This window comes from Fervidobacterium pennivorans (assembly GCF_001644665.1).
GTDB classification, from domain to species: Bacteria; Thermotogota; Thermotogae; order Thermotogales; family Fervidobacteriaceae; genus Fervidobacterium; species Fervidobacterium ngatamarikiense.
The window spans coordinates 1,394,558-1,452,228 of record NZ_CP011393.1 but is presented as its reverse complement, the minus strand read 5'-3'; the positions used below and the strand labels follow the sequence as shown (position 1 = coordinate 1,452,228).

Sequence of the window (57,671 nt, the reverse complement as noted above, 5' to 3'; positions counted from 1 at the left end):
AGGTGGTCGAATCACGCATGGGGTTGAGCAGATAACAATCTCTGGAAACTTTTTAGAAATGCTTGTTAATATTGAAGATATTGGAAATGATATACGCGCGTTTATGGGAATAATAACACCTTCAGTTTTAATAAGTAACCTTGATATAGCAGGAAATGCGTAAGTCCCTAACTAGAAAATTGCAAAAGCCCCCGGAATAATTAATCGGGGGCTTTTGTTTACAATTTTCCTTAGGGTTAGCCTATCAAGAACTTGAAACGTGTTACGTAGTGGTATATATCCCCTGGTCTTAACACTGTTTTTGGAAAGTTCTCATGATTTGGTGAATTCGGAAAATGCTGAGTCTCAAGACAGAAACCCGTATGCTCATCGTAGATTTGACAATATTTTCCTTGGAACCCCTGTAAGTAATTTCCCGTGTAAAACTGCAACCCAGGCTGAGTTGTGTAGACCTCCATTCTTATTCCGGTCATTTCACTATATACGCTTCCTGCAAATCTTTCAATGTTTTCGTGGTTTTCCGAAAGCACATAGTTAATGTCAAATCCTTTCAGGTTTGGATATTCATTCCTTAGCCGAGCGATAGCTTCTTTTATACTTATTTGCTTTCGCAAATCGTAGGATGTGCCTTCAACTGGTGCAATTTCTCCTGTTGGAATTAAATTCTCATTAACTGGGGTATATTTTTCTGCTCTTATTAGAACGCAATGATTGTAGATTTTACCACCACCATTTAGGTTGAAGTATGTATGCTGCGTTAAATTTACGATCGTAGGTTTGTCAGCCGTTGCAAAATACTCTATTTTCCATTCGTTCTCGTTAGTTAAAGTGTAAATAACTGTTACGTCCAGATTTCCAGGATAACCTTCTTCTCCATCGTGACCGCGGAGTTTCAAGATAACCTTCGGACCTTCCGGAGTTACTTCAGCAAAGGTTTTCCAAACCCTCTTGTCAAAACCCTTCACACCTCCATGCAACGCGTTGGGTCTTTTCCCACCACCGTCGTTTAATGCCAGTTGATAGGTAACCCCATCAATTTGGAATCTTCCATTATCAATTCGGTTTGCAAACCGACCAATAATAGCCCCGAGGTATCCCGGATTGCGTTCGTATTCCTCAACACTGTTGAACCCAAGTACAACGTCAACAAACCTTCCGTTTTTATCCGGTACCCATAACTCACGAACAATGCCACCCAACGAAAGGACTTTCATCATTAAACCGTGTTTATTAATTAGTGTGTATTCGTGAACAGGTATACCCTCTTGCGTATGTCCGAACAGGCTTTGTTCAACTGAGCCGTAAACACTTGTGTTGTTCAAATAAACCACCCCACCACTTAAAATGATAATGTTAACTAAAAGTATTGAAACTTTCCAAAAACCGCATTATCCTTTAAAGAGGGGACACCCCCCAACCATCTCTTGACAAAGCAGGTTCCCCGATATGAACAACTCAACGCTCTCTTGTCCAAAATGCGGTTCCACCAGCTTATACAAAAACGGTCATGACAAATACGGTAACCAACAATTCCTTTGCAAACTCTGCCATCATTTTTTCAAACTTTCCCATTCTCACAAACGCAAAAACTTCTCTTTCCATTATCCCAAATGCACTTCTTGTGGTAGGTCTAAGGCTTTTGTGTAGTGAAGAATCTTTGGAAAACGCACAATGGTAATATCAATCTCATTCTTTCACACTTACACTCTTTCATCACTACAAGTTAACACTATCCTTAAAATAGTCCCAAACTAAATCTTTAAGAACTCTTCTATAGCCTCTTCTATCACTTTCAGAGAAGACTGCCAAAATTCTTTTCTGGTTATATCTATCCCTACGCTGGCTGCAACTTCTTCTGCCGTGCCCTTACCTGTGGAAGCAAGGAGCTTTTTGTAAGTTTCAAAGAAACCTGGTTCATCGCGTTTGGCATAAACACCCAATGCAAAGAGCATACCAAACGTGTATGGAAAATTGTAGAAGTGGAATGTTGGAGAATAATAGTGCGGTTTTACAAGCCACATGAACGGATGAAGAATCTCTTCGTTTAGTCCATCACCGTAGGATTGTTTTTGAGCAGTTATCATAATCTCTTTAAGCTCTTTTACACTAAGAGGACCTGATATGCGTTTTTCAAAGACTGTCTTTTCGAACAAGAACCGGCTGTATATGTCTATTATTATCTGGACTGCATCGGATAGTTCTTTATCCAAAAGTGCAAGCTTTTCTTCACTACTTTTCGCATCTTTCTTTATCATGTTCAGAAGCAACGTCTCATTGAAAATCGATGCCGTCTCAGCCAAAGTAGCGGGGGTAGTACTGTTCAAAGGTGTTTCATCTTTCAGACAATAGTTATGGAAAGCATGCCCAAGCTCGTGGGCAAGTGTAAGAACATTATCCAAAGTTCCGTCAAAACTCATGAGTATCCTTGATTCTTTAAGTGCTTTTATTGATGCACAAAACGCTCCTCCACGTTTTCCTGGTCTTGTCTCTGCATCAATCCAGCTTTTTTCAAAAGCATCATCTATGAAGTCTCCAAGCTCTTTTGAAAATGTTGAGAGATTATCCACTATGAATCTTCTAGCTTCTTCATAACTCCATTTTCGTTCGTATCCACCAAGTGGTGCGAATAAGTCATACCAAGGTAAACCTTTATCGTATCCAAGCATTTTTGCCTTCTTTTTTAGGTATTCTCTCAGTTTTGGCATACTTTCTCTAACAGCATCCATCATAGCGCTGAATGTCTGCTCAGTTATTCTATTCTCAAAAAGCATAGGTTCCAGAGGTGATGAATATCCCCTGAGTTTCACCTCAGTCAAAAACTCACCCTTTATACTGTTTAGACACTGTGCCACAACATCAGCAACACTTTCGCATGCCCTGAGTTCTGATTCATACGCCTTCTTTCTAACATCTGGAGATTTATCGTACGCCAAATTTCTAACTTTCATTAAAGGCAATTTTTTCTTTTCGCCGTTCATTTCCATTTCGCAGGTTAGATTTGATGTTGTTTTTTCATATAAGTTATTCCATGCGTTTCCACCTGTTAGTCTCATCATATTGATGATTCTCTCTTCATTTTCAGAAAGCATGTATTTTGACAACATTTTTTGTTCTTTAATCACAAACATGTGCGATTTAATAACCTCTGAAGAGGTATTTTCGAGGTTTTCAATTTCTACCTGCTTCAAAAACTTCCTAAACTTTGTCCTTGCGATTGAAAGGTCTACAAATTTACTTCTTATAATGTCAAGATACTTTGCTGCTGTTTCGTTGTTCGCATCCGCACTTAGTGTCAAGCTGGCGAAACTGTACAACTTCCCTCCAAGCAAGGAAAGTTCGTTAAGTTTGTTGATAACGTACTCTAACTTTTCCTCAACTCTTTCTGTTGATTGAAGTTCCTCATCCATCCACGTTAGAAATTCTGAAAGCTCCTTTTCAAACTTTACTAAATCAGACTTGAAATCTTCTGATTCAAATGAAGAATAGATATTTGTCAAAACCCATCTCATCTTTTTTAACCCCCTTTAGTCTATTCTCAATTTTCCTACACATCTTCCATGTGTAGTCATTATACCACAAAGGTGGTATAATTTTGTTATCTGAAGTTGTTTTTCCAAAATGCAAGGGGTGATGGAAAATGGGAGCAGTTAACACGAGGAAGATTATAGATATGAAGGGCAAAGAACCTATTGTTATGGTAACAGCTTACGACTACCCAACTGCAAAGATAGCATCAGAAGCTGGTGTTGATATCATCTTAGTTGGTGATTCCCTGGGAAACGTTGTGCTTGGTTACGATTCCACAATACCTGTGAGTATGGAAGAAATGCTAATGCACATCAAGGCTGTTCGAAGAGGTGCTCCTGAAGCATTTATCGTTGGGGATATGCCATTTTTATCCTATGAGGTTAGCATCGAAAAAGCTGTTGAAAATGCAGGACTCATGCTTAAAGCCGGTGCAAACGCAATAAAACTCGAGGGTGGAGAAGAATACGCAGACACAATAAGACAAATTATCCGTGCTGGAATACCAGTCATGGGACATCTTGGTTTTACTCCCCAGTCGGTTAATCTACTCGGTGGTCACAGAGTACAAGGTAAGACAAACGAAAGCAAAGAAAAGCTCTTGAGAGATGCAAAAGCTTTGGAAGAAGCTGGATGTTTTGCAATCGTTCTTGAGCTCGTTGTTGAGAGCGTGGCAAAAAAGATAACGGAAAGCATAAATATACCAACCATAGGAATTGGAGCTGGAAGATTTTGCGACGGACAAGTTCTTGTATTCCATGACATCGTAGGTCTATCTCAAATGAATTTGAAATTCGTAAAAAGATACGCAAACACTTACGAGATAATGTTAGATGCTATTAAAAAATATAGGGAAGAGGTTAAATCTAAACTATTCCCTGAAGAAAAACACATATTTGAATAACAAAGATATCAAAAGATATCAAATTCTTGTTTCATCCAACTCGCTTTTGATGAATTCGTTCCACAATGTCACAAAAAATATGGCAACAGGCACAGCGAAGAATGTTCCAACTAATCCGTAGACCAACCCTACTAAGAAGATGAATATCAACATCAAAACCGGGTTGATATCAGCTTTGTGTTTCATGATAAAGATGAAGAACAAAAACGCACCTAAATGAACTATAGCAACGATTGAATTCACTATCAAAAAGTTCTTGAAACCCAATCCCAGTGTAACTATCAGAATAGGTATCCACTCAATAACAACCCCGACTATTGGTATAAAATTAGTTATGAATCCCCAAAAGGAAAGTAGGATTGTATACTCTGGAAGGAAAATCGTGAAAAGGAAATAGAAACTCACGCCTACGATAAGTGCTCCAAGAAGAATCACATCAACATAACTTTGCAAAGAATTTCCCAATTTTGTAAGGAAATCCTCTATCAGAGGTCTAACTCGCTTGGGGAAAAGTCCTGGTAGTGATTTTGTTGTCCATTTAGTGTATATCGTTACGTAGACTGTGAAGAGTATGCTATAAAAAATAATAACGCCAATACCGGGAAGTTTCTTAGCAAAATCCAAAAGGAAATTGTTGAACAGCTCTGAAATCCTTGGGCTTGCCCAGTCAGCTAAGTTACCTATAACTTTGGACAGTTCTGGATTGTCAACCAAGTAATTTTCCCAATATTTTGAATCTAGAATCTTCTTCATGAACTCATAGAAAGAGCCTATTTGGTTAACAACTAAGGGTATGATGTTGACAAATGCGTAGACTAACACTCCAAAATATATAATCAGTGATAAAGTCACAGAGATAGGATGCGGGATTTTTATCTTCAGCAAATTTTTGTAGATGAAATTTACCACTAATATGGATATCAGCGAAAAAACGAAGACGTATAACAATGTTTTTGAAATTGCAAATGCTATGAAAAATATCGCAGCATACAAAAGCACTATGAGAAGTGCTTGTTGTCTAATGCTCAACTTCACTTACCACCCCTCCTATGTGCTTTTCAAAGTATTTCCTTATTTCCTCTATATCGTTCGTAATTCCAAGGACAACCATCAGTTTAATTCTTGCCTTCTGAGCAAGTGGGTGTTCACTGAGTATAGCACCTCGTCTTCTCAAATCAGCGCCACCACCTGTGTATCCGTATATTGGATACACCCTTCCTTTGAAACATCGCGATGTAATTACCACAGGAATTCCCTTTTTTACAATCTCTTCAACCACATCAGCAAGTTCTGGTGGAACGTTACCGCGTCCAAAACCCTCCAATACAATCCCTTTGTAACCCATTTCATATACAGTACGCAAAATTGTGCCATCATCACCTGTAAAAGTCTTAACAACAGCTACCCTTTCCTCTACTCTATCGGTCGGTATCTTCTCTCTTGTCAGTGATTTTCTAAAGTATATCACATTGTTCTCATCCACCAAGCCAAGTGGACCGTAACCTGGAGAATCAAACGTTGCCACATTACTCGTATATGTCTTTGTCACTTCCCTCGCCGCATGTATTTCGTCATTCAAACACACAACAACCCCCATTCCGTAGCTATCATCACAAGAAGCAACAAGTACAGATGAAAGTACATTTCGTGGACCGTCCGTGCTAAGCTCACTGATGTTCCTCATTGACGCTGTCAAGACAACGGGCTTTTCCGTCTTCAACACGAGGTCAAGAAAGTAAGCTGTCTCTTCCAATGTGTCAGTTCCGTGCGTCACGACAGCTCCGTCGTATCCTTTTTCTTCTAAAAATTCATCTATCTTTCTTGCAAGTTCAAACATCAACTTTGGAGTCATGTAAGGACTTGGAATATTAGAGAATTCGTAAAGCTCCACATCGGCGATATCGTAAAGTTCGGGTATGTCTGTAACAAGTGCATTCCCCTTGTCATACGGAACAACAGTCCTACCTTTTTTCACCATTGCTATTGTTCCACCTGTGCTTATAATAATTATCTTCTTTTTTCTTTTGGTCATCCAATTACCAGAAATCATAAATCCCTCTCCCCTTTCAAAGTTTACCGATGGCAATCAATACCAGTACCTTTTCTTCCTGATTCTCATTCCAACAAGAACGCCGTAGATAAAACCTCCAGCGTGTGCCCAGTAGGCAACACCTGTTCCTGTGACATCAGCTAACATACCGTTCAATACTTGCAGTAAGAACCAGACAAATAAGTAAATCACCGCGGGAATTTCCACGATAAATGGAAGGATGAAAAAGACAAGAGAAACTATGCGTGAATAGTAGAACAAAATGAAATAAGCACCCATAACTGCGGATATTGCACCAGAAGCACCCACCAATGGATAAGGGGAGAACGGGTTAAATATTACATGGAAAAACAAAGCAAAAATTCCACCCGTTATGTAAAACAGAAAGAATTTAAAATGCCCCATGGCATCTTCGACGTTGTCGCCAAATATCTTCAAAAACCACATATTACCGATTATATGCGACCACCCACCATGGACAAACATATGTGTGAAAATCTGTAAGACAGGGAATGCATAGAACATACGCTCTGGAACAAATCCGAACGTGTAGAAAAATTCCTGGAGAAGTTCTGGATCCCAAAATAATGTTAATTCATAGAGAAAAACAAGGACGTTGGTTATCACAATCATATAATTCACAACAGGTTTTCTCAAACTTGGTATTGTATCGTAAAGTGGAAACATTTGTCTCTCACCTCTCTAATAAAAAGAAATTAAATTAGCTCTTAAAAATCGCATACTGAAGAATCCCAACCAACTCATACACTATATTGCAAAAAGTATAAAAGGCTCTGTATGTGGGTATGTAATCAAGAAAGGCATTTCGAAAATCAAGAGGCACGTCGCTTTGGATATGGTAAACTTCCTTGAAAAATTTCCTGAACGACAGCAAACTTCTCTTCATATGTGTTACACTCGTCACAAGAGTAATAGGTCTGTCTCCAATTATACTATAAGTATACTGTGCGTTTTGGAAGGTGTTCCTTGCTTTATCTTCAACAATAACATCTTCCTCAGGTACACCAAATGAGATTAACACATCTTTCATAACAAAAGCTTCCGGAATACCTTTTGAAACCACTCCACTTGTAACGACAATCTTTCTTGGTTTTGACTTGTAAAGTAAATACCCCTTATACAATCTCCTAAGTGTGTGTTTTCCTACCTCAACGCTTCCAGAGTATTCATCAATTCCTCCACCAAGAACAACGATGTAATCCCCTTTGTCTTTTGTATCTGGAATGTATAGAACCTTAGAAAACAAATTCACGAACCAGGTTGAGGAAACCATGTAAAAGAACACAGAGAGTGAAAGGAATAGAACAGGTAACCAAGCACTTCTCAGAGGTTTTAATGGCTTTTTCTTCTTAAGAAAAAAATAAAATGCTAAAATCGCAAAAAATGTAACGAAAAATCCTGGAAATATAATAAAAGCAGATATTATCTTCGTGAGTTCAAGCATATTTGAACGTTAAACGCCTCCCACTCAGCACGCTTTTTCAACGCCCTTCTAAACTTTTTATGTACTTTTGTAGAGCCACTTCATCTATAATTTTCCTTTCTTTTCTGTCAGCTTCCAGCAACTGCGCTCTGACATATCTTTCCTTGAGCTTTTCGAAACTTCTGCGCTCGGTTCGTTTTTCAAGATAAGCTCTTAAGGTTTCTTCCTCTATCTTACGAATGTTACTCAGTTTCAGCTTAAGCTTTTTCAAATGTTCATCGTACATTTGAACAAGGTAGATTAAAAAAGCAACCTGCGCACCGGTTTGAACACCACTACGCAGTTGCTCTTCTGTGATTTTTTTCGAGTTGCTGACCTGTTCTATCTCTTCTTCTAACTTTCTTATTTCTGCCCTGATTCTGCTAAGCTCATTTTTTAAAGCCTCTTCTTCCTTTTGCCTTAGTGACAGTAACTTTTCAAGGCGGAATGACAAATTCTCTGCTCTCCTTTTACTCCCACTTATTTTTCCTTTGAAGACAAGAATGTTGAGAGCAATTCAACAAAAATCTGCAAAACTTTTTTACTGGCCTCCGAAAAACGACTACCTTCAAAATTATCAAGCGATATAATTATTACCTTTTTATCACCAACCTTAACACTACCAATCAAGGGAATAAAGTTCGGAGAGGTAACCCCTGTTTTTTCCCAGAGGTCCTTGTATTTACTTTCCCTGTTTAACTTATATGCATCCAACAACTCCACAACTTTGTTTTCGCCAATGTGCGGTCCATAACTGTCTTCGGAAGCCTTTATAACAAGATTCTTAACTTCATCATCGTAGTTGTAAACTGCGACACACTTGTATTCGTCATTTTCTAAAAGCCACACAGAAGCCTTTTGCGTTTCTGGGATAACTTTTACAAGTTCATCGAGCATGAGTGTTAGATATTCTTCAAGTGTTTGGGTTTTGTTCCAAAGCTCGATAATCTTGGTAATTGAATTGAGTTTTTCTGTAACATCTTTGTAGACCTTTTGATTTTCCAAAACTTTTAACGCAGCAAGCACGTAAGAACCTAAGAATCCTGCCATCGCTTTTGCCATGCTTGTATAGTGCTCAGGCACATGAACAACAAATTTGAAACGGTCGATAGGAACAACTTGATAAGTCTTCTTATCGTGGACGAATGTTTTAACTTCGTTAATCTCTTTTGCCTTCTCTATAATCTTTTCATCTTTTGTCCCTATTAAATATTCGTTGTTCATTAGAAGAACAACTGCAACGTGAGGATACTGTGCATGGAATTTTCTGGAAAAAGACGTTACAAACGTAACTATATCTCCATCAGCTTCACCCAAAGCTTCCATAATTTTTTCTTCAACAAAAGACAGTAGTTTATACAAGCTCTGTTCAAGAACCTTTTGTGTGATATCGAACATCACACCGGCAACACCGTAGTTCCCATCACCAAGTCTGATAGGCATTCTCTGGATGTTGTAATGTCTTCCGTTGTAAACTATCTCATGTGAGTGGTTTCTTCTAGTTCTTTTGACCTTCCTATCGATTTCCTCAATTTCTTCAATACCAAAAATTTCGCTCTCGAGCTTTCCTATAATCTTTTCTTCCGGCAACCCCAGAACGTTTTCAAGTTCTTTATTTATCCACAGGTAACGTCCTTTATTGTCTTTAATAAACGCAGGTGCTGGAAGTCTTTCAAAAAACTGTTGCAAAAAGTATAGATACCTCATGCTGTTACCTCCTCCATCTTCACTTGAATGATTTTTGAAATGCCATCAACCATAGTTACCCCGTGCACAATATCCCCAGCTTCCATAATCAGCTTGTTGTGCGTTATTACTATGAACTGCGACTGTTGTTGTTCCAAAAGTCTTCTGAACTTTTCTGAGTTGTAATCATCAAGTGGGGCATCAACCTCATCAAGAACGTAAAAAACCCCTTTGTTAGATTCAAGCATCGCCATTATAAGTGCAATTCCAACAAGCGCTTTCTCCCCACCAGAGAGCAATTGGAGTTTCTGGACCTTTTTACCAGCTTTTGAAACCACGATTTCTATGCCTGATTCAAATATATTCCCGTCGTCAATTAATCTCATACTACCCGTTCCACCATAGAACAGGTTTTCTATGTATCCTTTGAAGGCTGCGTTAATTCTGTTGTATGTGTTTAAAAATTGCTCTCTTGCTTGGATATCGGTCTGTTCAATGAGTTCTTCCAACTTCCTTTTTGCTTCTTCCAGGTCCAATTTCTGTTTCACAAGCTCGTTATATTCATTTTCAACAGCCTTGTATTCATCAATAGCACTCAAATCAACGGCACCGAGCATCTTTATTTTATTCTCCAAATCCTTCATTAGCTGAGCGAGTTCATCCAATCTCTCAGATTCTATCTCTACGGGATTTCTGTATTCCTCGGGAACATTTGAAATCCTGAATCTAATTTCTTGTATTCTTAAATCCGTTTCATGGATTCTTTCCCTTGTTGATTCTATCTCACTTTTTATTCGGCTTATCTCCTCTTCCAATGTCTGGAGTTGTTGTAGTTTTTCCTCTTTTCCGCTCTTTCTTTCTCTAATATTTGTGAAGATATCCTGTGCCGTTGCTTTTAAACTTTCCAGTTCCCTTTCGTTTTCTATTAGGAAGTTCTTCGTGTCATTTATTTCCTGCTCAAGTTGCGATATATTGTACTTAGCATCGGCCACCTCTTTAGCAATTTCTTCCAACCTGTTGTTTATTCTATCATTCTCGGCTGTGTATTGTAGTTTTCTTTCAGCAAGGTTTTTCAACTCCGCACGTAATGTTGCGATATTTTCATTTAGAATCTCCAATTTTTTCCTATGCTCTTCTAGTTCTTTTGAAAATTCGCTGACATCTGCTTGTAAAACCTTTCGTTTTTCTTCCAGCACTTTGCTTTCTTCTTCCAAATATTCTATTCGAGCAATATTACCTTCGTACTTTCCGTTGTATTCTGCCTCGAGTTTGATTAAGTCAGAAAGTTCGTTTGTAACATCCCTTAGTGCTTTCTGGAGTTCTTCGAGCACACGTTTGGATGAGAGAGACTTACTTGACACACTTGCAAGCTCTTCTCTTATTATTGCCATATTTTCTTGAAGTTGCTTTATCTCTTTACTGATTTCTTCAATCTCCTTTTCGACTTTGCTCTTCTCATTAACTAACTTTTCAAGTTCTTCTTGTAGTGTCTTTAGTCTAACCTTTCTTGCTATCAACGAGTTCGAATAATCTTCCTTCGCTTTTCCACCACTGATAGCCCCTCGACCTGAGATGAGTTCACCATCGAGTGTAACAATCCTTGACCTGATTTCATACTTTCTTTTTATCTCTATTGCACAGTCGATATCTTTGACAATTATGTCGTTACCAAATAAATAAAGTGGTAAATTCCTGTATTCTGCTGATACATTTACAAGATTCGCGGCATATCCAATGAATCCCGGCTCGTGTTCAATACCGCTGATAGGCGAAAATGAAGCGTCTATCAAATCCAAGGGTATGAAAGTGGCACGACCATACTCACCCGCTTTTAAGAAGTCGATTATTTGTTTTGCATCTTCTGCGGTTTTTACAACAACATGTTGCACTGCTCCGCCCAAAAGTGTTTCGTAAGCTGTAGAGAGCGATTTATCAAAGTCAATAAGATTGGCAACAACGTCTATGAGTCCTTTAAATATGTCTTTGTTTTCGAATATCTTCCTTATTGAATAACCAAATCCTTGATACTCTGAGATTTGCTTATTCAAAACATCGATTTCTGCTAGTATTTCTTTCTGCCTTCGCACAATCGTATCCAGCTGATGAGTTTTCAATTCTTTACTTTGATTGTACTCTTCCAGTGAACTTTTGACAACCTCTAATTCCTTCACAAGTTCGTTCTCTTTCTCTACGATTTCAAGCAAATGTTTCTCAAGGTCGTTTATTTCTTCCTCCAGCTCTTGCTTCCTTGTTTCCTTGGACGTTCTTTGACTCTGAATCATTTCAAGTCGGTGCTTGATATCTTGGTTTGTTTCCGTCAAACGAACTATCTCATTGTGGATTTTTGCAAGGCTTTTTTCTATCTCCTCGTATTCTTGTTTCTTTTTCAGTATCTCCTTCTCTTGCTCAGAATACTGCGTGTATATTTCGCTCTTTTCTTTTTCAAGTTTTGAGAGCTCGGATTCTTTCTCATTAATCTCTTCCGTTATTTTTGAGACGATGAGTTTTATTTCCTCGTATCTATTTTTCAGTGAATTTGCCTCATCCGTCAACATGTCAAGACGTGTTGTTATTTCAATATACTTACTTTCAAGCTCATTGAGTTTCTTTGTAAATTTCTCTCTAATCTCCCTGAGCTGGTCTTCTCGTATCTTGAACTCTTCCAAAGTCTTTGTGTAACTTTCCATTTCCACGTCTATCTGGTTGAATTCCTCACGGAGAGTAGACCAATTCATTTCAAGTTGCGCAAGCTGCTTTAGTTTCTCTTTCAAAGAGATGTTCAACTCATTGAAATAACTTTCCATGTCGGCAAGTCTTTGGGTTTCTAAACGATAGACTCCTCCATAATATTCTTTCTTCACATTTTCTAATTCCTGAGAATACTCAAGATATCTTTCTGCTCTTTTTGCTTTCAAGTAGAGTGATTTTCTATTTTTGTCAACCTCAAAAAGCACATCTGTTATCCTACTGAGGTTGATTTGCGTTGCATCGAGTTTTGCTAATGCTTCTTTCTTCTTTTCTCGATAGATACCAATTCCAGCAATCTCTTCTATTATTGCACGCAAACTTTCGGGTGTGGCGGATACTATCTTATCGATTTGACCTTGACCAATAATAGAATACGGGTTTTTTCCAAACCCGTGTGTCATCAGTAGCTCTCTCAAATCTTTAAGCCTTACTTCATCTCCGTTGAGCAGATACCTACTTGTCCCGTCACGTGATAATTCCCTAGCAATAGAAACTTTATTCCCGTTATCTTCAAAAACAAGTTCCACGTAAGCATATTGTGCGGGTGGTCTTTTCTCATTTCCCCAAAATACCACATCTTCGCGCTCTTGCGCACGGATTTCTTTCATAGATTGTTCACCGAGCACCCAACGTATCGCATCGACCACGTTTGATTTTCCAGAGCCGTTGGGACCTACAACAACTGTTACTCTATCTGATACCTCCAATCGAACTGGGTCAGCGAACGACTTGAAACCTTTTATGAAAATCTCCTTTAATACCACCGACCACCCTCCCCATTCTTAGGGACTGCCATATCTTTTAATGTGGACATTCTTGGTATCACTGAACACTTAAAACTTTTATTATCTCTTGCGATACATTATATATATCCCCTGCTCCTACAAACATATAGACTGCTCCATCTTCGAATTTCAGGTTTTTCAATTCATCTAATTGTTCTACAAAAATTGCCTTGGGGATACTCTCTACAATTTTTCTTGCACTCGCCCCGTTCTTGCTTTCAAATGCACCGTAAACTTCCGTGACATATATTTCATCAGCTAACTGTAAAACCTTACTGAACCGCTCAGCTTCCCTCTTCAGTCTTGTATAACGGTGTGGTTGGAATATGACAACGACCTTTCTGTCTGGATAAACCTCTTTGGCTGTTTTTAAGAGTACTTCAACTTCTTCCGCTGTGTGCGCATAATCATCCACGATCGTAAGCTTTCTGCTCGGGTTGTCGTAACTTACGTTGAACCTTCTGCCAGGCAGTGTAAAATCATGGAAAGAGTTCAGCACATCATCTATATTGTACCCCACACTTGAGAGTAAAGTGACAACAGCAAGTGCATTTAAAGCGTTGTGATATCCAGGCACGGGTAAAAACAGTTTTTTCTCCCCCCATGGGGTAATTATTGTAACAATTTGCCTGAAGCCTTCTTGTTTACGTTCAACCATTTTGAAATCACCAGAATATAACCCAAATGTTGCATGTCCTTTGTACTTACCTTCGTCCGCAAATGTGACCACAAACTTCGAATTTTTGATAAGCGTTTCGAAACAGCTGTAATAATGTTCCAAGTCACGATAATTCTCTAAGTGGTCCTCACGTATGTTGGTTATTATTAAATAATCAGGACAAAACTGCTCAAATCCTGGTTGGCTTTCGTCAAGTTCGTAAACCACAACTTTTGTTTCTTCCGATCCTTTTCTGTAGTTTCCGTGCTCCAATTTGTTGTGCAACGCACCTAAGAAAACATACGGGTCAGCACCGAGGTTTATCAAACTGTTTGCGAGCATCGAAGTAGTTGTAGATTTGCCATCCGTTCCAGTTACAGCGAAACCTTTGAACGGTTCCAAAATCCTTCTAAAATGGTCTATGCGCATTGTTATCTTGATGTTGTTCTTAATTGCCGCAACGTATTCCGGATTGTCCTTGGGAATAGCGGGAGTCATAACGACTTCATCCACGCCTTCTACATTCGTTTCTTCATGTCTGTCGTAAACTTTTATTCCAAGACTTCTCAAATACTGCGTTCTCTCAGAACTGTAGGGGTCACTACCCGAGACTTCTTTCCCAGTGAAATGTTCGTGCATCGCTTGTGCACTCATTCCAATGCCGCCAACACCTATGAAGTGTATCTTTTCCCTCTTGCCGTTCTCAAATCCCATCTTCCATGCCTCCATGCTGTAGATTATGTTCGTTTTTCACAGGACTAAATGGCTAATATGTCTCGTTCTATCTCATCTACTATTCTCTTCGCAGGATTTTCGCGCTCTTGAAAATTCCTACCTTTTGCCAGTAATTGTTTTATCGTTTCAGCCAACTTGTCGGGTTCATACTCACTTTCCTTAATCATTACTCCAAGTCCCTTTCTTTCAATGATTTTTGCGTTTACAACCTGGTGAGATTCAGTAGCACCTTCCCAAGGTACAACAACAGCAGGAACGTTAAAGTAAATCAGCTCAGAAATAGTTGTTGCACCAGCCCGTGTTATCGCCAAGTCAACACTCCGCCAGTATGCGTACATGTTTTCTATATAATCCACGACTTGAACGTTACCAGGAACATCTCCTTCTACTTTCTTGCCACCGGTAGACAGAATAAAATGCACACCTGGCAGTAACTTTGCAATATCTAACGTAATTTTGTTTAGAAACTCGCTACCGCCACTACCACCTATAACTATCACCGTGGGGTGAACTAGCTCTACCTTCCCTTCCCTTGCCCAGATAGGATTACCAGTAACCATTATCTTTTCTCGCACCTCTTGGGGAAATTTTTCCACACATTCTTCAAATGAGACAAAGACCTTTTTAGCAAATTTCGAAATAGTTACGTTCGCCTTCCCTGGTATAGTATTTTGTTCTTGGACGTATACAGGAACACCGAGCTTTTTACCTGCTAAAGCAACTGGATAACTTACATAACCACCAGATACGTAGACAAAATCAGGAGAAAATCTTTCAAGTTCTCTTCTTATGATTATCGAATTTAAAACCAACTTCGAAAACCTTAGCACATTTTCTGGATGAAATATCGGTCTACGCAAGCCCTTTACCCTTACACTGAACCTTTTGAACTCCGGATGAAACTTTGGAAGTACCCGTTCTTCTATTTTACCTTCAACACAGAAATATAATACTTCAATCTCTCTTCTTTTCTGGAACTCCTCCAACACCGCTAGATTTGGGTAAAAATGCCCGCCGGTAACCCCGCCGGCAACAGCTATCTTTAACGGTCTATCTGTTGCTATTTTTTTCTCCAACATATTTTACATGCTCTCTCCTTCTTTTGAAATTTTTATATTCTCCCGTTTTTCGTTCTCTTCTTTTCCAAATAATCCTGAGAGTATTATCCCAAAGCCTATCAAAAGTGCCATCATGGAGCTTCCGCCTGTGCTTATAAAAGGTAGCGGGATACCAGTCACCGGGAAAAGCCCGGCGAAAACTCCAAGATTTATTGTCACATGGAAAAGTATAACTGTTGCATACGACCAAGTAAAGACACGAAGTGCTGTGTCTTCTATGTAACTTCCCAATCTCATGAGTGAATAACTCAAAAACATGTACATCACACAAACAAGGATTATACCAAAAAAGCCAAAATCTTCTCCAATGACTGCCAAGACAAAATCACTCTCCGCTTCAGGAACATAAACCTTCAACCAACTGTTACCTATTCCCACACCTGTTGGTCCTGAGTTTTTCAAAGTCTTCAGCGCTATCTCTACCTGCGGTGCTAATTCCCCACTGAAGAAGTATCGCAACCTACCAAGCTGGTAAGAATGCAATAGACCTGTCGTTGAAGCAATTACAACTGCAATAACAATTACTACAACAGCTACAAGAAAATACCTTAGCTTCGTACCACCGTAATACAAAGTAACTGCGGCTATCAAAAACGTAAACATGGCTGTGCTTAAATTCGGTTCGAGGACAATCAAACCGACGTAAACCAATGCATATAAGAGCGGTAATAACATTCCTGTCCAAACTTCAGACATCTTTGCTTTGTGTTTTTTCGCATAAATCGATAGATAAAGTATTAGTATGATTTTAGCAAACTCGGAAGGTTGTAATGTGAACCCTCCGATGTGTATCCATCTGTGTGCACCATTTATCGGAGGGAATAGAAATACTACCCCTAGCAAAACAATACCAATCGCATAGAGCCATTTATCGTACCTTTCATAAAAACTGAAAGGTATATTCTTTACAATCAGCATGAGAAACAGACTAACAGCCATTGTGACTACATGTTTTACAAAAAAATTGCTCGAGGTATTGAAAACCTGTTCTTTCGCAAGGTCCAAGCTATACATTGCCAAAGCTCCAATAACAAAAAGCACCAGATAAGTGACCAGAGTAGCTTTGAGTTCTGCTCTCACTTGAAATACTCCTCCCAAACACTAAGAAGTGTTACGAAAAATAGGTTACTAAAGTCCATACCTTGCTCTGTAAGTTTTTCACCATCAAAAAATTCAAACCTTCTTTTAAGGATATCAAGTACATCCTTTGGATCTACACCTGTTTTTCGTTTGACATACTCAAGGTCAGAACCCCATTTTGTTCTTAACGACATAAAGAGTGTTTCTAATGCTTCTCTTTCGGGTGTATTGAACACTTCGTAAGACCTGGGTAATCTACCTTCGGAGATTGCCAAAAAATAGTCACTCAATTTCTCGAAGTTATTATACCTCAGAAAACCTATATGACCACCTGCGGCAACACCCAAACCTATGTAGTCTGTATTAAACCAATACTTTAAATTGTGTAAACAATATTTACCGTTGATGGTAAAATTAGAAATCTCATACCTCTCATATCCAAGTGCTCTTAGTGCATTTAAAAACTCATCATACCTTTGAAACGTCTGTTCGTCTGGCTTTTTTAGTACACCGGCACCGTTTTCTGAATGAATCTCCAACATATAAACGGAAACATGGTCAGGCACAAAATCGCTCACAAACCTAACGTTCTCTTGAATAGTTTTCCATGTTTCTCCAGGTAATCCTACAATAAAATCTACATTCACGTTATCAAAATACCTTCGGGCAATGTCGTACTTTCTCAAAAATGTTTCAAAATCATATAATCTACCAGACCTCTTAAGCACGTTGTCATCTGTACTTTGCAGTCCCATGCTCAGTCTATTTACTCCAAGCGCTTTGTATTCAACAGCTAAGTTTAAATCGAAAGAGTCGGGGTTAACTTCTATCGTAAACTCTTGAAAACTATTTTTTGCATAAATAGAAATGGACTTAACCATCCTGGCAAGGTTCTGCAAAGGAAATATGCTTGGAGTTCCGCCACCTATGTACAATGTTGTAACACCTTCACTGAGATACTCTTTATACATCTCTACCTCTTTCAACAAGTATTCCGTATACTCATCGTAACTTCTATCTACAAAACTCACAAAATCACAGTATACACAACGACTTTTGCAGAATGGAATATGTATGTATACCCCTAATCCTTCCTGAAGACTCTTGAAAAGCATTGATTTACTCAACCTCTCCATTGAATTATTCAGAAAATCTAAGCTTAAAATAAGCCACGTTGTTTTGGATTATCAAATCTCCTGAGAACGGTGAAAGGAACCTAAACCAAACACCGTATTTTAGGTTCTGAGAAGATGGAACGTAAGTTCCAAAGGTTGAGAAGAAAAATCTGAAATCCTGGAAGTCTATAAATATTCTCCCTCCAAGAAGCCCTACTAATCTTCCTTCATCGAAATCCCACCCAAGGTTCACGATTGCTCCTTGCTCAAGTGATTTGTCCGCAAATACAAAAATGCCAAGTGAATAGATGTTGCCTATCTGCACAAAGCTGAGAGGTAATGTATCGATTAGGGCGTATCCCCTCTTCATGTTTATCTCGACCTTGGGCTGCTCGTTCCCTAGTTTTGAGAACGAAAAACCTTCGTAGTTCAACGCGAAAGGTCCTATAACCAAATCACCTAATGGCAAGCTTGGTAAAGCAAGCCATGTCTTGGAATACTCGGTTTGCAAGACCTGGTTTGTGGAAATATAGTAAGTCTTTTCAAAACCTGTAACAGGTATAGAATAACTCTCATATCCTATCGTAAGAGCAACTCCTTGCACTTGCCCAACAAACGCTAGTAAGTTAAAATAACTTTTGTCAACAGGGCGCTTCATGTTTATAAATCCCAGCTTATAAGCTTCGTTTCTGACATTCTCATCGTGCAACCTTAATCCTACCGCCCACTTGGAATTTTCATATACTAAGGATGCATTCCACACATTGAGCGAAATAGCATTATACATGCCCTGTATTTCAAGATTCACACTCTTCAGGACGTTTACAGTATCCTCAGCTACGTCACCAAAACCTATTGTTGATGAAAATAAAAAGAATACCAGAGTTAGTAACACAAGCCTTAAGCTTTTGCATGTATCCATCTTGTCCCCCCCTTAAAACCTTTCAAGAAAATAGACTTTAGTTTCTTAGCAGTTTGTTCAATATTTCGTTCACCGTCTTTGGATTTGCCTTGCCTTTGAGCTCTTTCATAACTTGTCCAACGAAGAAACCAAAGAGGCCTTCTTTTCCAGCTTTGAAAGTCTCAACCTCTTTTGGATGGCTCTCGATAACCTTCTTTGCAATCTGCTCTATCAACGCAGTGTCGTCTATCTGTTTTAAACCTTTCTCTTCAACTATCTGTTTTGGCATTTTACCTGTGAGTAACGATTCTTGGAAAACGTCCTTTGCCATATTCCGTGAAATGGTTCCATCCTTCATTAAGTTGATAACCTCTACAAACGTATCTGCACTAACAAATAGCTTCTCTTTTTCGTACTCGCCATACAATCTAAAAAGTTCTGTTAAGAACCAGTTTGCAACCTCTTTAGGTTCTCCTGATTTTTTCACAGCCTCTTCGTACAAGTCACCAATCTCTTTGTCTTCAACAAGTGCCCAAACTTCTTTTGTGTTCAAACCGTAAGTTTCTACAAATCTTTTGAGCCTTTGTTCTGGCAACTCCCCAATTGTTGCTTTGATTTTCTCAATAAACTCGTCATCAAGCACGACAGGTGGTATATCCGGTTCTGGAAAGTATCTGTAATCGTGTGCTTCTTCTTTACTTCTCATACTCACCGTAGTTTTAGTGCTTAAATTCCAGCCTCTTGTTTCCCTTTCCACGTCTAGCCCTTTTTCCAAATGCTCTACAATGCGTTCATACTCGTATTCAAGAGCCTTTTCAACGAACCTAAAAGAGTTCATGTTTTTGACCTCTACTTTGTTGCTCTGCTTTCCCGTTAGAGTGTCTACGACTGAAATATTTGCATCGCAACGCATAGCTCCCTTTTCCATATCTCCACTACTTACGCCTATGTATCTCAAAATGCTCCTTAGTTTCTCCATAAATATCCTTGCTTGCTCTGGAGATTCTATATCAGGTTCAGTAACAATTTCAGCCAATGGCACCCCACATCTGTTCATGTCAACAAGTGAGTAATCAGCTTCGGTGATGTTATCTCCAGCATGCATCAATTTTCCAGCATCCTCTTCTAAGTGTATTCTTCTTATTCGAACCCTTTTACCTTCAACTTCCAAAAATCCGTGTTCAGCAAGTGGATAAAAGAACTGAGTAATCTGATACCCCTTTGGCAAGTCCGGATAGAAGTAGTTCTTCCTATCAAATCTTGAGTACCTGTTTATCTTACAATTCAAAGCCAATCCTAACCTAACTCCTAATTCAAACATCTCCATTGACGGTACAGGCAAAGCACCGGGCTGACCCGTGCATACAGGACATATTGAAGTGTTAGGTTCCAAATCGAATACATCCGCACTACAGTTGCAAAATGCCTTCGTTTTTGTGCTCAATTGAACATGTATTTCAAGCCCTATGACAGGCTTATATCTCTTCGCCTTTTCCATCTAACATTCAACCTCCTTAGCATCTAAGCTCCCTTTTCTCCTAAGTGCCTTTCAATGTAATCAGCAAAACCTAAGACCTTGGCATCAGAAAATCTCGGACCCATTATTTGGATACCAACGGGTAGATGCTCCACTTTACCAAAAGGAATACTAATTGCTGGTAATCCAGCAAGATTTGCAGGGATTGTGAATATATCCATCATATAATAAACAAGCGGGTCACTAACAGAACCTATTTTAAAAGCAACGATAGGAGATGTGGGTGTAACGATGAAGTCGTACTGCTCAAAGACACTGTTGAGCTTCGTCGATATTTTTCTTCTAACTTTTTGAGCCTTTTCGAAATACGCATCGTAGTAAGCAGCACTAAGTGTGAACGTTCCTATTAGTATCCTTCTTTTCACCTCGTCACCAAACCCTATCCCTCGCGTTCTTTCGTACATCTCTCTTAACCCTTCTGCTGAAACCCTTAAACCGTATTTCACCCCGTCGAACCTCGACAGGTTTGAACTTACCTCCGCAGGGGCTATTATGTAATAAGTTGCAACCGAATATTTGATTTCGTCCAAATCAACCATATCAACAAAATGTCCTAAGCTCTCCAGGAATTTAATGAATTCATCAATCTTTCCTTTTACGCCCTCTTCGACCCCATCATTGAAAGATTGTTTAGCAACGGCGATTTTCATTCTTGGCAATTCTTTCCCTATGAATTGCGTAAAATCGATTTTTCTGTCAACTGTTGTAGAATCATTTTCATCTTTTCCCGCAATTATGTTCATCAATATCGCGCTATCTTCAACCGTCTTTGTGATAGGTCCTATCTGGTCCAGTGAAGAAGCAAAAGCGACAAGTCCGTATCGCGAGACCAAACCGTAAGATGGTTTAAAACCTACAACACCACAAAAGGCGGCTGGTTGTCTAATCGAACCTCCTGTGTCACTTCCAAGCGCTGCAACTACTTCTCCAGATGCTACAGCTGCAGCCGAGCCTCCACTACTTCCGCCCGCAACTCTTTGCGTGTCATGCGGATTTCTTGTTGGTCCAAAGGCGGAGTACTCTGTACTCGCTCCCATTGCAAACTCATCGAGATTTGTCTTTCCAACAACAGAAAATCCATTTTCTTTGAGTTTCTTCACGACCGTAGCATCGTAGGTAGCAATGTATCCTTTCAATATCTTCGATGCACATGTGGTTTCAATTCCTTGAACATTTATGTTATCCTTTATCCCTATAGGGACTCCTCTTGGAGCTTGCTTGTTTACACTTATAAACGCATTCAAAATCTTGTCTTCTTTTTCAATGACTTCTAACGCTCTTTTCACAAGTATTCCTAAATCGTCACTTTTTGCAAATTCAATAGCTTCTCTGAGTGTCAGTTTTTTAAATTCCTCGGAATTCAAAACCCTCTCTTCCAATGTGAACACCTCCTTGCTCTTTCGAGGAAATTATATCACATATTCAACAAAATACACCGTTGTGTGTTAAAATTGATAACAAAGCAAATGAAAAGAAAACTTAGCCAAAACGACATTGGGAGGGAAGAGGATGAACCAATTAACATTTGAACTGAGAAGTGGTAAATATTATTATCATTACCCATTTCCTGTTGCTATAATAGGAGTCAAGGTTGACGAAAAGGTAAATTTCATGTCCGTAGCGTGGCATACACAACTTTCTTTTGACCCGCCGCTATATGGTATCTTAATCTCACCAAAAAGATACACAAACGAGCTTATAAAACAAACAGATGCATTTTCTGTCAATTTTCTGAAGTTCGAAGATTACAAAATAGCCGGCTTTGTCGGAAGAACATCAGGAAAGGACTTAGATAAAGTTAAAACATTCGAACTAAAATACTTTGATGGGAAAGTTCTTCCTGTGCCTGTTTTAGAAAACGCAATAGCTTGTTATGAATGCAAAATAGTAGACCAAAAAACATACGGAGACCATATATTATACGTCGGCGAAATTGTTGGAATACATTACGATAAAACATACTACGACAATGGACTTTCAAAATCGTTGCTGCTCTACCATGGTAACGATAGATACACATACGCTCTAAACAAAAGCATAAAGTTCGGCAAAGAAGAAGTTTACAACGAACTTAGCAACAAAAAAGTTTAAGTCAGGCTTTCAAAAGTTAAAACAAGTATGGTATAATCTTACCAAAGGTTTTGGTTCATCTAAACCTTTGATAGGGGGTGGAGTGATATGAAAATCTTTCTCGATACAGCGAATCTTGAGGAGATAAGGCAGGGAGTGGAGTGGGGAATAGTAGATGGAGTTACAACAAACCCAACACTCATAGCAAAAGAAGGAGCAGATTTCGAAAAACGTATAAAGGAGATATGCGAGCTTGTCCAAGGACCTGTCTCTGCTGAGGTTATCTCTTTGAACTGGGAAGGCATGGTCGAAGAAGCTAGAAAACTTGCCGCAATCGACGAACATGTGGTAATAAAAATTCCAATGACTCCTGATGGAATAAAAGCTGTGAAGATACTATCAGCCGAAGGTATAAGAACAAACGTGACACTTGTTTTTAGTGCAAACCAAGCCTTACTCGCAGCGAAAGCTGGTGCAACGTATGTTAGTCCTTTCGTAGGAAGAATAGATGACAACGGTAACGATGGACTGAAATTGTTGGAAGAAATCATGCAAATTTTCGCTAATTATGGTTTTGAAACAGAAGTAATTGCCGCAAGTATAAGACACCCAATGCACGTTGTGGAAGCTGCACTTATAGGTGTGGATATAGCAACAGTTCCATTCGATGTGCTTAAGAAGATGTTTATGCATCCGTTAACCGATGTTGGGATAAAGAGATTCTTGCAAGACTGGGAATCTTACAAATCTTCGAAAAAGTAAAAAGAATGCGAACACTAAAGGGAGGTAAATAGATGTATCGAACTCATAATTGTGGTGAGCTCCGCTTAAAAGACGAAGGAAAGCAAGTGAAACTTGCGGGTTGGGTTGACAGAATCAGAGACCTCGGCGGTGTTAAGTTCATAGTCCTCAGAGATAGGTATGGAAAAACGCAAGTTGTTGTAAATCCGGATTCACCAGTTTACTCGATTGTCAATACAATTTCCAGAGAAGACGTCATCAATGTTGAAGGCATTGTTCGAGCAAGGCCAAATGAAGCGGTGACTTCTGAACCTACCGGAGAGATAGAAATTCTCGCGGAGAAAATCGAAATTCTCTCAAAATCCGAACTACCGCCATTTTATCCGGGTGATGAAGTTTCGGAAGAAATGCGTTTGAAATACAGATACTTGGACATTCGAAATCCAAAGATGGCAAATAACCTCATAGTCAGGCACAAAATGGCGTTCCATGCTAGAGAATTCTTAACAAGCAAAGACTTTTTGGAAATTGAAACTCCATACCTTACAAAAAGTACCCCAGAGGGTGCGCGGGACTTTCTTGTTCCATCTCGTTTGAAAAAGGGGACATTTTACGCCCTTCCACAGAGCCCGCAGTTATTTAAACAAATACTCATGATTTCAGGAATGGATAAATATTTCCAAATAGTACGCTGCTTCCGGGATGAAGACCTGAGAGCGGATAGACAACCTGAATTTACCCAAATTGATATAGAAATGTCTTTTGTCCACATGGAAGATGTCCTGAACCTTGCCGAAGACCTGATAAGATACATTTACTCAAAGGTGGGGATACACCTTCCCGAAAAATTTGATAGAATCCCATATGAAGAAGCGATGGAAAAATATGGGTCAGACAAGCCTGACCGAAGGTATGGAATGGAACTACATGACCTAACAATTCACTTCGCTAACACGCAGTTCAAAATCGTGGCAGATGTTCTTGCAAAAGGTGGTTCAGTAAAAGGTTTTAAAACACACATACCTATGAGTAGAAAAATAGCTGACGAATACTCAGAATTTGTAAAGACTTTCGGCCTAGGTGGCATTCTTTGGTTTAAAATTGAAAATGGTCAAATCGCATCAACGACAGCAAAGTATTTAGAAAATGAATATTTGGAAATCTCAAAAGCATTCGAAATGAAGGAAGGAGACGTTGTCATACTTGCAGCACATGATAATAGAGAGAGGCTGAATGAAGCATTGGGTGCTCTAAGGCTAAAGATAGGAAAAGAGCATTTCAAAGTGGAAGGTTTCGATGCCCTTTGGATTGTAGACTTCCCGTTCCTTGAATGGAGCGAAGAAGAGAATAGATTCGTCGCTCGACATCATCCATTCACAATGCCATACGTAGAAGACTTAGAAAACGGAGTGGAACTTTCAAAAATCCGAGCACATGCGTACGATATGGTTATAAACGGATATGAAGTCGGTGGGGGAAGTATAAGAATTCACAGGAAGGATATACAAGAGAAAGTTTTTGATATAATTGGTTTGACAAAAGAAGAGATGGAGGAGAAATTTGGATTCTTCTTGGAAGCACTTAAATACGGCGTACCTCCGCACGGAGGAATTGCATTCGGACTGGACAGACTAGTAACAATAGCAGTTGGGGCTGATAGTATCAGAGAGGTTATCGCATTCCCAAAAACATCTAGTGGGACTTGTTTATTAACCAACGCACCATCGACAGTTTCACAAAAACAGCTTGAAGAGCTTGGAATCTCTTTGAGGTAATGATATAAAACTTGGAATACCACTAACAACGGGAGGTGTGTCTATGGCTATTAAGTTCGACAAAAGGGAAGAAAAGGATAAACTGATTATCTCTATTCACGGCGAGATAGATGCGTACCATTCTGGAGAGGTCAAAAAGTTTCTTAAAGATGCCATAAATGAAACAAAGTTACCAAAAATCGTCCTTGATATGTCGGAAGTAAATTACATTGACAGTGCTGGTCTTGGTAGCTTGGTTGCACTCTACAAAGATGCCAGGATGGCCGAAAAAGAACTCGTTCTCGCCTCACTAAAACAAACCGTTATGAGAATATTCGAAATGACACGACTCGATAGAGTATTCAAAATTGTGCAGACTGTTGAGGAGGCATGATAAATTGCATTGTAAAATCGCAATAGACGGACCAGCCGGCTCCGGAAAAACTACTGTTGCAAAAGAAATTGCCAAAAGGCTGGGGATTGATTACCTTGATACGGGTGCGATGTATCGCATCGTTGGGCTTTATCTTCATAACTGTGGTGTGAGTCCAGATTCAACGGAAGAAATCGAAAAGACGTTAAGTACCGTTTCAATAGAATACAAAGATGGAAAGTACTATTTAAATGGCAAGCAAGTAGGAGACGAGATACGAACAGCAGAAGCAGGCATTTACGCATCACGTTACGGTGCAAACCCTGTAGTGAGAAAATTTTTAACAAAAATTCAAAAAGAAATCTGTGCCACGAGGAGCATCGTTGCCGAAGGGCGCGATATAGGTACTGTCGTCATGCCAGATGCCCAAGTTAAAATTTTCCTCATCGCTTCTCCAGAAGTCAGAGCAAAAAGAAGATATGAAGAACTCAAAAGCAAAGGTTTAGAAGTTAGCTACGATGAGCTTCTTAAACAAATAATAGAGAGGGACAAACTCGATTCTTCCAGAGAAATAGCACCTCTGGTTAAGGCAGAAGATGCTATTGAAATTGACTCTTCCAATCTAAGTGTTGAAGATGTAGTTCAAAAGATTCTGGAAATAATTAAAGAGCGGTGCAGTCTAAATTTTCAAAAGACAGTAAGGTGAGATATTCGTGCCAAATGTAATAATCGGACCTGTTGGATTTTGCTTTGGCGTTGAAAGAGCTGTTGAAAAGGTCAAAGAGTTGCTTCGGGAAGGAAAAAATGTCCTTACTGATGGTGAGATAGTTCATAACAAAAATGTTATGAACCATCTCAAAGAGCTTGGTTTGAAGGTCGAGGAAGATGTTGGTTTTGACAAAACTATCTTTGTTGTTAGAGCCCATGGCTTACCACCAAAGGTGTTAAGTGAAATTTCAAAGAAATACCAAATAATTGATTTAACATGCCCGATAGTTTTGAATGTATTCAAACTCGCCAAAAAACTTAGAGCTAATGGTTTCAAAATAATTGCTTACGGTAATCCCCTTCATGCAGAAATGATTGCGCTAAAAGGACATGTCGAAGACGCAATAATTACAAAAATGCCTGTTCGCGTTGAACCTGGAAGATGGGCAATCATAAGCCAAACAACGAGTTCTAAAGATAGCTATGAGCAGTTTGTAAAATCGATGAAAACACTGAACCCAGATGCAGAATTCAGTATTTACAATACCATATGCAATGTCACTATTGAACGAGAAGATGTTGCGAAAAAATTCGGTGAGATGTGTGATTTAACAATAGTAATAGGTGGAAAGAATAGTTCTAACACGAAGAAACTTTACGAGTTAGCTTTAGAGAAACGGGGTAACGCTATTCACGTTGAGGATATTGAAGAACTGAAAAGCTTGATTTCCGTTGACTCTAAGCTTTCTGAAATTCTTTCGAACGCAGATTCGAAGATTGGTATTTTGAGTGGTACTTCTACATCAAATAACGATGTCAACAACATCGTTAAATATATTCTTGAAAAATACGGTGGGAGGGAACTTTTCATGGCGGAACTTGAAAAACTCAACGACACTGTTAAAGAAGAACAGGTCAACTTCGAACAGTTAGAAAACCAAAGCGAACCATCATTTGAAGAACTTCTTAACGAGTCGGAAAAAGCGATGGAGCAGAATCGTGTGGGGAAGGGGCGTATAGTAGAAGGCATCGTAACAGAAGTCACACCGACAGGTTTAACCGTAGACTTTGGATGGAAAGGAACAGGAGTGGTACCTCTCGAGGAACTTTACAAAGAACTTTCAGAATACAAAGTAGGTCAAAAAATCCTTGTTAGAATAGAAAAGTTCAACGAGGAAGAAGGAACTGCAATCCTTTCTGAAAAGAAACCAATGCAAAGGAAAGTGATGGAAGATATACTCAACGCGTTTAGAGAAGGCAAAACCGTTACAGGGAGAATACTCGAAAGAATTAAAGGTGGATACAGAGTCCTTATCGAAAATGTAGTAGAAGCGTTCCTTCCAGGTAGCGAGTCCAACATAAAAGAAGGTGAAGAACTGCCAAGAGAAAAAATGCACTTCGCGGTTATAAATTTTGAACAACGAGGTAGAAAAACTAACGTTGTAGTTTCCAGAAAAAGACTTTTCCAAAAACTCATCGAAGAATTCTTCCAGACAAAAAAACAAGGTGATGTCGTCGAAGGTATTGTTGAAACGATTGACGAACGTGGCGCATTTGTTAAGATAGGTGGGGTTTTAACTGGTTTCTTACCAAACAGCGAAGTTTCGTACAACAGTTCTACTAAAGCAAGTGATGTCCTAACAGCAGGAAAAGTCATGAAATTCCAAATTAAAGAAATAAACCCAGAAAAAAGAAGAATAACGCTCAGCCTTAAAACCTTGATGCCGGATCCATGGGAAAACGTAACCAAGAAATTCCAGGTCGGTCAACAAGTCTCAGGTATCGTCACCTCAATAAAACCTTTCGGGTTCTTTGCAAAAATAGATGACGGTATAGAAGGGCTAGTGCCGATATCCGAAATCTTCTGGGGAAAACCAGGCAAAATCACGGATGTTGTTGCTGTCGGGGATGCAGTTAAGTTGCAGATTCTTGAAATTGTCCCTGAAAAGCGAAGAATTGTGTTGAGCTATAAATCTGTTGAAGGAAATCCGTGGGATAAGGTTGAACAGAAATATCCAGAAGGTAGTATAGCTACTGGTAAAGTTATCAAGGTGTTGCCAAACGGAGTCATAGTCGAACTAGAACCAAACATTACTGGTTTCTGCAACATTTCAGAAATATGCTGGAACTTTGTTGATAAAATCGAAGATGTGATAAAAGAAGGCGACATAGTAAAATTCCAGATAATCTCAATTGACAAAGATAACAAAAAAATAAGGGTTAGCATTAGGAAAGCGAAGGAAAACCCCTGGGAAAAATTTGCAAAGAGCCACAAGGAAGGAGATACAGTAACTGCCAAAATAATAAAAGCTGTCGATAAAGGTTACATCGGACTTTGCGAAGGTGTGGAGGTATACATACCAAAAACGCAAGTATACGATAATTTGAACATCGATGATGAAATTACTGGCAAAATCATCAAACTCGAACCACAAAAAGATATCTATAAGATTATCGTCAGTCCTAAAGCTTACGAAGATGAAAACGCTTTGAAAAGTGCAAAGTCAACAGAAGAAACAAACATAGCAAAAGTAACTATGGAGGGAAAATTAGAGGATGCCGTTGAATCCAAGGGACCAGAAACAGGAACAGCTAAAGAATGAAGAACAAGTGAAACAAGAGAACAAAACTGTAGATATATCAAAACTCCCAACGGTTCTAATAGTTGGAAAAAGTAACGTTGGAAAATCAACACTTTTTAATAAACTCATCGGTAAGAGAAAATCGATAGTTGCAGATGAGCAAGGGACCACAAGAGACGCGGTCATTGACCGCGTCGTTTATTCTGACAAAATGTTTCAGTTGGTCGATACATGTGGAATCTTCGAGGGAAAAGAAGACGAAATTTATGAGAAGAGCAAAGAATTCACACTCAAAGCTTTGCAAGAAAGCAATTTAATACTCTTCGTTGTTGATGGAAAGAATGGACTTTCCTCAGAAGACTACACAATAGCAGATATGCTCAGAAAATCCGGGGTCGACGTTATCTTGGTTGCTAACAAGTCTGAAAGTGAAAAGAATTATTCAAAAGTTTATCCAGAGCTTTTCAGCTTGGGATTTGGCGAACCGTTCCCGGTTTCTGCAGAACAAAGCAAGAATTTGGACGAATTAGTTGAACTAATTATCACCAAGCTTGAAGAGAAAGGATACGACCTAAGTAAAACTCCAAAATTTGAAAACCTCATTAGGGTTACTATCGTCGGTAGACCTAACGCTGGCAAATCTTCGCTCTTTAACATGATTGTGAAAGAAGAGCGTGCATTGGTCACACCAATTGCAGGGACAACACGTGACACGATAGACGAGATTGTCAAGATAGGTGATAAAAGTTACCTCTTTGTCGATACCGCTGGTTTGAGAAAAAAGAGTAGAATCGAAGACTTTATAGAACGCGTTAGCACTTTCAGAACGATAGACGCAATTGAGCGTTCGGACGTCGTTGTCTTGGTCATAGACTCTACAGAAGGTATAACAAGACAAGACCAAAGAATAGCGGGACTTGCAGAAAAAAATGGTAAAGGTATTGTGGTCGTATTCAACAAGTGGGACTTGATTAAACATGCAGACAAAAGAATCAAAGATTTCATGGACCAGTTCAACGAAAAACTTTACTTCGTAGACTTTGCACCTGTTGTCTTCACGAGTGCGATAAATCGTGTTGGTTACAAGGAGTTGATAAGAGCAATCAACACAGCATACGATTCTCTCCACAAAAAAGTCCCAACAAGTGCAGTAAACGCAGCTATCCAAAGGATGATAGCCAAACCACCTCACGGACTAAAGCTCTACTACGGTCTACAAGTTGACATACGTCCACCAACGTTTTTGTTCTTCGTGAACAAATTAGAAGTGCCTGAGAGTTTCCAGAATGCGATAAGGAAAACAATAAGAGAGCAAGTTGACCCATTCACAGGTGCTCCGATATTCTTAAAATTCAAAGAGAGGCAATAGACTCATGAGTAGCTCAGAGCCATTATCAGATGATTTTGTAGAAGAACTTGAAAAAATGTTGGATGAAACAAAACAAACGGCATGCCCACCATGTGTAAAGTGTGGCTGGTGCTGTAAACATACCGTTTGTTACTACGGTGAATGGGACTATGAGAAAAACCAATGCAAGTATTTAACTGAAGATAACTTGTGTAGCAAATACGATGAAATAAACGCATTTGAAGAATCACAAAAACTTGAAATTAGACTTTTTGGAAGTGGATGTTGTTTAAACTATGAAAACCCAGACAGGTTGCAAATCCTGAAAAAATTTCAAAAATGACTCATTTCAATTTCAGAATGACTGGATTCAAACGAAAAGGAGCGGTAGTAATGTTAAGGGTTGACCAACTTAAGAAGAGTATCCTCATAAAAAACTTTCTAGTTGCAATTTCAGTTACTATATTCGTTCTTGTTGGCTCACTGATTTGGACAAGATTCTACAGTGTGGAAAATTCGACTGCGCATTTTGAAAAGATAGACTTAGCTTTTAGAAACTTTCTTGACACATTTAATACCCTAGTTTCACATCATGATGAAGAGCTGGAAGATTACATAAGGGCTAACCTTCCTTTAGCCAAGGAGCTTATCGGTAATTTAAATAAAAACGAAGCCTTAGAAAACATTAAAAAGCAACTTTCACAGACCATTTTATACAGTATTCCAAACGTCTTCGTTGATATAGACGTCGCTCTGTTGAACTCAAAAGGAGAAATTTTGAACGCAACAGGTTATCTTGCAACTGTAAAAAATATTGGATTTAAACCTACAGTTTATTCTACAAATTCCATATCAATCATTACAGGCTTTGTTCCAGGGACATCACGCATGGTCAAATACCTATGGTTACAGTTCTCTGAAACCGAATATCTTCTTTTCACGTTATACCTAAGTCCAAGATTATACGAAGGATTTATAAAAGGATTAGCAAACTTATCCGCAGCAAATGTTTCTGAGATAGCCATATACGTAGATTACGAAAACAGGTTGGATACCTCTAAAAAGATAGCTGACCCAATAATTGCAGAAGGCTTTAAGGACCAATATTTAAAAAGGGACTGGCCAAAATCCATATTCTATAAAGCCTACGTTCTTTCTTCCTACAGAGAATTAACCGTTCCAATTTATCTCAAAGTTGTTTTTGATTACCGAAAAGTTTTATTCTACGTTCTCATCTATTTGATTGCGTTTATACTAACCGTAATTATTTTTACGCTCTTTGCCACACAAGCAACGCTAAAACCTTTCGCTTCCGATTTGAATAAGTTATCCATTGCCGTGAGAGAAATTGGGAACACAGGCACTTTACCACCTGCAGGCAACTTTAACTTAGTCGAAACCCAGGAATTTTATGAAACTCTCTCGGCAATCTTACAAGAACTGAGCGCAACTATGGAGGAATTAGAAGCCACAAACCAAGAACTTATGCGTTCTTACGATGAAATAAGACTCAAAAGCGAGGAATTTAAAAGACTCTTGGTTAATATTTCCGAAAAGTTGGCTATTATCGCCGAAGGCTACGATGAAAATACAGGTCAGCATATATATAGGGTTAAACACCTCTCCAAATTAATTGCTGAAAAGCTGAATTTGTCTGAAGAAAAAATTAAAGAGATAAACATGTTTGCAAGCTTGCATGATATAGGAAAGATTTTCATACCAAAGGAAATCCTACTAAAACCTGGAAAACTAACACCAGAAGAATGGGAAGAGATGAAAAAACATACAATCTATGCAAGAAGGATTCTTGATGTTCCTGGGTTTGAAACAGCCTTAAACATAGCGTTATATCACCATGAAAATTACGATGGAACAGGTTATCCATTTGGCTTAGCAAATGAAGAAATACCAACTGAGGCACAAATAGTAAAAATCGTAGACGTCTACGATGCTCTGCGTTCTGACAGACCTTACAAAAAAGGTATGACCCACGAAGAGGCATTGGAAATTATCTTAAAAGGTGATGGTAGAACACTTCCATCTCACTTTTCACCGAAGATACTGGAAGTATTTAAAGAAAACGCTGATGAAATACGTAAAATTTGGGAGAAATTAAGATGATTTAATTATTCTCTCACTCAATATTCATCTTTTTCTTGAATTCTTTATCTTTTTCCATTTCAGCAGTTGCCTCATATACAAGAGCTTCCGCCGATATGTTTTTTTCTGGAATATACCTTGCAAACCCAATGTAGAGGTTGCAAGGTATATTATTTTTTTCCAAAGAATCTACTACCTTTCTTCTAAAATGTCCCGCAAAGAAAACACCATATTTGTAAAGAACCAGCGCATATGTATTTTGTGATATGTAAATTATAACATCTCCTTCTTTTGCATTTTGCCTAAGTATGCTTTCTACCTTTCCCTTACTTTCTTCGCATCCTGTTCCTTCAAATTCCAAAATAACAACTCCGAGCAATTGATTCTCCCGCTTCGAAAGTTCCATGTACTTTTTCAAAATTTCTAATCCGATACTGTAAGTGTAAATCCCTCTACTTTCGTCGAGAATGCTTTCTCTCGCTATAGCTTGTGTCTGTTTACCTCTAAAGCAGCTTCATAGCGAGCTTTTTGGAGTTTTATTCCATGCATAAAGCCAGTTATGGTAAGTACGTAAAGTCCTATAAAGGTTAGTACCAAATACATTTAAATGCCTTGCCTTCCAACCTCTCTTGAAACGCCAAAATATGAATTAAAAATCTTATCCAACTCACCAGAAGCTTTCATAACCGCAACCGTCTTATCAATCTTTTCTAAAATATCTTTATTGGCAACTTCAGAACCTTTGCGAATTGCAAACTTGAGTTGAACAGGACTAAAAACAAAGGATGTTGCTCTAACTTTCGGATACTTAGTATTGTTGACAAGATAAGCTAACCTACTAACAACACCAGCTATCGCTTCTCCATCGTTGACAGCTCTTATAACGCTTTCATACGAGTCCTATCCCACATAATTTGGTTTTACATCAAAGGACTGAGCAATCTCCAAGAATTTTTGATAGTATATATCCCCACGATTTACGGCAATGTTCTTTCCATCTATTGCTTTTATATCTTCAAGTGTCCTAAAACTAACAAGTACACCCCAGTTTATAATTACAGGTTCTGTGTTAAACGAATATAATTTTTCGCGTTCGGGAGTATGCGCAACACAAACGACCATATCAATATAACCCTTATTCAATTGCTGCATAAGGTCAGCAAATTCGCCAAAGATAAATTCCACATCGAAACTTCTTAGGATTCCAGCTCTTTTGAGCACGTCTATGAACAATCCATTAGGCTTACCATTGTCATCGTAAGTTAGCGGGTAGTTATCGTAATAACCTATTTTTATCGCCGAAAACAAAAGAGTGGACATCAAGAAAAAATAAAAAAGAAAACTTAATTTTCTCTTCACTGTTGCTTTGCCCTCCTCTGAGTTTCAGACTGAGCATCTCGCTACATATTTTATCACATTTTTGCGTAATAAAACAACTAACTACCATTTAATGCCTTCCGTTTGCAACACTAAATACTTGACGAACAAAAAATATATGATAAAATTCGAATGCGTTAAAAATGTATCCCAATCCACACGCCAACCCGTTTCCCACCTCGGTGCCTTGCAAGGTAATTGCAAGGTCGGTGGGTCAAGGGGGCGGAGGATAAAACCAAATCATGGAGGTGTCGGTATGCCAGTTGTAACGATGAAACAGCTCTTGGAAGCAGGTGTCCATTTCGGGCACAGAACACAAAGATGGAACCCTAAGATGAAACCGTATATTTACGGCGCAAGAAAAGGTATCTATATTATCGATTTGCAAAAGACTGTCAAACTACTCGATGAAGCCTACGATTTTGTCAGAGACGTAGCAAGCAAAGGTGGAACTATCCTCTTTGTTGGAACAAAGAAACAAGCACAACAAGTTGTCAAAAATGAAGCTGAAAGATGCGGAGGATTCTACGTTAACAACAGATGGCTCGGTGGACTTTTGACCAACTTCTCCACAATCCAGACAAGAATCCAAAAGCTCATCGAACTCGAGGAAATGGAAGCAAATGGTGAACTCGACAAGCTTCCAAAAAAAGAACAGAGCAAACTCAGAAAGAAACTTGAAAAACTCAGAAAGAACCTCGGTGGCGTCAAAAACATGAAGAGCTTACCCGATGTCATCTTCATAGTCGACCCGAGGAAAGAAAAGATAGCCGTTGAAGAAGCGAACCACCTCAAAATACCAATAGTTGCAATGGTTGATACAAACTGTGACCCGGATCCTATCGACTACGTAATACCATCGAACGATGACGCAATAAGAGCAATAGCTCTCATTGCCGGTAAGATAGCGGATGCATACCTCGAAGGTCGTGAAGGAGTACCTTACTCAACAGAAGAAGCAACCACAACTACGACAGAAGTAGAAGAAATTGAAATCAGCATACCAGAAAACCTTGACGAAGAGGAAATATAAGGAAAATAAATAATACCAAAGCCCTCGGGAAATCCGAGGGCTTTTTTGTTATCTACTCTGTTCAACTTCTTTGCTTTTCAGATAAGAATTAAGAATTAGCGAAACAAGTATCAAAATCATTCCAAATACTTGTACTGCAGCAATCCTTTCATGCCGAATGAAACTGCCTGCAATTACAGATATCACCGTCGTTAGATTTGAGAAAAGAGAAGAAACCGTTGGTGAAACCTTGCTAAGCATGAAATTCACAAGAAAAAATGCAACCGTTGAAGAAAGTATGCCAAGATACAATGCTCCAATAACAACAGCAGGGTGGAATGCGATTGTGAAATTTCCTGTTACGATGCTCAGGAAAAAGAAAAAGACAAATCCCGTAAGCATCATAAAGAACGTTATCTCAACAGGAGTGAACTCTGAGGATAGCTTTCTCGAGAAAATATTGTAAAATGCTGCGGAGAAAACCGCACCCAAAACCAACAGCTTTCCAAGTAGCGCTCCTTGTTCTAATCCCCCACCTTTGACGATAAGAAACACTCCAAAAAAGCTAAGAAATGCGAAGAGAATTTGGTACCATCTGATTCTTTCTTTCAGCAATGCTGGACTCAAAATCGTTATAACGATTGGAATTAATGCAATCAACATCCCAGCCTCAGAGGACGTCGTAAACCTGAGTCCATTAGTCTCGAACACAAAGTAAGCAATCGGTTGAAATAGCGCTACTTTCCATAATTTCCAAAATGGTTTCTTTGTTAATTTTACGATTCCAAAAAGCCAAAGTAATAGCATCACACTGGTTGCCACACCAAACCTAAAGGCTAAAAACGTGTAAACGTTTATATGTTCTATACTGTTTTTAGTAAAAAGGAATGATAACCCAAATATCGTTGAAACTGCAAATCCAGAAATATAAACCTTCCAGTTCACATTTATCACCTCAGGCAAAGTAGAATCATCTACAAATGTTCGTATTCCGCACAATTTTTTCTGTTACTATTTTACCAAAAAGGAAATTTTCATCAATATTTTTCTTTGCTTTGTGTCTGATATCTCAGATACTGAAAACACTCCAAAAATTGACAAATTCTCACACTTATGGTAATATATTAGCAGACTAAAGTGTAGATTGCTAACATTTCTGATAACAAAAATTAGGCTAAAACAGATAGAAAAACGGAGAGGTGATAACCGTGTTAGGAAACGATATCACCGAAAGACAAAAGAAAGTTCTTTACTGCATTGTGCAAGAATACATCAACACGAGGACCCCTGTAAGCTCAAAAAGGGTTTTGGAAAGTGCTGCAATTGAGAGATCCGGTGCAACGATTAGAAATGATATGAACCGTTTAATGCGCACGGGATATATATTCCAGCCACACACTTCTGCTGGTCGCGTTCCAACAGACAAAGGACTCAGGTTTTACGTAAATGAACTGAAAAAAATCAGGGAAGAGATAAAGTCCAAAAGCTCACAAGTGGAGGTTGCGGCAAAATTTCCAATCGGTGATATGGAAAAGGTGCTCACGGGTGCAGCAAAGTTGTTAAGCTCTTCAACAAAAGGTATGGTTATTATTGAAAAGCCCAGCCCACTAACGCTAAGAATCAAGCGTATAGTTGTAACACCTGTGAGTAAGAATTTCTCAATTGCGAATATAATTACATCCCTCGGTCTCAGTTCTTCCATTCCAATCCAGCACACCGAACTTGACGATGTTGAGAAAATAGAGCAGATGCTTAACAAAGCGATGACAGGATTAACATTGAACGAATTCAAATCCAAATTGCGAGATATACTTACTCGAATCAATAATTTTAACAACTTAAATAGCTTCAAAGACAGCGATTTTGGAACTATCAGTCGTGGATTTTTAGAAATCACGGAAAGGTTATCTGTTGAAAGCTACGAAGATTACATAACGGAAGGACTACCAAACCTTCTTGCAAACGATAGAATCAATCTGAAAAAATTACAAAACATCCTTGTGTATGTTTCATCCGACGTGTTTTACAAAGAACTATTTGAGCTTGAGAACGACATATACATCGGTAAAGAGCATGGATTGAAGTTCCTTGAAGATTTCTCGGTAATTCTTGGACAGTTCTACTCAGAAGATAATCCCGTTGGACGCGTTGCTGTTATATTCGACAAATACGGTCGATATGATTTGATTATGGATAGCTTCGAGTTTATGCTCAACAGACTGAGCGAGTATTTCACTATAGTATCGAGGAATGTCTAAAAACTCAAACTAAAAGAGGAGGTAGGGAACATGTGTGAAGAAAAGAAAATAAATGAAATAAATGAAACACAACTGCAAGTTCAAAACAACTTGGAAAGTTCAAATGAAATTAAGGAGCGAGAAGAAGTGAACCAAATGAACCAAAACGAATTATCAGAAGAGAACAAACAACTGAAAGAAAAGATAGCAGAGTTAGAAAACCAACTGAAGGAAATACAGAACGCTGCACGCATAATCAAAGCAGCATTTGAAAATTACAAGCTCGACGTTGATAGGCAAATTAGAGACGCAACGAAATCAACGGCGCTTCGTATAGTAAAAGCGCTTATACCCATTTTAGACGATTTTAAGAGAGCGTTCAAATACTACGACTCAGACAAGGATTTAGAAAAATTCAAACTTGGAGTAGAAAAAATCTATGAAAAACTTCTAAAGACACTGGAAAACGAGGGATTAAGGATTATTGATGCCTCTGGAAAGTTTGACCCGTTCAACCATGAAGCATTTGAAAAAGAGGAACGTGATGATGTTGAAGAATACACTATTCTTGAAGTCATTGAAGATGGTTACACATTCAATGGGCAGGTTGTAAAACCAACTAAGGTACGTGTTGCTATAAAACCAAGAAAAAAGGAAGAGAATGCAGTTAATGACCAACAAAACACGTGAGAATCAAAATACAAAATAGGGGTGGTTTGCAATGCCAGCAAGAAAAGACTATTATGAAATTCTCGGAGTGCCAAGAAACGCTTCTGAGGATGAAATAAAGGCTGCATATAAAAGGCTTGTAAAAGAGTGGCATCCTGATAGGCATACTGGTGATAAGAAAAAGGAAGCAGAGCAGAAATTCAAAGAGATACAAGAAGCGTACGAGGTTTTAAGTGACCCTCAAAAACGTGCGATGTATGATAAATTTGGATACGTGGGCGAGGGTGGTTACGTGTACGAACCTTCAGGAAGAACTGGTGGATTTGGATTCGACGATATAAGCGACATCTTTAGAGATTTCCTGAACGATGACATATTTAACATATTTTTCGGTGGTCACAGAACGACCGCATCACAAACACAAAGAACAACTAGTGGAAGAAGATACGCCAAAAGAGGAGAAGATATAAATCTTGAGGTAACCATCACGGAAGCCGACGTATTCACAGGCAAAGATGTCACAATAGAGTACGACCGATACGAAACTTGTGAAAATTGTAAGGGAGAAGGAGTAGAACCAGGTAGCAGATGGGTAACATGTTCAAAATGCCATGGAACTGGTGTAGTCCGTGAAGAGCGCAGAACTCCATTTGGTGTCTTCATAAACCAATACACTTGTGACGTTTGTGGCGGTAGTGGAACTGTTCCTGGAGAAACTTGTCATATTTGTAGAGGCTCTGGAAGAGTAAGGAAAAGAACAAGTACCGTTGTAAACATACCAGCTGGTGTAGAAGATGGAGCCGTAATTAGAATTCCAAGGAAAGGTAACGCTGGAATAAGTGGTGGAGATTATGGTGACCTGTATGTCCATGTTCGGGTTAGAAAAACAAGTGATTACAAACGTGAAGGTGATGATATAATAATAACTGTCCCTATTGACTATGTCACCGCCATACTTGGTGGGACTGTATATGTGAATCTGCCAAATGGTGAACGTGTTCCAGTAGAGATACCTTCAGGCACACAACCAAATGAACGTATTGTCATTAAAGGAAAAGGTATTCCAAACTCAAGAACAGGAAAGCGCGGAAATCTCATAGTAGAAGTAAAAGTGTTAATACCAAAAAGAGTCTCATCTAAAGAAAGAAAATTTCTTGAAGAAATAGCAAAGGAAAGGGGCTTAGAAATTTGAGACTTGACAGAGACAAACTAAGGAATTTTCAAAAAAAGAGAAAGTTCAACAAACATTGCAGTCAAAAATTCCTTGGAAACTCTAAAAGAGAAAGCTTTTCAAGTCCATTTTCAGTCTCGGGACCACAGAAAACAAAAAAACGCTCAAAGTCAAAAATTTTAGTTTCTATGATTTTACTTTTTATAATCCTTGGAATTTTAGTTCTTAGTTTCGGATTTATTTTCACACATAATTACCCGTCGCTGTCTTTGATAAAAAGCACTCATAGCAAAAAGGATGTAACAATGGATAAAGAAGTAATAATTGACACAGGGTTAGAATCAAGAATATCAAGGGTTATCGGCACCGATGATGGATTTGCCGGAATTGGTTCAGTAATGACTGATGAAAAAGAGAAATATCAGATATTACTTACCAAGATAGACGAAACCGGCAAAATTCTGTGGACTAAACTTTTAGGAGCTGATGGGGATGATTTTGGATACGACATTATTCCTTTAGACGATGGCTTCTTACTTCTTGGAACAACCTCTTCAGGAAGTTTAGGCGCTTTAGGAAGATTTGATGCTTACGTCATTCGACTTGATAAAACCGGGGATGTGATTTGGCAAAAATCATTTGGAGGACCTGACTGGGATAGAGCTTACAAAATAACGAAAGTAGAAGACAACTTTGTTTTCATTGGTGATAACTACGAAAAAGGTAAAGATGTAACTCAAAATTTTGGAGAACACGACTACTGGATTGTTTCACTTTCAAAAGAAGGTAAAATCATTTGGGACAGAAGTTTTGGAGGAGTACGCTGGGACAGGGCTTACGCTGTTGGTTATGATGAGAAAAACAAACAAATAATCGTTGCAGGGACAAGTAACTCATTTACAGATGGGACACGTTACGATGGATACGTTGTCAGTTATGATACAAACGGGAACCTACTTTGGCAAACAGTTCTTACAAACTCTCAAACCCTTTGGCCCATGGATTTATGTGTCACAGCTGAGAGCGTTTTTGTCGCAGGTTACGTTTATGAATTCTCCAACGTTCCGAATTTCGAAAAGCTTGGAACCGAGAAAGCCTTCGTTGCAAAATTGTCCCTAAACGGAGAGGTGGAGTACTTAAAAACGTTTGGAGAAAATGTGAGAATCCATTCTGTGGTTTGTAATTCGCAAAGCCGACCTCAAGAATCGAATGACGTTGTTTATTTCGCAGGTTACAAATACGATTATGAGAAAAAAGTCCCTTGGTATGGTATTTTTGAATACGACAAAAACTCAAATGTCATCAATATTGTTGAGAAAACAATTGACACGGAATACGGTATGCTCTTTTCAATAACAAGAGATGAGAATCGAAATGTGTTCATATTATCCGGTAGCATTATGGATGATGGAAAAATGAAAGGATTGATAAAGTTTTTATCGGAAATATAAGACCACCGAAATTTAGCAAAAAACTGCTCGATTTACTCGAGCAGTTTTTTTATAGAGTCTTTGTAATTTCTTCCTACAGGGATAATATCCCCATTCGAAAGTTCAAGGGCAAAAGAACCAAAATAATTTCGGATAATCTTTTTTATCTTTTCAACATTAACGATATACGACTTGTGCACTCTTAGGAACTTTTCGTGTGGCAACTTAATCTCACAATCTTTAAGTGGCATCTTTGTCTTCATCTTACCATCCTTTGTAACGACTACCGTCTCGCCTTCGTCCGAGGTTAGAAAGATTATCTCATCGACATTTAGAAAAACTATTTCATCGCCAGTTTCTACAATGAACTTGTCTGTTTTCAATTTTTGCGCTAACTCTTTTAATCTTTGAATGTTATCAGCTATATTCGCTTTTTCAAAAGTACTCAACTTTCTAACCCTTTCAATAGCTTCCCGCAACCTTTCCTTTTTTATCGGCTTTAAAAGATAATCCACGGCGTTTTCTTCAAAAGCCTTTACCGCATACTCAGAGTAGGCGGTAGTAAATATGACGTATGGTTTGTGATTGATATGTTGGAGCACGTAAAACCCATCGTGTTCTCCAAGGTTTATATCAAGAAAAACTACCTCAGGTTTTTTCTCGTCTATCATTTTTATCGCTTCTTCTGCATCCTTGGCAACACCAAGCACTTCCAGTCCTTCTTCTTTTACCATTTTTTCCAATAACATCGCTAAAAGTTTTTCATCTTCAACAATTACGCAAGTCATTGACTCCCCCCTTGAAGAATCTTTTCTAATTTAGTTAACATCCTCCCAGGAAAGAGTAACAATCGTTCCAACTTCCGGGGAAGTTTCAAAATTTAACTCCACCTTCCGTGAAAAAGCACTCATCAATTCTTGAACAAGTTTTAAGCCCATTCCTGGAATTATCTTCTCTCCACCTTTCCCGTTATCACTAACCTTTATAGTAACAATCCCATTAACTTTCATACATTCCAGTTTTATCTTCCCGCCGTTTTTCGATTTCGCTATTCCATGAACTATAGAATTTTCTACTATTGGTTGCAAAACCAAAGAAGGAATTCTCACTGTCTCACATGCTGGACCCATAGTAATTTCATACTCAAGACCTTCCACCCTAACTTTTTGTATCTCAAGATAGCGCTTGGCAAGTTCCAGTTCATCCTTCAATGTCCAGACTTCAGGTGCATTCAACACAACTCTGAAAAGCTCTGCGATGTTTGACAAATATTCTCTAATCTTCTCTCTTTCCACTTGTAGGTGCAACATTGAAATTGCTGTGCTCAACGAATTGAAAAGAAAATGTGGGTTTGTTTTGTATCTCACAACCTGGATGCTCAACTTCTGCTGGACGTTTCTTAACTTCTCATATTCTTGCAATTGTTTTTCTAATTCTCTCTTCAAAGTTAAATAAGAAATTCCAAAAGAAACCAAAAGAAAGGTAGAAATAACAAGTAACGAATTTGAAAAGTTCACAAGCGAATCTTCTGGATATTTGTAAACCCACATTCTGAAGATATTTGAAAACAAGAAAATTACAGCAATAACTGCAATGAACAATAGTGTAAAATACAGAAATTTAGTTATTTTTCCAGGATTCTGTAGCTCCTTCCACCAAGTTCTGAAAACATAATAAGTCAAACCAACAGTGTTCACTATGACAAACACAGATACAACAGAGATGAAATACAAATTTGAAGGTAAAAAATACATCGTATATACGAAGATAATAAGTGCTATTACTTGCAAAAATAGGAAAACTCGCAAAGTTAATCACCCCTTGGAACGAATAGATTTTTCGCCCTTCAACACTAATTTTATCATAACAGTGACTTATAATAAAACCGACGCCTTTAAAGCGTCGGTTTGTTTGGAAAATTCTCTCACCTTTTACTTTTTTGGTTCAATTCTTCTCAGTTCTCCCGAAGCAAGTTTTGAAATTGCTTCATCAATATCTGTTCCTGGTTGAACCAAGTAAATTTCTATACCTCTCTCTTTCAAATCCTCAAACATATGTGGTCCTATCCTAACAGCAATAACTGCTTGAATCTCTCCTGTCGAGGCAAATACGTCTTCATGCCCGTGGTGATGACCTTCACCAAAGCCGTGATTACCATGATGCCAACCATGACCATATCCTTCGTGATTCTCGTGTTCTTCATAATGCTCGTGATAACCATGATGACCATGATGACCATGTCCTCTTGCATGAAGATTTTCTGAAAGTCTTCTGGCTATTTCTTTTCCATCTTGGAGTTCAACTATCATAAAATACTCAGCCCTACCAAAGTGACTTGCCACCGTTTTTCCATCGTCAGTGGGAATCGCAATTTTCACACCCAACACCTCCTTCAAGTTTGATTCTTTTCCATCTTTCAGGCATTCAAAAACAAATCAAACGCTTGCTTTAACTTCGATATGTATTCCACCAACTGCTCCAAGTATTTGAGACCTTCTTCTGTTATTTCGTAGACTTTCCTCAACCCACCGTTTCCTTCCTGAAGTGAGTAACTCACCAATCCATGGTTGTTCAGCTTTCTTAGCAAACTATAGATGACACTTTGATCATGCTTAAATGGATAATATTCCAATTGTGATATCTTTTCGTATAATTCGTAACCATGCATCGGCTTTTTTGAGAGCTCTCTCAAAACAACCGCCGTAAGATAGTCACCAACAGAAAAACCTAACTGCTCACATATATGAGGTCCATGATGTCCTTCACCATGATGTTGACATGCGCATTTTCTTCTCACGAACCCAATTCCCCTCCTCAACAACTGCTTGTTATAATTATCAGCATTGATTATATATCACTACTGATTTTTGTCAAGTAATATCTTAAAATTAACCCCCTTGGCACTTATTAGCCCAAGGGGGTGGGGGTACTGGTATGAGGAAGCTTCTCTGATATTCCGATGTTTTTAACTCTTATTTTAGACTATCATATTACACATCAAAATACAAGTCGTATTCTTTTGGATGTGGCACAGAGTTGACTTGCCTTTCTTCGAATAGTTTTGCCTTTATCCAGTGTTCAATTAAATCTTTCGGGAACGTGGTTAAGAATTCGTGATTATTCCTCAATGCTATACAACTTTCTTCGAGTGATTTTGGAAGAGGTTTAAGTTCTTTTTCGTAAACGTCTCCTTCAAACGGTCCGAAACCTTCAGATGTTGGGTCTATCTTCTTCCTAATACCATCGACACCAGCAAGTATCATCGCTGCAAAACCAAGGTATGGGTTACACGTCGCATCTATCGTTCGGAACTCAATCCTTCGCTTTTCTGGGTCTTTAACATAAGCAGGGATTCTAATGGCTGATGTCCTATTTGCAAGTGCAAAGACAGCGTTTGTTGGCGCTTCAAATCCTGGAACCAATCTACGGTATGAGTTCGTTGATGGGTTTGTAAAAGCCATGAGTGCTGGCGCGTTTTTCAACATACCACCAATGTACCAAAGCGCTTCTTGAGAAAGATTGTAAAGCTTATCACTATTGAAAATATTTTTTCCATCCTTTTTCAAGAATTGATGCACATGCATACCATTACCAGCCTCATCAAACATAGGCTTAGGCATGAATGTTACTAAGTATCCATATTGCTTTGCAACCATTCTTGCAACGTGTTTGACAAGCATCGTGTAATCTGCCGCTTTCAAAGCATCTACAAATGTTAATTCAATCTCTACTTGACAAGTTCCAACTTCGTGATGGTGGTACTTAACAGGCACTCCGTATTCAAGCAACTTTTTAACAATCGCATTTCTGACTTCCATCAACCTATCAAATGGAGGGATTCTGTGGTAACCTTTTTTCCTACCAATGAAATATTCCCCTGTCTCACTAGATTTCCAAAAACCCTCTGAGCTATCGATTTCGAACATGACTCTGTTAGACTTCACATCGTATCTCACATCTTCAAAGATGTGAAATTCATACTCAGGTCCCAGATAAACTTCATCCGCGATTTCTTTTATTGACTCAAGAGTTTTCTTCAAAATAGTTCTCGGGTCATGTGAGCACGGTGTCATATTTTCAACTTCGTAAACATCACAAATCATTGAAAGAACCTTTTCACCCTCGTATTCTTCGATAAATGCGGTCTCGGGGTCTGGTATAATAACCATATCACTGCTGAAGACTTCGGCATAACCAAGATTTGATGCATCAAATCCTACACCTTCAACAAAAGTCTTTTCAGAAAAGTTTGTTCTTGCAAGTGTCACATGTCTCCATCTACCCCAAAGGTCAACAACCTTAAGGTCTATGAAATTGATACCCTCTTGTTCAATCAATTTCAGAACTTGAGAACTGGTCATCCTAATCCCTCCTAATTGCTTTCTTTGCATATTAATACTAACATGCCTACTTTAAGGAAACAAATTACAGCATCCAAGTGGAACATACAAAAAACGATTTATCTTAAACTATCCTGAGAGCTTCTCATTTTTTCTTAAAAATTCTTCGATATGCTCTTTAAAAAGACGTTTGTTTTTAGGTTAATTCTATTTGAAATCCAACGCCATTGTTATATAATAGTTTTGCTTCTTAAAATAACACAATGAATTCAATTGAAATCATTGATGAGGGGTGAGAAATGTGAAGGCTATTATCCTTTGCGCAGGGAAAGGAACACGTTTAAGACCTCTTACCTACACAACGGCAAAACACCTTATTCCTGTTGCAAACAAACCTGTTATACTCTACACTATCGAGAAAATCAAAAGCGCGGGGATTAAGGAGATAGGAATCATTGTCAGTCCAGAAAACAGGCAAGATTTCATAGCTGCACTTGGTGATGGTTCACAATACGGCGTCAACCTGACTTACATCCTCCAAGAAGAACCAAAAGGTTTGGCACATGCCGTTCTCATGGCAAAAGACTTCCTCGGAGACGAGGATTTCATGATGTACCTTGGTGACAACCTCATCATGGACGATATAAGACCCTTTGTAAAAGAATTTGAAGAAAAGAAGGAGTTAAGCGCATTGATTATGCTCTCTCCAGTCCAAGAACCATCACGCTTTGGTATAGCGGTAATGGAAGGAAATAAAATTATCAAAACTATCGAGAAACCCAAAGAACCACCTTCAAACCTCGCAATTATTGGACTTTATCTATTCAGAAAGGATATTTTCGAAGGCATAGCCAACATCAAACCTTCTTGGCGCGGAGAACTCGAAATCACAGATGCGATAGACTGGCTTATTCAACATAAAGGAACTGTTGAAGGACACATTATATATGGTTGGTGGAAGGACACCGGTAAACCTGAAGACCTTATAGAGGCAAACCACAAGATTCTGGATGAAATTATCGAAGAATTCAAAATTGAAGGCACCGTTGAAGCTTCATCTGTTATACAAGGTAGAGTAAGTGTTGGAAAGAATTCAGAAGTGGTTAACAGCGTAATAAGAGGGCCGGTAATCATCGGGGACAACTGCACTATTTCGAACGCGTACATAGGTCCTTACACATCGATAGGTAACGGGGTAATGATTGAAAACTGCGAAATCGAAAATTCCATTGTCATGGACGAAGTTAAGATTTCTAACCTTTCGTTCAGAATAGATTCCTCTGTCATAGGTAAGAAGGTAGAAATAACAGAGAACGATGGTAAACCAAAAGGTGTCCAGATAATCGTGGGCGACCTCAGTAAGGTTATAGTCTCAAGATAACACAAAAGCTTGGAGGTTAGAGAGATGGTAAAGCTCATAGTTACAGACTTAGATGGCACTCTCCTAAACGATGAAAAACACATACCAAAAGAAAATATCGAAGCACTAAAAACAGCTATGGAAAAAGGTATACACGTAAGTGTTGCAACGGGCAGAAATTTCTACTCAGCCAAACCATATATCGAAGAATTAGGACTCGATGTTCCTGTCATCTTCCAAAACGGCGCGTTTATTTACCAGTGGATGGAAGATAAAGTCATATACAAGTCCGAGCTTAAAACAGAAATTGCCGAAAGGGTTATTGAGACGGCAAGAAAGTATCAGATTTTCTACATACTCTACAGAGACTTTCTCGAAGAAAAAGATATGTACATAGACCAACCATACAACGGTAACTTTTCACTTTATCTGAATCAAAATCGCTGGAGGTTGAATATTGTCGACAATGTGTTAAAATACTTAAAAAACAAACTTACAGTTGCCGAAATCGCGCTTGTTGGTAATGAGGAACAGATAACGCACGCTTTAAATGAAGCCCTTGACGGACTAAGAAATGCAACAAGCATTGTAAAAAATAACACGATAAACGAAGAAACTTTCTATGAAGTCTTTGGACCAAATGCTTCAAAAGAACATTCGATAAAGTATCTTCTCGAATATTTCAATGTTACGCCCGATGAAACGATGTATCTGGGAGATAGCTTCAACGACATAGGGCTTCTTAAAATGGTGGGTTATCCGGTAGTTATGGAAAACGGACATAGCGAAGTTAAACAATACGCAAGATATATCACAAAACCTAATAACGAAGCAGGAGTTGCTTACGCAGTAAAGAAATGGGCATTAGGAATAGATGAGTGAGTTGGTGATGAGAATAACTAAATTGTTCAAAGCTGCGATTTTATTCATTTTCTTAGGGGCTTTTAGCTTTGCATTTTTAGATGCCAAACAAATGAGTGAAATATCCTACAAAATCCAGTATATGATAGGCAATCGACAAGCCAAGGAACTTGTACAGTTCCTTGGCTCTTTAGATTTTGAAAAGTTGACGTTGATTGAAAAAGCTGATTATATAATCGCTCTTAGCGAGCTTTACAGTTGGGCAGGTGTGGATTATAGTTATTCTGAAAAAGCTTACAGATTAACAGATGAAATGCTCAAAAAGCATCCGGAATTCTGGAAATTTCACTATGCGATGGCGGTTGTACTCTCCCATAGGGTTCAAAAAAATAATCTTCTTGCTATAACGCTTGTTGGAAAAATAGACTACCATCTTAACCAAGCCATGCAATACGGACCCAAAGAATGGGAACCTTTCTTTTTAGCAGGCGTTCGAAATTTGGAAGTCCCGCTTTTTCCAAACCTCACACTCGCTGAACAATATTTGAAAAAGGCTTTAGAAAACAATCCGGACCACATCTACACATACTTAATGTATGGCAAACTTTTCGAAAAGAAAGGACAATTTTGCGATGCACTGAACGTCTATAAAACAGCACTCCAGTTATCCATCAGACCAGAATGGAAAGTAGTTGACGAGGAAGCAAAAAACGAGATAAAAACCAGAATCTCGGAGGTGGAAAGGAAGTGTACCAAAAAATAAAAGGAACGGAAGATTTATACGGCCAAGAGATGAAGTATTGGTACTGGATAGAAGAAAAAGCCAGAAAGATTTCTTTGGTGTACGGATTTACAGAAATTCGCACACCGATATTTGAGGAGACAAAATTGTTTGTCAGAAGTGTTGGTCAAGATACAGATATCGTCCAAAAAGAGATGTATACATTTGAAGACAAAGGTGGTAGGAGCATCACTCTAAGACCGGAAGGAACCGCTCCAGTTGTGCGCGCATTTGTCGAAAATGGTTTGATTACCCAAGGCTTCCCTCAAAAATATTTTTACATCGGTCCAATGTTCCGTTACGAACGTCCACAATCTGGAAGACAGAGACAATTCCATCAATTTGGTGCAGAAATCTTCGGAAGCCCCTCTGCTCTCGCTGATGCCGAATTAATAGCCTTTGTTGATAGATTTCTTAGAGATATAGGACTAGTGGATTTTGAGATACATATAAACACCCTTGGAGACGCAGAAGACCGGGCAAATTACAAACAAGCGCTGAGAGAATATTACGCTCAGCACCTGGATCATCTTTGCGATGATTGTAAAGTAAGATACGAACGCAATCCCTTGAGATTGCTCGATTGTAAAGTAGACGTCGAATACGCAAAACAAGCCCCCAAACTTATAGATTACATAGGCGAAAACGCACGAAAACATTACGAAGAACTAAAAAAATTACTCAACGGTCTTGGAATAAAATATGTAGAAGACCCAAGACTCGTAAGAGGGCTTGATTACTACAATCGAACTGTGTTCGAAGTGCACCATCACAAACTTGGCGCGATGAGCGCAATTGCTGGTGGCGGAAGATACGACAATTTAATAAAAGAAATTGGTGGTAAAGACGTCCCGGCATTAGGATTTGCTGCTGGTATGGAAAGACTGATACTCGCATTAAAAGCCGAAAATGTGCACGTTGATGATATAAAGATAAATGAAGTGTATATCGCACACTTTGGAGGAGAGGAAGTTAAAATAGAAGCGATGAAACTTGCCCAGCAACTTCGCAGGGAAGGTATCGCGGTGAACCTTGAAATCATGGAAAGAGGACTGAGTGCGCAACTTAAAAACGCTGCAAGAACAGACGCAAAGCTTTGTATAATCATTGGTGAGAACGAACTTGAAAGGGATATTGTATTAGTCAAGAACATGGAAACAGGTGAGCAACTTGAGTTTGAGAAGAACTTTGTTGTCACCGGTATCAAAGACCTGCTAACAGAACTAGCGTAAAAAATTAAAAGCTCCCGTGTGGGAGCTTCTTATGGGTATTGGATTTGGCTGGGAGGGGAGGATTCGAACCTCCACTGGCGGATCCAGAGTCCGCAGTCCTGCCATTAGACGACCTCCCAACACGCCTTGAACAAGCAAGGCAAAATATATTTTACCATAAGGATTGGGGTTGTCAATGGAGCAAGTCAGTAAAAGACTAAAAGAAAAAGAAGAGGTGGGAAAATGAGCTTTGACATAGTTGTAGTTGGAGCGGGGTTGTCAGGTGCAACAGCAGCAAGAATCTTAGCTGAATCAGGAAAGAGAGTTCTTGTTATTGAAAAACACAAACACATTGCAGGACATTGCCATGATTACAAAAATGAAAATGGTATTACCATCCATACCTACGGTCCGCATATCTTCCACACCAATAACAAAGATGTTTGGGATTTTGTTAACCGTTTTACCGAATTCCACTACTACCAGCACAAAGTCCTGAGCTATGTTGAAGGAAAACTTTTACCATTTCCAATCAACAGGGACACACTCTGCGAAGTGTTTGGGGTTAATATAGCCACATACGAAGTGGAAGAGTTCTTGGAAAAAGAAGTGAAAAAGTCAAAGTTCAATAACCCACCAAAGAATTTCAGAGATGTAGTTGTTTCACAAGTTGGGGAAAGGTTATATGAAATGTTTTTCAAAAATTACACAATAAAACAATGGGAAAGAGACCCAGAAGAGCTATCACCAGAGGTAGCAAAGAGAATACCGATAAGGACAAATAGGGATGATAGGTATTTCTCAGACAAATACCAAGGAATTCCAAAACATGGTTACACGAAGATGGTAGAAAACATGCTAAATCATGAAAATATAGCTATACTCACAGGAGTGGATTACTTCGAAGTAAGGGATTTATTCAAATCGGAGCTAACAGTATATACAGGAGAACTTGATAGGTTTTTTGATTATGTGTATGGGAAACTCGAATATCGTTCGTTGAGGCTGGAGTTGAAGACATACGACAAAGAATATTACCAACCGGTGGCAGTTGTCAATTACCCGAACGATTACGATTGGACAAGGATAACTGAGTACAAGCACTTTTTGAACGAGAAGAGTGAGAAAACGACAGTATGCTTTGAATACCCACTTGCAAGCGCGGAACCATACTACATAGTGATGACACAGGATAATATGGAGAAAAGGGAAAAATATATGAAAGAGGTAGAGAAGTTAGAAGAGAGTGGGGAATACATATTTGTAGGGAGGCTTGCGGAATACAAGTACTACAATATGGATCAAGTTATTGAGGTTAGTAAGGAAAAAGTTTCGAAATGGCTTAAGGAGTGATTTTTCTGACGTACTATGTCCCTTACTTTCACTGGGGAAGCAAATTCAACGCAGGATTCAAAGCAAAAATGGATGTAGAAAGAGTGTTAATAAGCATGGGACTTGAACGGATAGATATTTTCAAAGGTAAAACAGAAGAGACAGAAAAAGTTTTTATGCCTCATAAACTCTTCGCGTTACTCTTCCGTTCTTGGGTTGATAAAGGTATTAGAGAATCAAACGCTGTATTTCAGAACGGAACAGGTCTCGATTCCTTCATTGCACCATTCTTGAAATCAACTTTCAAGAATGGTAGAAGAATCGTCGTAATACATGATATTGAAAGCATCAGATATGCGAGAAAAATTGACATATTGAGAGAACGCTTTGTCTTTAAGAATTTCACACATGCAGTAGTTCACTCCAAAAAGATGGCAGAATACCTTAAGAACGAACTGAATTTTCCTGGAGAAACTTTCATATTAGGTTTCTTTGATTATCTTCTTGAACGTATAGATAAAGAAAAACTTCTATCAACACCACATAAACCAAATGGTAGATACATAATTACATTCGCTGGTAACCTTGCAAAATCAAAGTTTATAGAAAAAATGCTTCATAAATCGCCTTTTAAAGGTTATACACTTCATCTATACGGCAAAGGTTACAACGGAGAAGTCAGAGAAGGCATACTTGAACTAAAAGGGGCATTTCACCCCGATGAACTACCATACAAAATTGAAGGACACTTCGGATTAGTCTGGGATGGAGAAGAAATAGAGACTATCGCCGGCACAACCGGAGAGTACTTGAGGTATAACTCTCCGCATAAAGCCTCACTTTACATTGTGAGTGGTTTACCGTTGATAGTATGGAAAGAATCGGCAATCTATGAACTTGTCAAACAATACAATATAGGTTTTGGTGTGTCAAATTTGATGGAATTAGATGAAAAACTTTCTCAGGTTACAGAAGATGAATACAAAACATGGAAGAAGAATATTGTTGCGTTAGCAGAAACTCTAGCAACTGGAAAGAATCTGGAAGAACTGCTCAGAAAAATTTTGGATGTTTAGTTCGTCAGCTTCTATCGTTTGCGAAATATCGAGCCTAAATGTCTTAAACCATAAAGCGATATATAGAATATCCTCAGCGTAAATATCGTTAACGGTCGTGGAATATTGTAGTTTTTGCCGTAGCCGAACTTTAAGACAGGTCTGAAAGCTTTGTATCCACCTGCGTTGTGTACAACATAAACTTTTATCTTTTCACCATTTTTTATTATGTAGAAAATCCCATCTTCTATTTTATACCTGACTCTTGCTGTCGTTGGGATGAAATTGTATATGACTGGAAGCTTGAAAAAACCGTTTTCATAAGCGTAGTAATTTAAAAGTATCATATCAACACCCCAGGCGTAGCTATCCTTAACTTTTGAGAATGCTCTTTCTACAAAGTCGATATAAACATCACGAGGATATACCACAAAACCCGCATTTATCAGTTGCTTTTTCCATAGCTTTTTTCGTACCTCATCTGCATTCTCAACTTTAGTTTCATTGATTATCATATCCATATTTGGCGAAAAGTCTTCTGTAACCGCCCTTATTTGTGTTGTACTTTCTTTAAACAGGTGTGATATATCACCTTGGAAGATTATATCTCCCGAATCGCATAAAATAACCTGCTCATAAGCAGGATTTTCTTTTAAAAAATCCGCCAGTTCCAAAAATCTTGTATTGTTAATGTGTCCATCTACTCGGTTTGCCTTCCTCACAATAGCCCCTTGTTCGGAAAGCTTTTGAACTATATCTTCCGATAATCCATAATCCATAATCAGTACATCTATCTCAGATAAATCAACATTATCTTTAAGCGACCTGAACCAGTGGTTCAGCAAAAACTCTTCGTATTTTTTGTTACATGCTGTTGCTATCAAGTACCTTTTCATTGTCAAGCACAACACCCGCTTTCTCAGAGTCATCCTGCTGATTTCATGCCTTTAATCTGAAAATTATATTTGCAGTTCTAAGTAATACGTAAGTTAATTCCGGAGAAATAGCATACATCCTCAATACAAATTTCATCTCTTTCCCCATCTTCGTTGGATTGTACTCGCGTTTTAACTTAAGTATCTGCTTGCGAATGTTCGGAGCTCTGGCGATTTTTATCCACTTACGAAATGAATATCCATTGTAAGCAAGATTTCCAATAGTCCAAGCATATGCTTTTGGTATCACGTATTCTTCCAACAACTTTACAAGTTCAGATTCGTTATTCAATTCAAAAAATCGCTTCAACCTTTTCATAGATCCAACATTATGAAAGACTGCTAATGTTGCCTGTTTTGTAACTGAGTTATGTCTATAAACAAGTGATGAGAACTTCCTATTGAACATGTAAGCTGCGTTTGAAAAGTACAAGAATTTAGAGATAAACTCGTTATCTTCACCAAATTTTGCACCTTTAGTAAATCTTATTTCGTATTTATCGACAACGCTTTTGAGAAATATCGAACTGTTCATAGAAATATAACTTTTTCCAACAAGAAAATCCCTAAGCACTTCTCTTGGATTTTTTAATCCTTCGTCATAAACATAGCTTTCGTTGTACTTATATAAAACCCTTCCCTTCGAACTAACGACATCCTGTCCGCCAAAAGCTATCTCGCAGTTGTACTTTTCACATGTTTCAACTAAAACTTGTACGGCATCGGGCTCAAGCCAATCATCACCATCAAGGAATTTCAGATACTTCCCCTTCGCGTTTTCAATTCCAACATTCCTCGCTACGCTCACACCTTCATTTTTTTGTGTATCACTTTATAGGGAAATCTATTTTGATTTCCCAATATGTTTTCCACAACAACACCTGTTTTATCTACTGACCCATCGTTTACAACTATTATTTCTAAATTTTCATACGTCTGCTTTAACACACTCTCCAATGTCTTCGGGATGAATTTTTCAACATCATACGCTGGAATGACAACTGAAACAAGAGGTTTGTCAGAATTCATCGCTTAGTTAGTAATCTCCTCAAATCACCAATCAGAAGCACTTTTACCTTTGAAGGAAGATAAGTAATTGCTAAATATACCAAAATTAGATCAAGTGTGAAATAAATATACCAAAATTTATTCAAAAATACCATCACATCGGAGATGACCACTCCAAGTGAATTTATCAAAACATAAATCAAACTACCAAGTAGTATATGGTAAGAAATCACAAAAAGTGCGTTCATGGATAATCTCAAAAAGAACTTATCAATCTTTAACTTCTTCACCAAATCAGAAAGGAACGCGATAACAACTATCGCCAGAACCTCTCCAAGGAACGAAATTATTCCACTTTTTCCAAACCATTGGTTGTTCCAAGAAATATCACCATTGACCTGACTTATTAGAATCAAACCAACAGTTGCAAGCATAAAATCCACGATGGAAATGCTAAGGTTTCTCTTTTTCCATTCACGTCCTATCCAGAAAAATGGTAGTGCAACAATTGCAGCATCAATTTTAAAAGGTAGCGGTTCGTGTGCGAAAATCCTAAATACAAATGAACCTATAATCGAAAAAATTAGCAGAAATTTACTCTTCTCAACAAAATAGAACAAAATCTCTGCAAAGAAAAGCATCAAGAAAAACCATGTTGGTATCGCATTGACGGCAACCTGGTCTAATTTGTCCATCCTACCTAAGAGAAAATTCATTAAATACGTGTATTTCGGATACTTCTGCACATTAGCTGGTGCAATTAATAGAAAAATTATCGTGTTGATAAAACCCGCAACATAGTAAGTTTGAACAAGCAAAATTCTTGATGAGAGTAACTCTTTGAAATCTCTTTTCTTCCACTGGTATCCCCTTGCAAACACAAGTGAACCAAGTCCATAGCTGAAAAATGCATATATATAGTTTGGAGTTCCAGCGTGAACTAGCATAACAAAGAATATCGCCAATCCTTCCAATATAAGTATGTTTATTTTTTCGACTTTGTAAATACTTTTCATTTACCGCAAACACCTCGCTATTCTCTCACCACTTCCCGCTAGCACCACCGCCACCACTTCTGCCCCCACCAAAACCACCAAATCCTCCACCAGAACTTCTTCCAGAGCCTCTGAATCCGCCAAATCCACCAAAATTACCAGGTCCCATTGGACCACGTGGACCAATATACCATACCCCTCGCCTCGACAAAACTAACATGATAAAAACCACAATTAGTACTATCACTATCGTCTCAACATACGCCGAAGAACTCTTAGGTAACTCGGCATCTACATCAAACGTAAGTTCCACATTGTATTCCTTGGCAACTTCTTTCGCAAGAGCCAAATATCCGTAGTAAATACCTTTTGAGTAATCACCTTCCTTGAAATATGGAATGATATACTCATCCCTAATCCGTCCAGCCTTCCCATCCGGGATGGCGCCTTCAAGTCCGTAACCTACCTCTATACGCATTTGTCTGTCGTTTATCGCAACGAGCAACAAAACACCATTATCTTTCCCTTTCTGTCCTATTCCCCATCTTCTGAAAAGCTCAACCGCATATTCTTCAATTGTTATACCCTGTAGTGAGTCAATAATTACCGCCGTTACCTGCGCTGTGGTTTTATCTTCGAGTTCTTTTCCCACCGAAATTATCTTTTGAACGTATTCTGGTTCAACCACACCAACGTAATCGTTGATGTATTTGTATGGTGTGGGCTTTGGAAAATCAACTGCTAACAATATATTTGAAATAAACAACAAACCCAAAATTAAGTAAAACGTTCGCTTTAATCTCATCGACTCAACCCCATTCATATCGCAAGCTTAAAAATACTTTGCGATATCAGATTTTATTTTCTCATAATCTTCCAGTAGCCTATCAACTCTTTCAAACGGCGCATTGGAAAAAATCGTTTCAAACTCAAGCGTAAACGAACCAATGACGCGTTCCGATATCGGATAATATTTAGCTGGTGCAAGGCTGTATTTCTTTCTTAGCAACGAAATAACCTCTGAATACAATGGACGGAACTCATCAGTTACCTTCTTATCAACCACAAAGAGATTCAACCCTTCATCGTTTATTATCGTTCTACATATTTTATACTGTCCATCTTTGTATTTTTCCAAAAATTCCAAAACTTTCTCATTCACACGCTTGGCAAAAGAAAATGATTCTGTGCCAAAAACCTTTTCACTGAACATCTCCTTGTTTAGAAATCCATCATTTCCAGCAATCGCTACGAACCTGGTCTTTAACGGCAATTTCATTATACCACACTGACAAATCCATTGCTCATTCGGATTGTTTATAATCTCGCCGCAAAGCTTGATGAATTCATCTTTTTTCGCAAGTTCATTCATTTTGTAAATCGCAGGTGTGAGTGACATCGGCGAGGAAATCGAAATACCGACGACTTTTTCATCGGAAGGCGTGACTATGAAGTTCATATAAAACGGGAAAGTTGAAAAATGTTCAGTATGGTTAAGATGACAACTTACCACCGCCACATGGCGGTGGTAAACATCAAGCCTTTCTTTCTTACTCTCTAAAAACCCAATAAGTTCAGAAGTATCAAAATCTATTTTTTCTAATTTCTTAAACCTCTCAGGTCCTACATACATCGCTATTTCTCGACCTTCCTTCCCAAAATCAACTAAAATTACTTCCCTTCTTCATCTTTCAACATCGGCATCCTGATGCCGTGTTTCTTCGCCGTTCTGATTGCAATCTCGTATCCTGCATCAGCGTGTCTTACGACTCCCATACCTACATCGTTTGTAAGCACCCTTTCGAGCTTCTGCCTTGCCAATTCAGTTCCATCTGCAACGATAACAACGCCAGCATGGAGTGAATAACCAATACCAACACCGCCACCGTGGTGGAACGATACCCACGTAGCACCGCTTGCCACGTTGAGCATAGCGTTCAAAATGGGCCAGTCGGCAATTGCATCGCTACCATCTTTCATCGCTTCGGTTTCTCTATACGGACTTGCAACAGAACCTGTATCATGATGGTCTCTACCAATAACGATAGGAGCTTCGAGTTCACCTTTTCTCACCATATCATTCATTGCAAGTCCCATCTCAGCTCTTTGACCCATACCAAGCCAACAAATTCGTGCCGGAAGCCCTTGCCATTTTACTTTCTTCTGAGCCATTTCTATCCATTTCCTTAAATGTTCGTCTTCTCCGAAAAGTTCTAAAACCTTCTGGTCTGTTTTGTATATATCTTCAGGATTTCCAGAGAGTGCAACCCATCTGAACGGTCCTTTACCTTCACTGAAAAGGTCTCTGATGTATTCAGGTACGTATCCTGGAATATTGAACGCATCCTTAACGCCGTGGTCAAAAGCGAGCCTTCTGATATTGTTTCCATACTCAAAGACCTTTGCACCTTGTTTTTGCATTTCCAAAATAGCGTTCACATGTTTAACAACACTACCATATACCATCTCCAAGTATTTTTGTGGATTTTCTTTTCTCAACTTAAGTGCTTCTTCAAAAGAAATACCTGCCGGAACGTATCCGTTGAGTGGATCATGTGCAGCTGTCTGGTCTGTGACAACATCGGGAATGATTCCTCTTCTCACAAGTTCAGGATGTACGTCAGCCGCATTGGCAAGTAGACCTATCGACAGAGGTCTACCTTCCTTCATGGCTTCTTTTGCCATTTTCAACGCTTCGTCGAGACTATCTGTCCACGTATCAAGGTACCCCGTTTGAAGCCTTCTGTCTATCATTCGTTTATCCACTTCAACAGCGATTACCACACCATCGTTCATTGTTACAGCAAGTGGCTGAGCTCCACCCATCTCACCAAGCCCAGCTGTCAACACAAGCCTTCCTCTAAGTGTTCCACCAAAGTATTTTTTAGCAACCGCATAGAACGTCTCGTAAGTCCCTTGGAGTATACCCTGTGTGCCAATATAAATCCAGCTTCCTGCGGTCATCTGACCATACATGATTAGTCCGCGTGCTTCAAGTTCATTGAAGTACTCCCAGGTTGCCCACTTTGGAACAAGGTTGGAATTTGCAATGAGTACACGCGGAGCCCATTCATGCGTTTTCCAAACGGCAACAGGTTTTCCGCTTTGAACAATAAGTGTTTCATCATTTTCGAGTTCCTTAAGCACTTCGACTATCTTGTAGAAACATTCCCAATTTCTAGCTGCTTTTCCTTTACCACCGTACACTATCAAATTTGCCGGGTCCCTTGCTACTTCAGGGTCGAGGTTATTCATAAGCATACGCATTGCAGCCTCTGTCTGCCATGACTTACACGTTAACTTTGTTCCCCTTGGAGCTCTAATCACTTCTGCCATACTCAAACCCCCTTTGAAAAACATCCAAAATGCATTGAAAAGCTCTATATTTTTATTCTACCCCTAACCACGACTTTTCTCAATTCTTCCTAAAATAACCATACCTAAGAAAGACAAACGTTTAGGAATAAATTCAAAGCATTTCAAAAATCATTTAACGCATTTTTCTATTTTTCTTTATTCCGTCCCTTTCCAATTTTCTCGTATCTTTTCAACAACTTCCTTGGCAGTTTTTGTAGCAGCAATACCACCGAGACCTGTTTCTCTCAGCGATTCGGGTAGCGATTTCCCAACTTCGTACATTGCTTCGACAACTTCATCGAACGGAATGACACTCTCAATACCAGCTAATGCCATTTCCGCTGTAGCAATCGCCACATTTACAGCATTGCCATTCCTTTTCACACATGGTACTTCAACAAACCCACCGACAGGGTCACATACAAGTCCCATAAGTGCTTTCAAAGCTAAAGCAGCTGCATGCCCAACTCTGATAGGATCTTTCGAATAATAGTAAGTCAACAACCCAGATGCCATCGCTGTTGCCGTTCCAATTTCTG

53 protein-coding genes, 1 tRNA gene and 1 pseudogene (2 of these 55 running past the window's edge) are annotated in these 57,671 nt (G+C 38.8%); 23 read left to right on the top strand and 32 right to left on the bottom strand.

The annotated features are described in order from the left end of the window. Nucleotides 1-163, top strand: partial view of a TldD/PmbA family protein gene (locus JM64_RS06765; protein ID WP_064011994.1) — the end only. The gene continues 1,145 nt to the left of window position 1, outside the view; the window shows 163 of its 1,308 coding nt (coding positions 1,146-1,308); the start codon falls outside the window, past its left edge; its stop codon occupies nt 161-163. Between the two features lie 73 nt (nt 164-236). On the opposite strand, the gene JM64_RS06760 is transcribed toward JM64_RS06765, so the two are convergent. Continuing rightward, nucleotides 237-1,322 (bottom strand): aldose epimerase family protein, encoded by a 1,086-nt coding sequence (locus JM64_RS06760; RefSeq protein ID WP_064011993.1) that lies wholly within the window; start codon nt 1,320-1,322, stop codon nt 237-239. 124 nt (nt 1,323-1,446) lie between these two features. Between JM64_RS06760 and JM64_RS10050 the strand changes: the two genes are divergently transcribed. Further along, nucleotides 1,447-1,647: an IS1/IS1595 family N-terminal zinc-binding domain-containing protein gene (locus tag JM64_RS10050; RefSeq protein WP_231882312.1), complete on the top strand. Its 201-nt coding sequence runs from the start codon at nt 1,447-1,449 to the stop codon at nt 1,645-1,647. A gap of 104 nt (nt 1,648-1,751) precedes the next feature. On the opposite strand, the gene JM64_RS06755 is transcribed toward JM64_RS10050, so the two are convergent. Continuing rightward, entirely contained in the window at nt 1,752-3,509 is a 1,758-nt protein-coding gene (locus JM64_RS06755) for a M3 family oligoendopeptidase (RefSeq protein WP_064011992.1), read from the bottom strand. A 128-nt stretch (nt 3,510-3,637) separates the two neighbouring features. On the opposite strand from JM64_RS06755, the gene panB reads away from it, so the two are divergent. Continuing rightward, the gene (gene panB / locus JM64_RS06750) at nt 3,638-4,429 is read left to right on the top strand and encodes a 3-methyl-2-oxobutanoate hydroxymethyltransferase (protein WP_014452381.1); all 792 of its coding nucleotides are present in this window, start codon (nt 3,638-3,640) and stop codon (nt 4,427-4,429) included. An 18-nt stretch (nt 4,430-4,447) separates the two neighbouring features. On the opposite strand, the gene JM64_RS06745 is transcribed toward panB, so the two are convergent. The 14 genes from JM64_RS06745 to gatA are packed head-to-tail and all read right to left on the bottom strand — an operon-like array spanning nt 4,448 to nt 21,704. Next, entirely contained in the window at nt 4,448-5,464 is a 1,017-nt protein-coding gene (locus JM64_RS06745; RefSeq protein WP_014452380.1) for an AI-2E family transporter, read from the bottom strand. After that, the gene (locus JM64_RS06740; RefSeq protein ID WP_082868337.1) at nt 5,448-6,479 is read right to left on the bottom strand and encodes an asparaginase; all 1,032 of its coding nucleotides are present in this window, start codon (nt 6,477-6,479) and stop codon (nt 5,448-5,450) included. The genes JM64_RS06745 and JM64_RS06740 overlap by 17 nt, the downstream gene beginning before the upstream one ends. A 36-nt stretch (nt 6,480-6,515) precedes the next feature. Continuing rightward, on the bottom strand, nt 6,516-7,166 hold the full coding sequence (locus tag JM64_RS06735) for a rhomboid family intramembrane serine protease (protein ID WP_064011991.1): 651 nt from the start codon (nt 7,164-7,166) through the stop codon (nt 6,516-6,518). Between the two features lie 34 nt (nt 7,167-7,200). Then, complete coding sequence (locus tag JM64_RS06730; RefSeq protein ID WP_064011990.1) at nt 7,201-7,944, bottom strand: YdcF family protein; 744 nt, start codon at nt 7,942-7,944, stop codon at nt 7,201-7,203. A 37-nt stretch (nt 7,945-7,981) separates the two neighbouring features. Next, a complete protein-coding gene (fliJ, locus tag JM64_RS06725; RefSeq protein WP_014452376.1) occupies nt 7,982-8,416 on the bottom strand; it encodes a flagellar export protein FliJ in 435 nt (144 codons plus the stop codon). A 26-nt stretch (nt 8,417-8,442) separates the two neighbouring features. Continuing rightward, nucleotides 8,443-9,669, bottom strand: coding sequence for a PAS domain-containing protein (locus JM64_RS06720; RefSeq protein ID WP_064011989.1), 1,227 nt, complete (start codon nt 9,667-9,669; stop codon nt 8,443-8,445). Next, complete coding sequence (smc, locus tag JM64_RS06715; RefSeq protein WP_064011988.1) at nt 9,666-13,160, bottom strand: chromosome segregation protein SMC; 3,495 nt, start codon at nt 13,158-13,160, stop codon at nt 9,666-9,668. The genes JM64_RS06720 and smc overlap by 4 nt, the downstream gene beginning before the upstream one ends. Nucleotides 13,161-13,218: 58 nt before the next feature. Next, complete coding sequence (gene murC, locus JM64_RS06710; protein ID WP_064011987.1) at nt 13,219-14,553, bottom strand: UDP-N-acetylmuramate--L-alanine ligase; 1,335 nt, start codon at nt 14,551-14,553, stop codon at nt 13,219-13,221. Between the two features lie 44 nt (nt 14,554-14,597). Continuing rightward, nucleotides 14,598-15,653: a UDP-N-acetylglucosamine--N-acetylmuramyl-(pentapeptide) pyrophosphoryl-undecaprenol N-acetylglucosamine transferase gene (locus tag JM64_RS06705; protein WP_064011986.1), complete on the bottom strand. Its 1,056-nt coding sequence runs from the start codon at nt 15,651-15,653 to the stop codon at nt 14,598-14,600. A gap of 3 nt (nt 15,654-15,656) precedes the next feature. Further along, entirely contained in the window at nt 15,657-16,772 is a 1,116-nt protein-coding gene (locus tag JM64_RS06700) for an FtsW/RodA/SpoVE family cell cycle protein (protein WP_014452371.1), read from the bottom strand. After that, nucleotides 16,769-17,887 (bottom strand): radical SAM family heme chaperone HemW, encoded by a 1,119-nt coding sequence (hemW, locus tag JM64_RS06695; RefSeq protein WP_014452370.1) that lies wholly within the window; start codon nt 17,885-17,887, stop codon nt 16,769-16,771. Before hemW ends, JM64_RS06700 begins: the two co-directional genes overlap by 4 nt. Before the next feature lie 25 nt (nt 17,888-17,912). After that, a complete protein-coding gene (locus JM64_RS06690; RefSeq protein WP_064011985.1) occupies nt 17,913-18,809 on the bottom strand; it encodes a hypothetical protein in 897 nt (298 codons plus the stop codon). Between the two features lie 37 nt (nt 18,810-18,846). Further along, entirely contained in the window at nt 18,847-20,286 is a 1,440-nt protein-coding gene (gene gatB / locus JM64_RS06685) for an Asp-tRNA(Asn)/Glu-tRNA(Gln) amidotransferase subunit GatB (RefSeq protein WP_064011984.1), read from the bottom strand. A gap of 23 nt (nt 20,287-20,309) precedes the next feature. Next, the gene (gene gatA, locus JM64_RS06680; RefSeq protein WP_082868336.1) at nt 20,310-21,704 is read right to left on the bottom strand and encodes an Asp-tRNA(Asn)/Glu-tRNA(Gln) amidotransferase subunit GatA; all 1,395 of its coding nucleotides are present in this window, start codon (nt 21,702-21,704) and stop codon (nt 20,310-20,312) included. A 130-nt stretch (nt 21,705-21,834) separates the two neighbouring features. On the opposite strand from gatA, the gene JM64_RS06675 reads away from it, so the two are divergent. The 9 genes from JM64_RS06675 to JM64_RS06635 all read left to right on the top strand — a co-directional run bounded on the left by JM64_RS06675 (nt 21,835) and on the right by JM64_RS06635 (nt 32,022). Then, nucleotides 21,835-22,416, top strand: coding sequence for a flavin reductase family protein (locus JM64_RS06675; RefSeq protein WP_014452366.1), 582 nt, complete (start codon nt 21,835-21,837; stop codon nt 22,414-22,416). Nucleotides 22,417-22,503: 87 nt separating this feature from the next. Continuing rightward, nucleotides 22,504-23,157: a fructose-6-phosphate aldolase gene (gene fsa / locus JM64_RS06670; protein WP_014452365.1), complete on the top strand. Its 654-nt coding sequence runs from the start codon at nt 22,504-22,506 to the stop codon at nt 23,155-23,157. A 32-nt stretch (nt 23,158-23,189) separates the two neighbouring features. After that, entirely contained in the window at nt 23,190-24,911 is a 1,722-nt protein-coding gene (gene aspS, locus JM64_RS06665) for an aspartate--tRNA ligase (protein WP_064011983.1), read from the top strand. Nucleotides 24,912-24,954: 43 nt separating this feature from the next. Further along, nucleotides 24,955-25,284 carry an STAS domain-containing protein gene (locus JM64_RS06660; RefSeq protein ID WP_014452363.1) on the top strand — a complete coding sequence of 110 codons (330 nt, stop codon included), beginning with the start codon at nt 24,955-24,957 and terminating at the stop codon, nt 25,282-25,284. Between the two features lie 4 nt (nt 25,285-25,288). Then, nucleotides 25,289-25,969 (top strand): (d)CMP kinase, encoded by a 681-nt coding sequence (gene cmk, locus JM64_RS06655; protein WP_014452362.1) that lies wholly within the window; start codon nt 25,289-25,291, stop codon nt 25,967-25,969. Nucleotides 25,970-25,976: 7 nt separating this feature from the next. After that, nucleotides 25,977-28,574, top strand: a complete 2,598-nt coding sequence (locus tag JM64_RS06650; RefSeq protein ID WP_064011982.1) for a bifunctional 4-hydroxy-3-methylbut-2-enyl diphosphate reductase/30S ribosomal protein S1 — start codon at nt 25,977-25,979, stop codon at nt 28,572-28,574. Beyond that, nucleotides 28,528-29,922 carry a ribosome biogenesis GTPase Der gene (gene der, locus JM64_RS06645; RefSeq protein WP_156487916.1) on the top strand — a complete coding sequence of 465 codons (1,395 nt, stop codon included), beginning with the start codon at nt 28,528-28,530 and terminating at the stop codon, nt 29,920-29,922. The genes JM64_RS06650 and der overlap by 47 nt, the downstream gene beginning before the upstream one ends. 4 nt (nt 29,923-29,926) lie before the next feature. Beyond that, nucleotides 29,927-30,244, top strand: a complete 318-nt coding sequence (locus tag JM64_RS06640) for a hypothetical protein (RefSeq protein WP_014452359.1) — start codon at nt 29,927-29,929, stop codon at nt 30,242-30,244. Nucleotides 30,245-30,294: 50 nt separating this feature from the next. Next, on the top strand, nt 30,295-32,022 hold the full coding sequence (locus JM64_RS06635) for an HD-GYP domain-containing protein (protein WP_064011981.1): 1,728 nt from the start codon (nt 30,295-30,297) through the stop codon (nt 32,020-32,022). A gap of 13 nt (nt 32,023-32,035) precedes the next feature. Here JM64_RS06635 and JM64_RS06630 read toward each other — a convergent pair whose 3' ends face one another. Next, on the bottom strand, nt 32,036-32,419 hold the full coding sequence (locus JM64_RS06630) for a hypothetical protein (RefSeq protein WP_064011980.1): 384 nt from the start codon (nt 32,417-32,419) through the stop codon (nt 32,036-32,038). Between the two features lie 482 nt (nt 32,420-32,901). After that, nucleotides 32,902-33,360 (bottom strand): transporter substrate-binding domain-containing protein, encoded by a 459-nt coding sequence (locus JM64_RS10300; protein ID WP_064011979.1) that lies wholly within the window; start codon nt 33,358-33,360, stop codon nt 32,902-32,904. 274 nt (nt 33,361-33,634) lie between these two features. Here JM64_RS10300 and rpsB point away from each other — a divergent pair, with 274 nt between their 5' ends. Further along, a complete protein-coding gene (gene rpsB / locus JM64_RS06620; RefSeq protein WP_014452356.1) occupies nt 33,635-34,411 on the top strand; it encodes a 30S ribosomal protein S2 in 777 nt (258 codons plus the stop codon). A 48-nt stretch (nt 34,412-34,459) separates the two neighbouring features. On the opposite strand, the gene JM64_RS06615 is transcribed toward rpsB, so the two are convergent. After that, a complete protein-coding gene (locus tag JM64_RS06615; protein ID WP_014452355.1) occupies nt 34,460-35,335 on the bottom strand; it encodes a DMT family transporter in 876 nt (291 codons plus the stop codon). Nucleotides 35,336-35,598: 263 nt separating this feature from the next. On the opposite strand from JM64_RS06615, the gene hrcA reads away from it, so the two are divergent. The 4 genes from hrcA (at nt 35,599) to JM64_RS06595 (ending at nt 39,918) form a co-directional block, all read left to right on the top strand. After that, nucleotides 35,599-36,648 carry a heat-inducible transcriptional repressor HrcA gene (gene hrcA / locus JM64_RS06610; RefSeq protein WP_014452354.1) on the top strand — a complete coding sequence of 350 codons (1,050 nt, stop codon included), beginning with the start codon at nt 35,599-35,601 and terminating at the stop codon, nt 36,646-36,648. 30 nt (nt 36,649-36,678) lie between these two features. Beyond that, nucleotides 36,679-37,317, top strand: a complete 639-nt coding sequence (locus tag JM64_RS06605) for a nucleotide exchange factor GrpE (protein WP_014452353.1) — start codon at nt 36,679-36,681, stop codon at nt 37,315-37,317. Nucleotides 37,318-37,348: 31 nt separating this feature from the next. Then, the gene (dnaJ, locus tag JM64_RS06600; RefSeq protein ID WP_064011978.1) at nt 37,349-38,488 is read left to right on the top strand and encodes a molecular chaperone DnaJ; all 1,140 of its coding nucleotides are present in this window, start codon (nt 37,349-37,351) and stop codon (nt 38,486-38,488) included. A 284-nt stretch (nt 38,489-38,772) separates the two neighbouring features. Next, complete coding sequence (locus JM64_RS06595; protein ID WP_156487915.1) at nt 38,773-39,918, top strand: hypothetical protein; 1,146 nt, start codon at nt 38,773-38,775, stop codon at nt 39,916-39,918. A 32-nt stretch (nt 39,919-39,950) separates the two neighbouring features. On the opposite strand, the gene JM64_RS06590 is transcribed toward JM64_RS06595, so the two are convergent. From JM64_RS06590 to glnA, 5 genes are all read right to left on the bottom strand, one after another. Next, on the bottom strand, nt 39,951-40,685 hold the full coding sequence (locus JM64_RS06590; RefSeq protein WP_064011976.1) for a LytR/AlgR family response regulator transcription factor: 735 nt from the start codon (nt 40,683-40,685) through the stop codon (nt 39,951-39,953). Nucleotides 40,686-40,715: 30 nt separating this feature from the next. After that, nucleotides 40,716-41,705, bottom strand: coding sequence for a sensor histidine kinase (locus JM64_RS06585; protein ID WP_064011975.1), 990 nt, complete (start codon nt 41,703-41,705; stop codon nt 40,716-40,718). Nucleotides 41,706-41,828: 123 nt separating this feature from the next. Continuing rightward, nucleotides 41,829-42,275 (bottom strand): NifB/NifX family molybdenum-iron cluster-binding protein, encoded by a 447-nt coding sequence (locus JM64_RS06580; protein ID WP_064011974.1) that lies wholly within the window; start codon nt 42,273-42,275, stop codon nt 41,829-41,831. A 38-nt stretch (nt 42,276-42,313) separates the two neighbouring features. After that, nucleotides 42,314-42,694, bottom strand: coding sequence for a PadR family transcriptional regulator (locus JM64_RS06575; RefSeq protein ID WP_064011973.1), 381 nt, complete (start codon nt 42,692-42,694; stop codon nt 42,314-42,316). A 193-nt stretch (nt 42,695-42,887) separates the two neighbouring features. Then, complete coding sequence (gene glnA, locus JM64_RS06570) at nt 42,888-44,258, bottom strand: type I glutamate--ammonia ligase (protein WP_064011972.1); 1,371 nt, start codon at nt 44,256-44,258, stop codon at nt 42,888-42,890. Between the two features lie 280 nt (nt 44,259-44,538). Between glnA and JM64_RS06565 the strand changes: the two genes are divergently transcribed. The 4 genes from JM64_RS06565 to hisS are packed head-to-tail and all read left to right on the top strand — an operon-like array spanning nt 44,539 to nt 48,471. Then, nucleotides 44,539-45,618 (top strand): glucose-1-phosphate thymidylyltransferase, encoded by a 1,080-nt coding sequence (locus tag JM64_RS06565; protein ID WP_064011971.1) that lies wholly within the window; start codon nt 44,539-44,541, stop codon nt 45,616-45,618. A gap of 24 nt (nt 45,619-45,642) precedes the next feature. Further along, entirely contained in the window at nt 45,643-46,479 is an 837-nt protein-coding gene (locus tag JM64_RS06560; protein ID WP_064011970.1) for a Cof-type HAD-IIB family hydrolase, read from the top strand. 7 nt (nt 46,480-46,486) lie between these two features. Beyond that, on the top strand, nt 46,487-47,221 hold the full coding sequence (locus JM64_RS06555; protein ID WP_064012561.1) for a tetratricopeptide repeat protein: 735 nt from the start codon (nt 46,487-46,489) through the stop codon (nt 47,219-47,221). Further along, nucleotides 47,206-48,471 (top strand): histidine--tRNA ligase, encoded by a 1,266-nt coding sequence (hisS, locus tag JM64_RS06550; RefSeq protein WP_064011969.1) that lies wholly within the window; start codon nt 47,206-47,208, stop codon nt 48,469-48,471. The genes JM64_RS06555 and hisS overlap by 16 nt, the downstream gene beginning before the upstream one ends. 45 nt (nt 48,472-48,516) lie before the next feature. Here the strand turns inward: hisS and JM64_RS06545 are convergent. Beyond that, a tRNA-Gln gene (locus tag JM64_RS06545) sits at nt 48,517-48,590 on the bottom strand. A 103-nt stretch (nt 48,591-48,693) separates the two neighbouring features. Between JM64_RS06545 and glf the strand changes: the two genes are divergently transcribed. Then, the gene (gene glf, locus JM64_RS06540) at nt 48,694-49,803 is read left to right on the top strand and encodes a UDP-galactopyranose mutase (RefSeq protein WP_064011968.1); all 1,110 of its coding nucleotides are present in this window, start codon (nt 48,694-48,696) and stop codon (nt 49,801-49,803) included. An 83-nt stretch (nt 49,804-49,886) separates the two neighbouring features. Further along, a complete protein-coding gene (locus JM64_RS06535) occupies nt 49,887-50,858 on the top strand; it encodes a hypothetical protein (RefSeq protein WP_156487914.1) in 972 nt (323 codons plus the stop codon). Between the two features lie 11 nt (nt 50,859-50,869). Here JM64_RS06535 and JM64_RS06530 read toward each other — a convergent pair whose 3' ends face one another. The 7 genes and pseudogenes from JM64_RS06530 to sdaAA form a co-directional block, all read right to left on the bottom strand. Further along, a complete protein-coding gene (locus JM64_RS06530; RefSeq protein ID WP_156487913.1) occupies nt 50,870-51,733 on the bottom strand; it encodes a glycosyltransferase family protein in 864 nt (287 codons plus the stop codon). Nucleotides 51,734-51,776: 43 nt separating this feature from the next. Then, a pseudogene (locus JM64_RS06525) lies at nt 51,777-52,801 on the bottom strand (glycosyltransferase family 2 protein). Next, a complete protein-coding gene (locus JM64_RS06515) occupies nt 52,798-53,796 on the bottom strand; it encodes a hypothetical protein (protein ID WP_064011963.1) in 999 nt (332 codons plus the stop codon). The pseudogene JM64_RS06525 and the gene JM64_RS06515 overlap by 4 nt, the downstream one beginning before the upstream one ends. Before the next feature lie 25 nt (nt 53,797-53,821). Continuing rightward, the gene (locus JM64_RS06510) at nt 53,822-54,580 is read right to left on the bottom strand and encodes a TPM domain-containing protein (protein ID WP_064011962.1); all 759 of its coding nucleotides are present in this window, start codon (nt 54,578-54,580) and stop codon (nt 53,822-53,824) included. Between the two features lie 27 nt (nt 54,581-54,607). Continuing rightward, nucleotides 54,608-55,408: a DUF4895 domain-containing protein gene (locus JM64_RS06505; protein ID WP_064011961.1), complete on the bottom strand. Its 801-nt coding sequence runs from the start codon at nt 55,406-55,408 to the stop codon at nt 54,608-54,610. Between the two features lie 38 nt (nt 55,409-55,446). Further along, nucleotides 55,447-57,111 (bottom strand): urocanate hydratase, encoded by a 1,665-nt coding sequence (gene hutU, locus JM64_RS06500; protein ID WP_064011960.1) that lies wholly within the window; start codon nt 57,109-57,111, stop codon nt 55,447-55,449. A gap of 177 nt (nt 57,112-57,288) precedes the next feature. After that, nucleotides 57,289-57,671 carry the final stretch of an L-serine ammonia-lyase, iron-sulfur-dependent, subunit alpha gene (sdaAA, locus tag JM64_RS06495; protein ID WP_064011959.1) on the bottom strand. Its footprint extends 490 nt past the window's final position, so the window shows 383 of its 873 coding nt (coding positions 491-873); the start codon falls outside the window, past its right edge; it ends in the stop codon at nt 57,289-57,291.

Excerpts from the sequence above, each read along its gene's own strand:
- JM64_RS10050 (WP_231882312.1), top strand. The coding sequence starts at position 1,447 with ATGAACAACTCAACGCTCTCTTGTCCAAAATGCGGTTCCACCAGCTTA.
- JM64_RS06755 (WP_064011992.1), bottom strand. The coding sequence starts at position 3,509 with ATGAGATGGGTTTTGACAAATATCTATTCTTCATTTGAATCAGAAGAT.
- panB (WP_014452381.1), top strand. The coding sequence starts at position 3,638 with ATGGGAGCAGTTAACACGAGGAAGATTATAGATATGAAGGGCAAAGAA.
- JM64_RS06740 (WP_082868337.1), bottom strand. The coding sequence starts at position 6,479 with ATGATTTCTGGTAATTGGATGACCAAAAGAAAAAAGAAGATAATTATT.
- JM64_RS06735 (WP_064011991.1), bottom strand. The coding sequence starts at position 7,166 with ATGTTTCCACTTTACGATACAATACCAAGTTTGAGAAAACCTGTTGTG.
- JM64_RS06730 (WP_064011990.1), bottom strand. The coding sequence starts at position 7,944 with ATGCTTGAACTCACGAAGATAATATCTGCTTTTATTATATTTCCAGGA.
- JM64_RS06720 (WP_064011989.1), bottom strand. The coding sequence starts at position 9,669 with ATGAGGTATCTATACTTTTTGCAACAGTTTTTTGAAAGACTTCCAGCA.
- murC (WP_064011987.1), bottom strand. The coding sequence starts at position 14,553 with ATGGGATTTGAGAACGGCAAGAGGGAAAAGATACACTTCATAGGTGTT.
- JM64_RS06705 (WP_064011986.1), bottom strand. The coding sequence starts at position 15,653 with ATGTTGGAGAAAAAAATAGCAACAGATAGACCGTTAAAGATAGCTGTT.
- hemW (WP_014452370.1), bottom strand. The coding sequence starts at position 17,887 with ATGCTTTTCAAGAGTCTTCAGGAAGGATTAGGGGTATACATACATATT.
- JM64_RS06690 (WP_064011985.1), bottom strand. The coding sequence starts at position 18,809 with ATGGATACATGCAAAAGCTTAAGGCTTGTGTTACTAACTCTGGTATTC.
- gatB (WP_064011984.1), bottom strand. The coding sequence starts at position 20,286 with ATGGAAAAGGCGAAGAGATATAAGCCTGTCATAGGGCTTGAAATACAT.
- JM64_RS06675 (WP_014452366.1), top strand. The coding sequence starts at position 21,835 with ATGAACCAATTAACATTTGAACTGAGAAGTGGTAAATATTATTATCAT.
- fsa (WP_014452365.1), top strand. The coding sequence starts at position 22,504 with ATGAAAATCTTTCTCGATACAGCGAATCTTGAGGAGATAAGGCAGGGA.
- aspS (WP_064011983.1), top strand. The coding sequence starts at position 23,190 with ATGTATCGAACTCATAATTGTGGTGAGCTCCGCTTAAAAGACGAAGGA.
- JM64_RS06660 (WP_014452363.1), top strand. The coding sequence starts at position 24,955 with ATGGCTATTAAGTTCGACAAAAGGGAAGAAAAGGATAAACTGATTATC.
- der (WP_156487916.1), top strand. The coding sequence starts at position 28,528 with ATGCCGTTGAATCCAAGGGACCAGAAACAGGAACAGCTAAAGAATGAA.
- JM64_RS06640 (WP_014452359.1), top strand. The coding sequence starts at position 29,927 with ATGAGTAGCTCAGAGCCATTATCAGATGATTTTGTAGAAGAACTTGAA.
- JM64_RS06635 (WP_064011981.1), top strand. The coding sequence starts at position 30,295 with ATGTTAAGGGTTGACCAACTTAAGAAGAGTATCCTCATAAAAAACTTT.
- rpsB (WP_014452356.1), top strand. The coding sequence starts at position 33,635 with ATGCCAGTTGTAACGATGAAACAGCTCTTGGAAGCAGGTGTCCATTTC.
- JM64_RS06605 (WP_014452353.1), top strand. The coding sequence starts at position 36,679 with ATGTGTGAAGAAAAGAAAATAAATGAAATAAATGAAACACAACTGCAA.
- dnaJ (WP_064011978.1), top strand. The coding sequence starts at position 37,349 with ATGCCAGCAAGAAAAGACTATTATGAAATTCTCGGAGTGCCAAGAAAC.
- JM64_RS06595 (WP_156487915.1), top strand. The coding sequence starts at position 38,773 with ATGGATAAAGAAGTAATAATTGACACAGGGTTAGAATCAAGAATATCA.
- JM64_RS06590 (WP_064011976.1), bottom strand. The coding sequence starts at position 40,685 with ATGACTTGCGTAATTGTTGAAGATGAAAAACTTTTAGCGATGTTATTG.
- glnA (WP_064011972.1), bottom strand. The coding sequence starts at position 44,258 with ATGACCAGTTCTCAAGTTCTGAAATTGATTGAACAAGAGGGTATCAAT.
- JM64_RS06560 (WP_064011970.1), top strand. The coding sequence starts at position 45,643 with ATGGTAAAGCTCATAGTTACAGACTTAGATGGCACTCTCCTAAACGAT.
- JM64_RS06555 (WP_064012561.1), top strand. The coding sequence starts at position 46,487 with ATGAGAATAACTAAATTGTTCAAAGCTGCGATTTTATTCATTTTCTTA.
- glf (WP_064011968.1), top strand. The coding sequence starts at position 48,694 with ATGAGCTTTGACATAGTTGTAGTTGGAGCGGGGTTGTCAGGTGCAACA.
- JM64_RS06530 (WP_156487913.1), bottom strand. The coding sequence starts at position 51,733 with ATGAAAAGGTACTTGATAGCAACAGCATGTAACAAAAAATACGAAGAG.
- JM64_RS06515 (WP_064011963.1), bottom strand. The coding sequence starts at position 53,796 with ATGAAAAGTATTTACAAAGTCGAAAAAATAAACATACTTATATTGGAA.
- JM64_RS06510 (WP_064011962.1), bottom strand. The coding sequence starts at position 54,580 with ATGAGATTAAAGCGAACGTTTTACTTAATTTTGGGTTTGTTGTTTATT.
- JM64_RS06505 (WP_064011961.1), bottom strand. The coding sequence starts at position 55,408 with ATGTATGTAGGACCTGAGAGGTTTAAGAAATTAGAAAAAATAGATTTT.
- hutU (WP_064011960.1), bottom strand. The coding sequence starts at position 57,111 with ATGGCAGAAGTGATTAGAGCTCCAAGGGGAACAAAGTTAACGTGTAAG.